This window comes from Limnobacter sp. UBA3528, assembly GCF_002377005.1.
Taxonomy (GTDB): Bacteria; Pseudomonadota; Gammaproteobacteria; order Burkholderiales; family Burkholderiaceae_B; genus Limnobacter.
Genome location: NZ_DFOZ01000016.1, coordinates 57,672 through 102,616 on the forward strand (window position 1 = coordinate 57,672; position 44,945 = coordinate 102,616).

General features: G+C 50.2%; 44 protein-coding genes (1 of these 44 only partly in view). 36 read left to right on the forward strand and 8 right to left on the reverse strand.

All coding sequences use genetic code 11. The features are described 5' to 3' along the window. From pyrH to B4N58_RS04195, 15 genes are all read left to right on the forward strand, one after another. A protein-coding gene (pyrH, locus tag B4N58_RS04125; RefSeq protein ID WP_008252555.1) for a UMP kinase crosses the window boundary here: on the forward strand, nucleotides 1-487 show its 3' portion. Its footprint begins 224 nt before the window's first position; 487 of the gene's 711 nt are visible here — the last part of the coding sequence; the start codon falls outside the window, past its left edge; its stop codon occupies nucleotides 485-487. Between the two features lie 66 nt (nucleotides 488-553). After that, nucleotides 554-1,114 carry a ribosome recycling factor gene (gene frr, locus B4N58_RS04130; RefSeq protein WP_008252553.1) on the forward strand — a complete coding sequence of 187 codons (561 nt, stop codon included), beginning with the start codon at nucleotides 554-556 and terminating at the stop codon, nucleotides 1,112-1,114. Nucleotides 1,115-1,121: 7 nt separating this feature from the next. Then, nucleotides 1,122-1,910, forward strand: a complete 789-nt coding sequence (locus B4N58_RS04135; RefSeq protein WP_008252551.1) for an isoprenyl transferase — start codon at nucleotides 1,122-1,124, stop codon at nucleotides 1,908-1,910. Nucleotides 1,911-1,934: 24 nt separating this feature from the next. After that, nucleotides 1,935-2,777 carry a phosphatidate cytidylyltransferase gene (locus tag B4N58_RS04140; protein WP_008252548.1) on the forward strand — a complete coding sequence of 281 codons (843 nt, stop codon included), beginning with the start codon at nucleotides 1,935-1,937 and terminating at the stop codon, nucleotides 2,775-2,777. Between the two features lie 8 nt (nucleotides 2,778-2,785). Then, nucleotides 2,786-3,985, forward strand: coding sequence for a 1-deoxy-D-xylulose-5-phosphate reductoisomerase (dxr, locus tag B4N58_RS04145; RefSeq protein ID WP_291746109.1), 1,200 nt, complete (start codon nucleotides 2,786-2,788; stop codon nucleotides 3,983-3,985). 13 nt (nucleotides 3,986-3,998) lie between these two features. Continuing rightward, on the forward strand, nucleotides 3,999-5,342 hold the full coding sequence (gene rseP, locus B4N58_RS04150) for an RIP metalloprotease RseP (RefSeq protein WP_291746112.1): 1,344 nt from the start codon (nucleotides 3,999-4,001) through the stop codon (nucleotides 5,340-5,342). Nucleotides 5,343-5,393: 51 nt separating this feature from the next. After that, nucleotides 5,394-7,700, forward strand: coding sequence for an outer membrane protein assembly factor BamA (gene bamA, locus B4N58_RS04155; protein WP_291746114.1), 2,307 nt, complete (start codon nucleotides 5,394-5,396; stop codon nucleotides 7,698-7,700). A gap of 20 nt (nucleotides 7,701-7,720) precedes the next feature. After that, entirely contained in the window at nucleotides 7,721-8,242 is a 522-nt protein-coding gene (locus B4N58_RS04160; protein WP_291746117.1) for an OmpH family outer membrane protein, read from the forward strand. 9 nt (nucleotides 8,243-8,251) lie between these two features. After that, the gene (gene lpxD / locus B4N58_RS04165; RefSeq protein ID WP_291746120.1) at nucleotides 8,252-9,334 is read left to right on the forward strand and encodes a UDP-3-O-(3-hydroxymyristoyl)glucosamine N-acyltransferase; all 1,083 of its coding nucleotides are present in this window, start codon (nucleotides 8,252-8,254) and stop codon (nucleotides 9,332-9,334) included. A gap of 53 nt (nucleotides 9,335-9,387) precedes the next feature. Then, a complete protein-coding gene (gene fabZ, locus B4N58_RS04170; RefSeq protein WP_232222716.1) occupies nucleotides 9,388-9,837 on the forward strand; it encodes a 3-hydroxyacyl-ACP dehydratase FabZ in 450 nt (149 codons plus the stop codon). 13 nt (nucleotides 9,838-9,850) lie between these two features. Then, on the forward strand, nucleotides 9,851-10,639 hold the full coding sequence (lpxA, locus tag B4N58_RS04175; RefSeq protein WP_291746123.1) for an acyl-ACP--UDP-N-acetylglucosamine O-acyltransferase: 789 nt from the start codon (nucleotides 9,851-9,853) through the stop codon (nucleotides 10,637-10,639). Nucleotides 10,640-10,642: 3 nt separating this feature from the next. Then, the gene (lpxB, locus tag B4N58_RS04180) at nucleotides 10,643-11,812 is read left to right on the forward strand and encodes a lipid-A-disaccharide synthase (protein WP_008249400.1); all 1,170 of its coding nucleotides are present in this window, start codon (nucleotides 10,643-10,645) and stop codon (nucleotides 11,810-11,812) included. After that, nucleotides 11,805-12,461, forward strand: a complete 657-nt coding sequence (locus B4N58_RS04185; protein ID WP_008249399.1) for a ribonuclease HII — start codon at nucleotides 11,805-11,807, stop codon at nucleotides 12,459-12,461. Before lpxB ends, B4N58_RS04185 begins: the two co-directional genes overlap by 8 nt. 8 nt (nucleotides 12,462-12,469) lie before the next feature. Beyond that, entirely contained in the window at nucleotides 12,470-13,291 is an 822-nt protein-coding gene (locus B4N58_RS04190) for a TrmH family RNA methyltransferase (RefSeq protein ID WP_008249398.1), read from the forward strand. 48 nt (nucleotides 13,292-13,339) lie between these two features. Then, nucleotides 13,340-15,019: a cryptochrome/deoxyribodipyrimidine photo-lyase family protein gene (locus tag B4N58_RS04195; RefSeq protein ID WP_291746129.1), complete on the forward strand. Its 1,680-nt coding sequence runs from the start codon at nucleotides 13,340-13,342 to the stop codon at nucleotides 15,017-15,019. Here B4N58_RS04195 and ppsR read toward each other — a convergent pair. Further along, complete coding sequence (gene ppsR / locus B4N58_RS04200) at nucleotides 15,016-15,852, reverse strand: posphoenolpyruvate synthetase regulatory kinase/phosphorylase PpsR (protein WP_008249395.1); 837 nt, start codon at nucleotides 15,850-15,852, stop codon at nucleotides 15,016-15,018. The two genes, B4N58_RS04195 and ppsR, sit on opposite strands and share 4 nt — an antisense overlap. 136 nt (nucleotides 15,853-15,988) lie before the next feature. Between ppsR and ppsA the strand changes: the two genes are divergently transcribed. Genes ppsA through B4N58_RS04215 form a run of 3 tightly spaced genes read left to right on the forward strand, consistent with a single transcriptional unit; the run spans nucleotide 15,989 to nucleotide 19,787 of the window. Beyond that, entirely contained in the window at nucleotides 15,989-18,397 is a 2,409-nt protein-coding gene (gene ppsA, locus B4N58_RS04205) for a phosphoenolpyruvate synthase (RefSeq protein WP_040512454.1), read from the forward strand. A gap of 15 nt (nucleotides 18,398-18,412) precedes the next feature. Further along, nucleotides 18,413-18,835: an NfeD family protein gene (locus B4N58_RS04210; RefSeq protein ID WP_291746133.1), complete on the forward strand. Its 423-nt coding sequence runs from the start codon at nucleotides 18,413-18,415 to the stop codon at nucleotides 18,833-18,835. 46 nt (nucleotides 18,836-18,881) lie between these two features. After that, nucleotides 18,882-19,787, forward strand: coding sequence for an SPFH domain-containing protein (locus B4N58_RS04215; RefSeq protein WP_008249389.1), 906 nt, complete (start codon nucleotides 18,882-18,884; stop codon nucleotides 19,785-19,787). A 16-nt stretch (nucleotides 19,788-19,803) separates the two neighbouring features. Here B4N58_RS04215 and smpB read toward each other — a convergent pair whose 3' ends face one another. After that, nucleotides 19,804-20,253: an SsrA-binding protein SmpB gene (gene smpB, locus B4N58_RS04220; RefSeq protein WP_008249387.1), complete on the reverse strand. Its 450-nt coding sequence runs from the start codon at nucleotides 20,251-20,253 to the stop codon at nucleotides 19,804-19,806. A 101-nt stretch (nucleotides 20,254-20,354) separates the two neighbouring features. Between smpB and B4N58_RS04225 the strand changes: the two genes are divergently transcribed. The 13 genes from B4N58_RS04225 to B4N58_RS04285 all read left to right on the forward strand — a co-directional run bounded on the left by B4N58_RS04225 (nucleotide 20,355) and on the right by B4N58_RS04285 (nucleotide 33,852). After that, nucleotides 20,355-20,801: a type II toxin-antitoxin system RatA family toxin gene (locus B4N58_RS04225; protein WP_008249385.1), complete on the forward strand. Its 447-nt coding sequence runs from the start codon at nucleotides 20,355-20,357 to the stop codon at nucleotides 20,799-20,801. Continuing rightward, nucleotides 20,801-21,157, forward strand: a complete 357-nt coding sequence (locus B4N58_RS04230) for an RnfH family protein (protein ID WP_291746138.1) — start codon at nucleotides 20,801-20,803, stop codon at nucleotides 21,155-21,157. The genes B4N58_RS04225 and B4N58_RS04230 overlap by 1 nt, the downstream gene beginning before the upstream one ends. Nucleotides 21,158-21,246: 89 nt before the next feature. Beyond that, on the forward strand, nucleotides 21,247-22,707 hold the full coding sequence (gene guaB, locus B4N58_RS04235) for an IMP dehydrogenase (RefSeq protein WP_008249382.1): 1,461 nt from the start codon (nucleotides 21,247-21,249) through the stop codon (nucleotides 22,705-22,707). Between the two features lie 26 nt (nucleotides 22,708-22,733). Beyond that, the gene (locus B4N58_RS04240) at nucleotides 22,734-23,726 is read left to right on the forward strand and encodes a sensor domain-containing diguanylate cyclase (protein WP_008249380.1); all 993 of its coding nucleotides are present in this window, start codon (nucleotides 22,734-22,736) and stop codon (nucleotides 23,724-23,726) included. A 55-nt stretch (nucleotides 23,727-23,781) separates the two neighbouring features. Continuing rightward, nucleotides 23,782-25,404, forward strand: a complete 1,623-nt coding sequence (gene guaA / locus B4N58_RS04245) for a glutamine-hydrolyzing GMP synthase (protein WP_291746144.1) — start codon at nucleotides 23,782-23,784, stop codon at nucleotides 25,402-25,404. 193 nt (nucleotides 25,405-25,597) lie between these two features. Further along, entirely contained in the window at nucleotides 25,598-26,368 is a 771-nt protein-coding gene (locus B4N58_RS04250; protein ID WP_291746147.1) for an ABC transporter ATP-binding protein, read from the forward strand. Beyond that, entirely contained in the window at nucleotides 26,368-27,075 is a 708-nt protein-coding gene (locus B4N58_RS04255) for an ABC transporter ATP-binding protein (RefSeq protein WP_008249375.1), read from the forward strand. Before B4N58_RS04250 ends, B4N58_RS04255 begins: the two co-directional genes overlap by 1 nt. A gap of 45 nt (nucleotides 27,076-27,120) precedes the next feature. Then, nucleotides 27,121-28,326 (forward strand): ABC transporter substrate-binding protein, encoded by a 1,206-nt coding sequence (locus tag B4N58_RS04260; protein ID WP_008249373.1) that lies wholly within the window; start codon nucleotides 27,121-27,123, stop codon nucleotides 28,324-28,326. A 73-nt stretch (nucleotides 28,327-28,399) separates the two neighbouring features. Next, on the forward strand, nucleotides 28,400-29,284 hold the full coding sequence (locus tag B4N58_RS04265; RefSeq protein WP_008249371.1) for a branched-chain amino acid ABC transporter permease: 885 nt from the start codon (nucleotides 28,400-28,402) through the stop codon (nucleotides 29,282-29,284). Between the two features lie 13 nt (nucleotides 29,285-29,297). Then, a complete protein-coding gene (locus tag B4N58_RS04270) occupies nucleotides 29,298-30,281 on the forward strand; it encodes a branched-chain amino acid ABC transporter permease (protein WP_040512574.1) in 984 nt (327 codons plus the stop codon). Between the two features lie 92 nt (nucleotides 30,282-30,373). Then, nucleotides 30,374-31,144 (forward strand): nucleoside deaminase, encoded by a 771-nt coding sequence (locus B4N58_RS04275; protein WP_291746154.1) that lies wholly within the window; start codon nucleotides 30,374-30,376, stop codon nucleotides 31,142-31,144. A gap of 61 nt (nucleotides 31,145-31,205) precedes the next feature. Beyond that, on the forward strand, nucleotides 31,206-32,162 hold the full coding sequence (locus B4N58_RS04280) for an LD-carboxypeptidase (RefSeq protein ID WP_291746157.1): 957 nt from the start codon (nucleotides 31,206-31,208) through the stop codon (nucleotides 32,160-32,162). Nucleotides 32,163-32,253: 91 nt separating this feature from the next. Further along, on the forward strand, nucleotides 32,254-33,852 hold the full coding sequence (locus tag B4N58_RS04285) for an ABC-F family ATPase (RefSeq protein WP_008249358.1): 1,599 nt from the start codon (nucleotides 32,254-32,256) through the stop codon (nucleotides 33,850-33,852). A gap of 12 nt (nucleotides 33,853-33,864) precedes the next feature. Here B4N58_RS04285 and purT read toward each other — a convergent pair whose 3' ends face one another. Next, nucleotides 33,865-35,094, reverse strand: a complete 1,230-nt coding sequence (gene purT / locus B4N58_RS04290; RefSeq protein WP_291746188.1) for a formate-dependent phosphoribosylglycinamide formyltransferase — start codon at nucleotides 35,092-35,094, stop codon at nucleotides 33,865-33,867. A gap of 40 nt (nucleotides 35,095-35,134) precedes the next feature. Continuing rightward, nucleotides 35,135-36,214: an AI-2E family transporter gene (locus tag B4N58_RS04295; RefSeq protein ID WP_008249353.1), complete on the reverse strand. Its 1,080-nt coding sequence runs from the start codon at nucleotides 36,212-36,214 to the stop codon at nucleotides 35,135-35,137. Between the two features lie 111 nt (nucleotides 36,215-36,325). Here B4N58_RS04295 and B4N58_RS04300 point away from each other — a divergent pair, with 111 nt between their 5' ends. Further along, nucleotides 36,326-37,036 (forward strand): SIMPL domain-containing protein, encoded by a 711-nt coding sequence (locus tag B4N58_RS04300; RefSeq protein WP_291746161.1) that lies wholly within the window; start codon nucleotides 36,326-36,328, stop codon nucleotides 37,034-37,036. Here B4N58_RS04300 and B4N58_RS04305 read toward each other — a convergent pair. Beyond that, the gene (locus tag B4N58_RS04305) at nucleotides 37,008-37,433 is read right to left on the reverse strand and encodes a DUF3135 domain-containing protein (protein WP_291746163.1); all 426 of its coding nucleotides are present in this window, start codon (nucleotides 37,431-37,433) and stop codon (nucleotides 37,008-37,010) included. The two genes, B4N58_RS04300 and B4N58_RS04305, sit on opposite strands and share 29 nt — an antisense overlap. Then, a complete protein-coding gene (locus B4N58_RS04310; protein WP_156799567.1) occupies nucleotides 37,430-37,582 on the reverse strand; it encodes a hypothetical protein in 153 nt (50 codons plus the stop codon). Before B4N58_RS04310 ends, B4N58_RS04305 begins: the two co-directional genes overlap by 4 nt. 168 nt (nucleotides 37,583-37,750) lie before the next feature. Here B4N58_RS04310 and B4N58_RS04315 point away from each other — a divergent pair, with 168 nt between their 5' ends. Further along, nucleotides 37,751-38,812 carry a tetratricopeptide repeat protein gene (locus B4N58_RS04315; protein ID WP_205882526.1) on the forward strand — a complete coding sequence of 354 codons (1,062 nt, stop codon included), beginning with the start codon at nucleotides 37,751-37,753 and terminating at the stop codon, nucleotides 38,810-38,812. Here B4N58_RS04315 and B4N58_RS04320 read toward each other — a convergent pair whose 3' ends face one another. Together B4N58_RS04320 and B4N58_RS04325 are read right to left on the reverse strand one after the other, a co-directional pair. Then, entirely contained in the window at nucleotides 38,813-39,031 is a 219-nt protein-coding gene (locus B4N58_RS04320; protein ID WP_291746170.1) for a hypothetical protein, read from the reverse strand. Between the two features lie 126 nt (nucleotides 39,032-39,157). After that, entirely contained in the window at nucleotides 39,158-41,152 is a 1,995-nt protein-coding gene (locus B4N58_RS04325; RefSeq protein ID WP_291746173.1) for a S8 family peptidase, read from the reverse strand. A gap of 266 nt (nucleotides 41,153-41,418) precedes the next feature. Here B4N58_RS04325 and B4N58_RS04330 point away from each other — a divergent pair, with 266 nt between their 5' ends. The 3 genes from B4N58_RS04330 to B4N58_RS04340 all read left to right on the forward strand — a co-directional run bounded on the left by B4N58_RS04330 (nucleotide 41,419) and on the right by B4N58_RS04340 (nucleotide 44,504). Then, nucleotides 41,419-43,512: a helix-turn-helix domain-containing protein gene (locus B4N58_RS04330; protein ID WP_291746176.1), complete on the forward strand. Its 2,094-nt coding sequence runs from the start codon at nucleotides 41,419-41,421 to the stop codon at nucleotides 43,510-43,512. Between the two features lie 8 nt (nucleotides 43,513-43,520). After that, complete coding sequence (locus tag B4N58_RS04335) at nucleotides 43,521-43,985, forward strand: hypothetical protein (RefSeq protein WP_291746179.1); 465 nt, start codon at nucleotides 43,521-43,523, stop codon at nucleotides 43,983-43,985. A 114-nt stretch (nucleotides 43,986-44,099) separates the two neighbouring features. Beyond that, nucleotides 44,100-44,504, forward strand: a complete 405-nt coding sequence (locus B4N58_RS04340) for a hypothetical protein (RefSeq protein ID WP_291746182.1) — start codon at nucleotides 44,100-44,102, stop codon at nucleotides 44,502-44,504. The last annotated feature ends 441 nt before the right edge of the window (nucleotides 44,505-44,945 follow it).

A 44,945-nucleotide genomic window follows, 5' to 3' on the forward strand; every position in this document is an offset into this window, starting at 1 on the left:
CATGATGGCCACTGTAATGAACGCACTGGCATTGCAGGACGCGTTTCGGCGTGCTGGCGTTGAGGCAAGGGTTCAATCTGCGCTCAACATTGAGCAGGTTGTTGAGCCTTACATCCGACCCAAAGCCATTCGATACCTTGAAGAAGGCAAAGTTGTTATATTTGCAGCAGGAACCGGGAATCCGTTCTTTACAACCGATACCGCGGCGGCATTGCGCGGCTCTGAAATTGGCGCTGAGGTTGTGCTCAAAGCCACGAAAGTAGATGGCATTTACACCGCTGACCCCAATAAAGATCCCACTGCAACCCGTTACGAGAGAATTTCGTTCAACGAAGCGATTTCAAAAAACCTCGAAGTCATGGACGCCACTGCATTCGCTTTGTGCCGCGATCAGAAGCTTCCAATTCGAGTATTTTCCATCAACAAGCCCGGCGCATTGCACCGCGCAGTTGCTGGTGAGAACGAGGGCACCTTGGTGCACATGTAACTAACTGACCATCCAACCGACTAATTAATCCACTAATTAATCCAATAAGGCAGTGAGAATTTAATCATGAGCGTTGCAAACATTCGTAAAACGACCGAAGAAAAGATGGTGAAATCCATCGAATCCCTGAAAACCGATTTGCAGAAAGTACGCACCGGACGCGCCCACACAGGCATTTTGGATCACGTACAAGTCGATTATTACGGCTCCATGGTGCCAATATCGCAGGTTGCAAACCTGAGTCTGGCTGATGCGCGGACCATTGTCGTTCAGCCGTGGGAAAAAAATATGGCCAATGCTGTGGAAAAGGCCATTCGCGAATCAGACCTTGGTCTGAACCCCGCGTCAATGGGTGAAACCATTCGTGTTCCAATGCCTGCCTTGACTGAAGAGCGGCGCAAAGAGTTGACCAAATTCATCAAAGGCGAAGGTGAGCAAACCAAAGTTGCTATTCGTAACCTGCGCCGTGATGCCAACGAGGCGCTGAAGCGCTTGGTGAACGACAAGGAAATTTCAGAGGACGATGAGCGTCGAGCGCAGGCAGACATCCAAAAATTGACCGACAAGTTCGTATCCGAAGTCGATCAGGTTTTGCAGTCCAAAGAAGCCGAAATCATGACGGTTTAAGTCGGTTATGACCGTCTACACTAGCTCAACATTGGATGTGCCCTGCACATCCAACATTCCAAAGCACGTTGCAATCGTGATGGATGGAAATGGCCGTTGGGCAAAAAGCCGCCTTATGCCCCGATTTGCGGGACACAAGCGTGGCGTAGACGCTGTCAAGCGCACAGTCCAGGCTTGTTGTGAACTAGGCGTTGAGCACCTTACACTCTTTGCTTTTTCGTCTGAGAACTGGCGCCGGCCCGAAGAAGAAGTCAGCCTGCTAATGCGCCTGTTTATACGAGTGCTGCGCAAAGACGTGGAAGCCATGCACCGTGAAAATATTTGCCTGAGAATTATTGGCGACACCACCGCGTTTGAGCCCGAGCTGCAGGCGGCCATCTCCTCCGCCGAAGAACTCACCAAAAACAACACCCGCCTGTTTTTAAACATTGCAGCCAATTACGGCGGCCGCTGGGATATTCTCCAAGCGACAAAAAGCATGCTGAAATGCAATCCCGAGTTGGCCAACAATCCGAATCAAATTTCGGAAACTGATCTTTCCAGACATTTGTGCCTGCAAGGCAGCCCCGAGCCAGACCTTTTCATCCGTACTGGTGGCGAGCAACGAGTATCCAATTTCCTGTTGTGGCAGTTGGCGTACACTGAGTTTTATTTCACAGATAAATTTTGGCCTGATTTCGGCAAGCCGATGCTGCTTGAGGCCATTGATTCCTATAACAACAGAGAACGACGCTTTGGTCGAACCTCCGAGCAAATTCAGCCCCCAGTGGCCAATGTTCGGCAATCCGCCCAGTGATTCAGTTCTCAATCGAGACATATCATGCTTAGAACGCGTGTGATCACGGCTGTGATCCTGCTGATCGTGTTGCTTGTGGTTCTGTTGTATGGCGGCGAAATCGGCTGGAATCTTTTCGTTTTGACAGTACTTGTGGGTGCATTCTGGGAGTGGGCTCGCCTTGGTTTGTATGAGCCAGTAAAAGCCGTCGCCTATGCAGTTGCGGGGGGCGCTCTGTGTGTCGTAATAGAGCGCTCGGTCAATCTACAAACCCAAGCCTTTCCTTTGCTTGCCTTGGCCAGCGTATTCTGGGTCGCTTTTGCCCCCTGGTGCCTCAGAAATGTATCCGTGGGTGTTATGGCCAACAAAACGCTTTACGGCCTGGTTGGCTTCATTCTGGTTGCTGCAGCGGGTTTGGCCTTGGTCATCACAAAAACCTACGGTATTGTTTTCCTGCTCAGCACCATCGCGATTTGCTTCGCTGCAGATATTTTTGCCTACTTCTTCGGTAAAACCTTCGGCAAACGCAAGCTTGCGCCCCGAATCTCTCCAGGCAAAAGCTGGGAAGGTGCAATCGGAGGGGCGTTCAGTGTGGTGGCACTCAGTTGGTTGGTTGTTTTGCTGGCAGCCTCCTATCCTGAACTGAAGAACACTTGGCAGGCCATGGCCTTTGAACGTTGGCACCCAATCGTGTTCACATTCTGGCTGGTGGTATTGAGCGCTTACAGTGTGGTGGGCGACTTGTTTGAATCGATGCTTAAACGCAGGGCTGGGCTAAAGGACAGCAGTCAATTATTGCCGGGCCATGGTGGCGTTCTAGACCGGATTGATGCACAGTTGCCCGTACTGCCCCTTGCAATTTTACTGGTTAGTGCAGTGGTGGCCTGAGTCGAACAATGAATTTGCAGAAGTTACTTATTTTGGGTGCCACTGGCACCATTGGTGTCAACACCCTTGACGTGATCGCAAGGCACCCGAATCGTTTTCAGGTGTACGGCCTGGCTGCAGGAAAAAACATTGAATTGTTGTACTCACAGGCCTGTGCGCACCGCCCCAAGGCCTTGATTATCTGTGACACCACAGCACTGGAACAGTGGCACGCCTTGGGTTTCAGCGCGAAACTTCGCGAGAAACTGGGTTATATGCCCGACATTGGGGGGCAGGCTGATCTTGAAGAACTGTGTCAAAGCGCACAAGTTGATATTGTTGTCGCCGCAATAGTTGGCTCTGCCGGGCTAAAACCCACGCTTAGTGCATTACAAGCCGGGAAAAGGGTGCTGCTTGCCAACAAGGAATCCTTGGTACTTGCAGGGCAGTTCATGATCCAGGCTTGCTTGCGTTCAGGCGCCACAATTTTGCCGGTCGATTCGGAACACAATGCGATTTACCAGTGCTTACCCGCGAATTATGATCTCAGCAGAGCAACTGAATTCGGCATAGAAAGATTGGTTTTAACCGCGTCTGGCGGCCCTTTCAGAAACAAAAGTCTCGCGGAACTTTCTCAGGTCAGTCCTGCCCAAGCGATTGCGCATCCGAACTGGGTGATGGGGCGTAAAATTTCAGTAGACAGCGCCACCATGGCGAACAAAGGACTGGAATTGATCGAAGCGCTGTGGCTGTTTGGTCTACCCGCCAAACAACTTTCGGTACTGGTTCACCCTCAATCCATTGTTCATTCACTGGTGGAGTACAAAGACGGTAGCATGCTGGCACAACTGGGGTGTCCTGACATGAGAACGCCGATCGCTCACGTTTTGGGTTTACCAGACCGAATTGAATCAGGCTCACCCCGTTTGAATTTGGCTGCCTTGGGCAAGCTCGACTTCGAGGAACCCGACTTGAGTCGTTTCCCGATGCTAAAACTGGCTTTCGATGTGCTTGAGAAACCCGACACCATGGCCCCTGTGTTTAATGCGGCCAATGAAATGGCAGTAGACTTGTTTTTGAATGAAAAGATTGCTTATATGGACATTGTGAAGTTGACGCAAATGTGTATGTCCCGCTTTGCGTTGTCGTCCATTGCGAATCTGGATGACGCCTTTGCGTTGGACAGCGAAGTGCGCGCTTATGCAACCGAAAGCGCTGAAAAGTTTTAAACACAGGATTTAAATGCTGAATTCAATTGTTTCATTCCTGATTGCCTTGGGCATTCTGGTTTTCATTCACGAATATGGCCACTACTCTGTGGCCCGCTTCTACGGCGTGCGCGTCATACGTTTCTCTGTGGGTTTTGGCAAACCAATATTCAGATGGATTAATCGAAAAACCAAAGTGGAATGGACTGTTTCATGGATTCCCTTGGGCGGTTATGTCCGGATGCTGGATGAGCGGGACCCTGACAGCCTGAAGGGTCACGACATTGAACTCTCCGAAGCATTCAATCGCAAGCCTGTTGGCCAGCGTATTGCGATTGTTCTGGCTGGCCCCTTGGCCAACCTTATCCTTGCTGCCCTTATTTACGGCTTTTTGGCTTACATGCAACCCATGGGCCTTGCAACCCAGGTTTCAGAGCCAATCCCCAATTCAGTTGCTGCAAATGCGGGCTTGATGGGCGGCGATGAAATTACCGAGGTAAACGGCGATCGCACCAAAAACTGGAATGAAGTGTCTTGGGCGTTGATCAAAGCTCGGCTCTTCCGCGACGACCTCTCGATTAAAGTAAATCGTGGTGGATATGAGTTATTCCTTGAGCCGGTTCAATCCTCTGAGGTAGATGCAGAGCTGGGGCCCGCCCTGACGCGTGAGCTTGGTTTTTCTCCGGTCGAGAAAAGCGTATTGGTTCGAGCAGTGAGTGAAGGCAGTGCGGCTGCGGTCGCCGGTTTTATGGCCAATGACCAGTTGCTCAGTGTTGATGGTATTCCTGTTGAAACATCGGCCCAATTTACAAGCCTGATCAAAGAACGTCCGGCGCTGGAGACCACTGTTCGCATTCGCCGGAATGATCAAGACATCAGCCTGTTGGCATTACCTGAAAAAACCCAGCTTGAAAATGGCGAAACCATTGGTAGATTGGGTTTATCGATTGGCGGCGAGTCGGTGATCGTGAATAACCCCCTGAATCCGTTTGAATCGATCGTTGAGGGTACCGGCCGAATGATTGAAGTCAGCGTATTCTCGCTGGCCGCGTTGGGTAAAATGGTGACAGGCGATTTGTCCTGGAACCACCTCAGCGGGCCAGTGTCCATTGCATCGGCTGCCGGTGAATCATCAAGCCTTGGGATTCTTCCTTTTTTCGGTTTTCTAGCCATGGTTTCTGTTAGCCTAGGCATTTTGAATCTTTTGCCAATCCCTCTCTTGGATGGTGGGCACTTGATGTATTATTTGGCCGAAATCGTCAGAGGCAAGCCAGTTGATGAAGTTTGGCAAATTCGAGGTCAAAAACTGGGTATTTTGCTGATTGGCATATTGACCAGTGTTGCTTTTTTTAATGATATTCAAAGGCTAATTTTCTAAAGGCCTTCATATATTGGTTCCAGCCTGACGGGGCTGGTAGGAACGATCTGAATGACAATAAGAAGTACTCTGTTTCCAGCGCGCTTGGTTTACCCAGTCGTGGCCACCTGTGCTTTGTCGGTGGGCGTTGTACATGCCCAGGCAACCCAGTTTGTGGTGAAAGACATTGAGGTGGAAGGATTGCGCCGCACTGAAGCGGGCACGGTATTTAGCTACCTGCCCATTCGCGTGGGTGATACATTTACCGATGAAAAGGCTCTGCAGGCCATTCGTTCACTGTTTGCAACCGGTTTTTTTGAAGACGTCAAAATTTCGGCGAAGGGCGACGTGCTGGTTGTAACCGTGGTAGAACGCCCGGCGATCGCCTCCGTAGAAATTAATGGCACCAAGGAATTCGACAAAGAAACCTTGAAAGAGGCGCTGAAAGGCGTGGGTATCGGTGAGTCACTTATTTTTGACAAATCACTACTCGACAAAGCCGAGCAGGAACTGAAGCGTCAATACCTATCCCGCAGCAAATATGGCGCACAGGTTCAAACCCGGGTTGACCAATTGGCGCGCAACCGCGTTGGCATTACTTTTAATGTCGACGAAGGGGAGTCCGCATCCATCAAACAGCTGAAAATTCTTGGGGCAAAAGACTTCGAGGAAGAAGAGCTGCTTGAGGAATTCGAACTGAGTACCGGCGGCTGGATGTCGTGGTATAGCAAAAATGATCAGTATTCCCGTCAAAAGCTGAGCGGCGACATTGAAAAGCTACGCTCCTTTTACCTAAACCGTGGTTATGCCGATTTCAACATCGAAAACACCCAGGTTCAAATTGCACCCAACAAGCAAGATATTTTCATCACCATTACCATCAAGGAAGGTGAAAAGTTTACTTTCGGCGACATTGAGCTTACCGGCCAACTGCTGGGGCGAGACGATGAGCTGCGATCTTTGATCAAAATGAAAAAAGGCGAAACCTTCAATGGCGAATTGCTGACTGACAGTTCCAAAGCCATTCAGGATCGCCTGGGTAACTATGGCTATGCATTTGCCAATGCCAACGTCATCCCCGACCTCGACCGTGAAAAACGCGTCGTCAACATCAATATGGCAGTTGATACCGGTAAACGGGTGTATGTTCGCCGCATGAATGTGGGCGGCAATACTCGCACCAAAGACGAAGTCATTCGCCGCGAATTCCGTCAGTTTGAATCGTCCTGGTATGACTCCAGAAAAATTCAGTTGTCCAAGGAACGGGTTGACCGCTTGGGTTACTTCTCCAATGTGGACATCGAAACCCAACCTGTACCGGGCACATCTGATCAAATCGATGTGAACATGCAGGTGGAGGAAAAGCCGACTGGCAATCTCTTGCTGGGTGCCGGTATTTCAAGTACGGACAGCTTGGTGCTTTCAGCAGCCATTCAGCAGCAAAACCTGTTTGGAACCGGGAAAACAGTAGGGCTGGAGTTGAATACCAGCAAAGTGAACCGCACAATTTCGTTTTCACAAACAGATCCGTACTTCACAATCGATGGGGTTTCCCGCAGCTTTGAGGTGTATAACCGTCGCACAGACCCAAGTGAATTGAATCTGGGTGACTACATCATTGAAACCACGGGCGCGGGCCTTCGCTTTGGTTATCCAATCAGCGAATTCGAACGCATTTCGTTTGGTGCAGGTTACGAAGGCACAGACCTTGAAGTGGGCCCGTTTAGTCCAGATCGCTTCCAGCGATATGTGAACGACTTTGGCAATTCAAGCTATGCCGTGTTGCTCAACGCTGGTTACTCGTTCGACTCTCGCGATTCTGCAATAGCCCCCACGCGCGGTCGGGTGACCCGTTTGACAGCGGAATATGCAACTCCGCTGGGCGATCAAGAGTTCATTCGCACCACTTATCAGGAACAGTTTTACTTCCCGATTGGCAAGCTTTACACCCTGGCATTGAACGGTGAAGTGACCGGTGGTTTCGGTCTTGGCGACTCGCCTTATCCAATTTTCCGCAATGTATACGCAGGTGGTATTGGTACGGTTCGAGGCTATCGCTCATCTACCCTGGGACCACGTGATGCTGACAATGTACCCATTGGTGGCTCCAAGCGCGTTATTGCCAATGCAGAGTTTTTCTTCCCGATTCCGGGTATGTCGAAAGACCGCACCTTCAGGGCATTTACCTTCCTTGACGCAGGCAATGTTTTCCAAACCAATGAGAAAATCAAGTTTGGTGAATTGAGATACTCAACCGGTGTCGGTATTTCCTGGCTGTCCCCAGTTGGACCATTGAAGTTCAGCTTGGGTGTACCGCTGAACCGTGAGCCGCAGGATGAAACCCAACGTGTTCAGTTCACGATTGGTACAGGCTTCTAAATTCGAACAAATATTGGAGAATGGTTTTGAATAGTGTGAAAAAATTGTTGATTGGTGGTGCCTTGTCTCTGGCGGTTGTACTGCCAACCATGTCCCACGCCCAAGCAGCGACCAAGATTGGATTTGTGAACACGGAGCGTATTTTGCGTGATTCCAAGTTTGCCGTGGAATCTCAAAAGAAACTGGAACGTGATTTTTCCAAGCGCCAGAAAGAACTGGAAGATCTAGCCACAAAGGTGAAAGCAGAAGCCACCAAATTGGACAAAGACGCCATTACCTTGCCTGAGGCAGAGAAGGTTCGTCGTCAGCGTGACCTGGCTGAAATGGACCGTGATTTCCAACGCAAGCGTCGCGAATTCGAGGAAGACCTCGCGCAGCGCAAAAACCAAGTGGTAGGTGAGTTGGTTGAGCGTGCCAATCGCGTGATTCGCCAGATTGCTGAAAAGGAAAACTACGACATTATTTTCCAGGAAGCCGTGTATGCCAACAAGCGCATCGACATTACCGACCAAGTTCTCAGCAGCTTGGACAACGCGAAGTAAACCACATCAATGAATTTCATTGAAACGAAGCTCAGCACACTGCTAGAGCAGTTTGGCGGTCGACTGGCTTCGTTTGGTGATGCCCCGGCGATGTCTGATGACATTTCTCTGGTCGGGATACAACCGCTGGAAAAAGCCGGTGTCAAGCACCTTGGCTTCATGGCCAATCCCAAGTTTCGCGATCAACTGCTTTTAACCAAAGCAGGCGTAATTCTTGTCCGTGAATCGCAATTTGAGTCGCTTTGCCAATTTCTTAAAGAAAGTGAAAAGCCCGTGCCCAACTCAGTGGCATGGTTGGTTAGCGACCCTTACCTGTACTACGCCAAATTGCAACAGTGGTGGGTAGCCCACAGTGAATTCAAACCCGCACCTGGTATTCACCCACGTGCTGTTGTAGATCCAACTGCCACCATTGCTCCCGGCGCCATGATTGCAGCAAATTGTGTGATTGGAGCCCATGCCAAAGTGGGCGAGGGTAGCAGAATTGAGGCGGGCGTTGTTCTTGGCAACCATGTTGAAGTAGGAGCCGAAACACGCATTTATCCAAACGTGACCGTCTACGACGAATGCACCATAGGCTCGCATTGTATTTTGCATGCGGGTGTAGTGATCGGCGCAGATGGCTTTGGCTTCGCCAACGAGAAAGGAAGGTGGGTCAAAATACCGCAGGTGGGTCGCGTGTTGATCGCAGATCACGTGGAAATCGGCGCCAACACAACCATCGACAGGGGTGCGTTGGACGACACCTTGATTGGTTTTGGAGTAAAACTGGATAATCAAATCCAGATCGCTCACAATGTCACCATAGGCGAACATTCTGCCATGGCTGGCTGTGTGGGTATTGCAGGCAGCACAAGCATTGGCGCGCGTTGTACGGTGGGCGGTGCCGCGATGGTGTTTGGTCACCTCAATATTCCAGAGGGTACGCATGTGTCTGGGGCGTCGGTGGTGATGAGCAGCATCAAAGAACCTGGTGCCTACACCGGAATTTTCCCCTTGCAAGAACACAAGGATTGGGAGAAAACTGCCGTGACTCTCAAGCAATTACTCAAGTTGCGCCACGAAGTGCGCGAGTTGAAAAACAAGCGATAACAAGCAAGCCGAAATAACAATAAACCCAAATTAAAAGTGTGAACTCAGAAGCTATGAATACGCCAGTTATGGACATCAAAGGCATTTTGGAAAATTTGCCGCACCGATACCCTTTTGTACTCGTTGATCGAGTGCTTGAACTTGAACCCAATGTTCGAATTCTGGCGCAGAAAAACGTCAGCTACAACGAGCCATTCTTTCCCGGGCACTTCCCGATTCACCCGGTGATGCCTGGGGTATTAATCATGGAAGCTTTGGCGCAGGCTGCGGGGCTTTTGTCATTCAAATCCATGGAAGCAGCACCGGACAAAAACCTGGTGTACTACTTTGTCGGTATCGACAATTGTCGTTTCAAGCGCCCTGTGGTGCCGGGTGATGTTTTGATGCTGGATGTTCAGGTGGAGCGTGTTTCGCGCGGTATCTGGAAGTATGCTGCGAAAGCGCTTGTGGATGGCAATGTGGTCGCACTGGCAGATTTGATGTGCACGGCCCGCGAAGTTTAAGGAATACTTTCAAATGCCGATACACGCGTCTGCAATCGTTGATCCCAATGCCGAGCTGGACAGCACGGTCGAAGTAGGACCATTTTCCGTGATTGGGCCCAATGTAAAAATTGGCGCTCGCACGAAGATAGGACCACACATGATCATCAGCGGTCACACGACCATTGGTGAGGACAACGTATTTCATGGCTCTGCCACCATTGGCGGTGACCCTCAGGACAAGAAATACAAGGGTGAGCCCACCGAACTGATCATTGGTGACCGCAACACCGTTCGGGAATACTGCACCTTCAATACGGGTACTGTGCAGGACGGTGGTAAAACCACCCTGGCCAATGACAACTGGATTATGGCTTACGTGCACATTGCTCATGACTGTCACATCGGCAGCAACACCATCATCGCCAACAGCGTGCAACTGGCTGGTCATGTCATTATTGGTGATTGGGTCATTCTGGGTGGCATGAGCGGTGTACACCAATTCATACGCGTGGGTGACCATGCCATGACTGCTTTTCAAACCAAGCTGATGCAGGATGTACCACCTTTCGTGATGGCAGCAGGGTACCCCGCCGCGCCCGCCGGCATTAACTCGGAAGGTTTGAAGCGCAGAGGTTTTTCACCCGATGCAATCTTGAATATCAAGCGGGCGTACAAAGCGATTTATCGCCAGGGGCTGAGCATTGCAGAGGCAAAGGAAGCAATTGATTCGTTGACCTTATCGGCACCAGACGATGCCAAGCAACACCTTGTTCACATGAAAACATTTCTTGACGAAGCCACCCGCGGCATTATTCGTTAAGTCATGGCGAACACACGCACTCCTTACTCCACTCAGCCTGTGGATTTGGCCATTGCAGTGGGTGAGGCCTCAGGTGACTGGATTGGTGCCTTGGCTATTGAGCATTTGATACAAACCCAAACGCTAACCATGGAGGGCATTGCGGGCCCGAAGCTTCGCGATTTGGGTGTCAAACCCTTGCACGGCTCTGAAGAGTTGTCAGTGCGTGGCTATGTTGAGGTACTTCGCCATTTGCCGCGTTTGCTGAAAATGCGCAAGAATCTGATTCAACACTGGTCAGTCACCAATCGACCCAAGGTGTTTGTAGGTGTAGACGCTCCCGATTTCAATTTGAACCTTGAGCTCGCCCTTCGCGAAAGTGGCGTACCGACTGTGCATGTGGTTTGCCCATCGATTTGGGCCTGGCGCATGGAGCGCATTCACAAGATCAAAGCAGCCTGTAGCCATGTGTTGTGCATTTTCCCGTTTGAGCCAGAACTTCTGGCCAAAGAAGGGATTTCAGCAACCTACATTGGCCATCCCATGGCGGCGCTGGTGCCCGAAACAATCGACCCAACGGCCTACCGAACCAAGCTGGATTTGCAAAGTGAAGGGCAGCTGCTCGCAGTATTGCCAGGTAGCCGCGGCGCTGAGGTCAAACACATTGGACCTGCCTTTGTTCAAGCCTGCGTTGAACTATTAAAGCAAAAACCAGACTTGCGGTTTGTAACGCCTATGCCACCGGCCAGTGCATTGCTCAACATGTTCAGGATGATGATTCCACCACAACTACTGGATCGGTGGACATTGATCGAAGGTAAGTCCCATGAGTGCATGGCAGCGGCAGATGCCGTCATGTTGGCCAGTGGCACCGCGACACTGGAGGCAATGATGTACCGCAAACCCATGGTTATTGCCTACAAAATGCCGTGGCTGAGCTACCAAATGATGAAAGGCAAGGGCTACCAACCCTTTGTGGGCTTGCCCAACATTTTACTGAATGAATTTGCGGTGCCCGAATTACTGCAAGACGATGCAACTCCCTCGGCGCTGGCGCAAAAAGCACTGTTCCAACTCGACAACGACACCAACCGTACCAGGCTTCAATCGCTCTTCGCCGAGCAACACCAACGCTTGTTGAAGCCGTCTGGAGAAATTGCGAGTCGCGTAATTCAGCAGGTGATGAATGGCTAAGTTCCAGGAGTGGTCTGAAATTCAGGCTTATGCTGAACAACACAGCTTGCAGGTGATTGGTGTGGATGAAGCGGGGCGCGGTCCTTTGTGTGGTCCCGTGGTGGCTGGCGCGGCATTGTTGAATCAGCCCAATACTATCGACGGATTGGCCTGCTCTAAAACACTCTCAGCCAAAAAGCGTGACAGTCTTGAAACAGCCATTCGACGCAATGCCAAAGCGTGTGCTGTGGCCCACGCCACTGTAGAGGAAATTGATCGCCTGAATATACTGCAGGCCAGTTTGCTGGCGATGTGGCGGGCCGTTGACTTGGTGCTTGATCAAACTGGTCTGAAACCGAAGCAATGCTTGATTGCAGTGGACGGCAACAAATTGCCAAAATGGCCTTACCAAGCAATTGCAGTGGTGAAAGGGGACACCAAAATTCCCGCGATTTCCGCTGCCTCCATTCTGGCCAAGGTGGCCCGCGACGAGTGGTGTAAAACCCATGCTTTGCAATTTCCACAATACGAACTTGATATTCACATGGGCTACCCCACTGCACGTCATATGGCTTTGCTGTTAGAACACGGTGCTACACAGTTACACAGAAAATCGTTCCGACCAGTGCGTGAGGCCCTGGAACGCGCACAACAGAGCTCAACGTTCTAAAGGCGCACATGAGTTACGAACGCAATTTTACGCAGATTGAATCAGCCCAAAATGAACGACTTAAAGCAGCCATCAAACTGCTTTCATCCAATCATGCCTTGCGCAACAGCGGTCTGGCGGCGGCGGAGGGTTTGCACCTTGCTGAAACGCTTCTGCACCTACCGGGTGCCCATATTGAATCAGTCTGGATTCCTCAAAGTTTGTTGAACAAACCGGAATGGTTAACCATGTCGGCCTTGAGCGATGTACTGGAGAATGGTGAAGTGCGCTGTCTGGTACTCAGCGACACACTTTATTCAAAGCTTAGTAAGTTGAACACCCCCACCGGACCCATGATTTTCTTTAAACCGGTGAATGCCAGCGCAACCATTGATTTAAAGCAGGACATCGCCTTGCTGGACGGCATTCAAGACCCCGGCAATGTAGGCACTTTGTTGCGCAATTGTGCTGCAGCCGGAGTTCAGCAAGTGGCATTAAGTGACCACAGTGCCTGGGTTTGGAGTGACAAGGTGCTGCGTGCAGGTATGGGCGCTCAGTTCGGCTTGCAGCTATACACTGAGTTGGACTTGCTGCAAGCGCTTTCAGCGGCTAAATCAAAAATACCGGTGCGCGTCACCAGCCTGCATCCCAAAAGCGTTGACTTGTTTAACGCCGATTTAAAACCAGCAGGTGTATGGGTTTTTGGTAGCGAAGGGCAGGGCGTAAGCCAGGCCTGGCTAGACCGCGCCAGTGAACACATAAGAATTCCACAAAGCAAGACCATTGAAAGCCTGAACGTGGGCAGCAGCAGCGCAGTGTGTTTATTTGAACAATTCAGGCAAAGGCGGTAAAATAAAAATACACTGTATACTTGAACAGTGGTATTTGGACTTCGCTGCATGCACCTGCATCTTGTTTGGCTGAAAAAAGACCTGCGCCTTAGCGACCATGCTCCCTGGCATGCGGCAACAAAAGCCGCCAAGGAAAGCAATGGTTGCGTAGTAGCCTTGTATTGTCTTGAACCCAAGCTGATTAGGCAGCCCGACAGTGCTCCCCAACATTTTGAATTCGCCCGAGAAAGTTTACAAGAACTCGCGGAGCAATTGCCCGAGCATGTGCCTTTGCTGTTGGCCAAAGCCAATGCACCTGTTGCCTTGCAAACAATGGCTTTGTGCTGCCAGCAAATCAGTATTTACAGTCACCAAGAAACCGGAAACTGGGCCAGTTTCGTCCGCGACAAGGAAGTGAAAGCCAGGTGTGAAAGCCATTCGATAGCCTGGCTTGAATTCCAAAACAACGCAGTGGTGCGCAAATTAAAAAACCGGGATGAATGGGGCAAGCTGTGGCTAGACACGATGCGCAAACCCGTTTTACCTGTCCCTGATTTCTCGGAATTACCGCAAGCGACCTGGTTTGATTTTCCGCAAAACTTTCAGCAGCAACTGGAAGTCAATGGTTTGCCATGTGTGCAATTGAACCGTTCACTCTGGCCGCAATGGGCTCAGTATGTACATTTTTACCCCAAACATTTAACAGACAAAACCTTGCGTCAGCGGGGTGGCAGGCAACAGGCACAACGCTGTTTGAGTGAATTTTTGAGCGAACGCGGCATGAATTACCGCTTCGAAATGTCAAGCCCCTTGAGTGCAGAATCGGCTTGTTCGCGCCTGTCGCCATACCTTGCATTTGGCGTGATTTCCATTCGGGAAATGCTGGAGGCATTGAGTCATGCACGCCAGCAATTGACTGAAAGCAGCTTGCTACCCAAAGCACAAACACAGTGGAAGCAATCCCTGAAATCGTTCGAGAGCCGTTTGCATTGGCATTGCCACTTTATTCAAAAACTTGAAAGTGAACCTGAGCTTGAATTTCGATCAGCGCACCGAGGACTGAACGCGATGCGAAATTTCGCCGAGCTAAGCCCGGAAGAAAATCAAAAGGCGCTGGCGTGGATAGAGGGGCGTACCGGTTTTCCAATGGTGGATGCCTGCATGCGAATGTTGCGCGCCACTGGCTGGGTTAACTTTCGCATGCGTGCCATGCTGGTGGCCTTCGCCTCTTACCAGCTATGGCTGGATTGGCGACACACTGCCCCCATGTTGGCGCGCGAATTCCTTGACTATGAACCTGGTATTCACTACCCACAGTTTCAAATGCAGTCTGGCGTCACGGGCATCAATACCTTGCGCATTTACAACCCCGTGAAACAGGCCAAGGATCACGACCCGCAAGGCGTGTTTATTCGACGCTGGATACCCGAGCTGAAAAATATTCCTGACCCCTGGATCGGCGAACCCTGGAATACCCCCCAGCTAATTCAACAGGAATGCGGCTGCATAGTGGGTGAAGATTATCCATGGCCAGTGGTTGATCCGGACACGGCGATTTCCAAAGCACGTTCCAACATTACCGAGTTCAGGCAACGCAAAGGCTATGTTGAAGAGTCCAAGCGGGTGTATGAAAAACACGGCTCAAGAAACCCGAACCGGAATGGCAATCCAGCACCGCGCGGTAAAAATAAAAAAATCGACACTCAGCTAATAGAAACAGAAACGAACAAGCAACAAAGCTTGTTTTAATAAATTGGCGAACCCAAATTCAACTGCTGCAAAATAGTGGTTGAGATTTCTTCGATGGATTTGCTCGTTGAACTCAACCAGCTGATTCCCTCGCGACGCATCATGAATTCCGCGGCCTTGATTTCCTGCCTGCAATTTTCAAGCGACGCATATTTACTGCCGGGGCGGCGCTCGTTGCGTATTTCGCTCAAGCGTTCAGGCGAGATCGACAGCCCGAAAATCTTTTCTTTGAAAGGGGGTAGGGCAGCGGGCAATTCACCACGCTCAAAATCTTCTGGAATCAAGGGGTAGTTGGCAGCCTTGATGCCGTATTGCATGGCCAGATAAAGGCTTGTTGGAGTTTTGCCTGATCGGGAAACACCCACCAAAATGACGTCAGCAGCTTGGAGGTCTTTGTGGGTTTGCCCGTCATCGTGTGCCAGAGTGTAGTTAATCGCCTCAATGCGGTTTTTGTATTGTTCATTGTCCGCTATGGTGTGCGAACGACCAATACGGTGCGTGCTTTTGATGTTCAGTTCTTTTTCCAAGGGCTCAACAAAGGTCAGAAACAAATCCATGAATACGCCATCGGCCTGCTTTACAACGTCGTTGATCATTGAATTCACCAAAGTGCTGAAAACAAGTGGTTTCTGACCATCATATTTGGCAATGTCATTGATCTTTTGACGAGCAGAAATTGCCTTCACTTCTGAATCAATGAACGGGATTCGGATCTGCTTGAAACGGATGCCTTCGAATTGTGACAACACAGAGTGACCAAGGGTTTCCGCGGTAATGCCTGTGCCGTCGGACACAAAAACCACGGTGCGTTCCTGGCTTACATTTTCTGACATGAATCAATCCTGTGTGTATCGGTGGCAAAAAGACGGGTTACAGTTACAATCATAAAAAGAAATCAGGGGAAATAGTCGATGCGTGTGCGCCCAAATCGCCGCATTCACTATTTCTTTTGAACTACAAGGTGAATCAATGTCAACAAATCAAGGAGTTAGCCCAACAGCACTCGTTGCGCCATTCGAACAACTTCGAATGGAAGATGTGGAAACTGTCGGTGGTAAAAACTCGTCACTGGGTGAAATGATCTCCCAGTTGGCGGAAACGGGTGTTCGTGTACCCGGCGGCTTTGCAACCACGGCCCACGCATTCCGGGAATTCCTGAAAGCCAACAATCTGGTTGAGCGCATCAATGCAAAACTCGACGCCCTGAATGTGGACGATGTTCGCGCACTGACCCAAGCCGGTGCTGAAATTCGCCAGTGGGTAATTGATGCTCCGCTGCCCGCCGACCTTGAGGCGGGTATTCGTGAATCCTACGCCACGATGATGGCGCAAAGCGGTGGCGATATTTCTGTGGCAGTGCGTTCTTCAGCCACGGCAGAAGACCTGCCTGACGCTTCGTTTGCAGGTCAGCAGGAGTCTTTCCTGAACGTCACCGGCATTGACGATGTGCTGGAAAAGATCAAGGAAGTGTTTGCCTCACTGTACAACGATCGCGCCATTTCTTACCGGGTACACAAGGGCTTCGCCCATGCCGATGTCGCGCTTAGTGCGGGCGTGCAGCGCATGGTTCGTTCTGACAAAGCGGCTTCTGGCGTAATGTTCACCATGGACACCGAAAGCGGTTTTGATCAGGTGGTATTCATCACGTCCAGCTATGGCTTGGGTGAAACAGTGGTGCAGGGTGCAGTTAACCCGGACGAGTTTTACGTGTTCAAGCCCACTTTGGCCGAAGGCAAGTACCCCATTATTCGCCGTCAGATCGGATCCAAATTGATCAAGATGGAATTTGACCTGCAGAAAGAAAGTGGCAAAAGTGTGCGTACGGTCGATGTTCCGGCCGAGCAGCGCAACCGCTATTCACTGAATGACGATGATGTAATCGAATTGGCGAAGTACGCCATGATTATTGAGAAACATTACGGTCGTCCAATGGACATTGAGTGGGGCAAAGACGGTATTGATGGCAAGCTGTACATTCTGCAAGCCCGCCCTGAAACCGTGAATTCGCAGAAAGACAATGACGTGCAGTTGCGTTATAAGCTCAAGGGCAATTCAGCGATTTTGAGTTCAGGACGAGCCATTGGCCAGAAAATTGGTGCAGGTTCCGTGCGGGTGATCAACGATTCTTCCGAGATGGACCGTGTGCAGGCTGGCGATATTCTGGTGACCGACATGACAGACCCCAACTGGGAACCTGTCATGAAGCGTGCAGCGGCGATTGTCACCAATCGTGGCGGGCGCACTTGCCACGCCGCGATCATTGCCCGTGAACTGGGTATTCCTGCGGTGGTGGGTTGTGGTGATGCCACCGAAAAGCTGACTGAAGGCATGCTGGTCACAGTCAGCTGTTCAGAAGGCGACACCGGTTACATTTACGAGGGCTTGCTGGAGACAGAAGTCAGCGAAGTAAAACGCGGTGCCTTGCCTGAAATTCCAGTGAAAATCATGATGAACGTGGGCAATCCACAACTGGCCTTTGAGTTTTGCCAGTTGCCCAACAAAGGCGTTGGCTTGGCCCGTCTGGAATTCATTATCAACAATGCGATCGGTATTCATCCGAAAGCCATTCTTGATTATCCCAATGTCGATGCCGACTTGAAAAAAGCGGTAGAAAGCGTGGCGCGTGGCCATGCCAGCCCGGTTGCATTTTTTGTGGACAAACTGGCGGAGGGTGTTGCCACCATCGCAGCAGCGTTTTATCCCAAACCAGTCATTGTTCGTATGTCCGATTTCAAATCCAACGAATACCGCAAGCTGATCGGCGGCAGCCGCTACGAACCCGAAGAGGAGAACCCGATGCTCGGTTTCCGCGGTGCAGCCCGATACATTTCCGAGGAGTTTGCCGAGTGTTTCGAAATGGAATGCCTGGCCCTGAAACGTGTTCGTGAGCAAATGGGACTGGACAACGTTCAAATCATGATTCCGTTTGTGCGCACTTTGAATCAGGCAGCCAAAGTGGTTGACCTGCTGGGTCGTAACGGACTGAAGCGTGGTGAGAATGGATTGAAAGTGGTCATGATGTGCGAGGTGCCGTCCAACGCTGTACTGGCGGATCAATTCCTGGAGTACTTTGACGGCTTCTCGATTGGCTCCAACGATCTAACCCAACTTACTTTGGGTCTGGACCGCGATTCTGGCCTGGACATTCTGGCTGCGGATTTCGACGAACGTGACCCAGCCGTGCGTGCCCTGCTAAGCAAAGCGATCGAAGCTTGCAAGGCCAAAGGCAAGTATGTCGGTATTTGCGGGCAAGGGCCCTCAGACCACCCGGATTTTGCATTGTGGCTGGCGGGCGAGGGGATTGAATCCATTTCGCTGAACCCGGACACCGTGATCGATACCTGGCAAAAGCTGGCTGATAAATTTAACAAAAAGTAAGAAGGAGTAACACCATTGAGCAATTTGTCACTGTGGTTGGTATTGGCGGGTATTTTGTTGATTGCCGAAATCACCACAGGTACGTTTTACCTGCTCATGGTGTCTTTGGGGGCGGCCATCGGTGCATTGATGGCCTACCTTGATTATGGTCTCGAAATTCAAATTGGCGCAGCCGCGGTTTTTTCGGTGGCTGGCAGCCTTCTTCTCCGCAACCGCTCGGTCAAGCGAAGCAAAACAGACAAACAACATGACTTGCTCGATATTGGCAATAAACTTGACATTCCAAGCTGGAATGCGGGGGGACGCGCCAATGTGCAATACCGTGGTGCCACTTGGGCAGCGGAGAGCACTGACAGTACGCCTGTAACGGGCCTGCATCAAATTGTCGATGTTCAGGGCAATGTCCTGAAAGTCAAAAGCGTTTCGACACACGCGTAATCGGTTTGGCCTTGTTCCCGGGTCTGCCAATCAAAGGAGAAAATTCATGGAAGTTTCAATTGTCATATTGATTCTGGCGATTGTGTTTGTCAGCCAGGCGCTGCGCATTGTTCCGCAGCAAAGCGCTTGGGTGGTTGAGCGTTTGGGCAAATATGACCGAACCTTGCAGGCTGGTCTGAATTTTCTGGTGCCCTTCATTGAACGGGTTTCATACAAACACTCACTGAAAGAAATTCCGCTGGATGTACCCAGCCAGGTGTGTATTACGAAAGACAATACCCAGCTTCAAGTGGATGGCATTTTATATTTTCAGGTGACTGATGCAATGCGGGCCAGCTATGGCTCAAGCGACTACATCAGCGCAATTACCCAACTGGCGCAAACCACATTGCGATCAATTATTGGCCGCATGGAGCTGGATAAAACCTTTGAAGAGCGTGACATGATCAATGCAGCCATTGTGAACGCATTGGACGAGGCTGCATTGAACTGGGGCGTAAAAGTTCTTCGCTATGAAATCAAGGACTTGACGCCGCCTCGTGAGATTTTACTTTCAATGCAAGCGCAAATTACGGCGGAGCGTGAAAAGCGCGCATTGATTGCGGCTTCCGAGGGTCGAAAACAAGAGCAGATCAACATTGCCAACGGTGAACGAGAGTCGGCAATTGCACGCTCGGAGGGCGATCGAATTGCCGCGATCAACCGTGCGCAAGGTGAGGCAGGTGCAATCAAGGAAATTGCAGAAGCCACCGCCGACGCCCTGCGCAAAGTGGCCGCTGCGGTAGCCGAACCGGGCGGTATGGAGGCAGTGAACCTGAAAGTGGCTGAGCAATACATCGAGGCTTTTTCAGGTGTGGCCAAGGCGGGGAACACGCTAATCCTGCCAGGTGATTTATCGAATATGGGATCGATGGTTGCGGCCGCCATGCAGGTCGTGAAGCAGGGCAAGTAATTACCCTGACGCGAGTTCAGGTTCGGTGGATTTTCATCAACCGTTCCTGCTCCCGTTTCCAGTCCTTGTCTTTCAATGTATCGCGCTTATCATGCTGCTTTTTACCTTTGGCCAAGGCCATGTCCACTTTCACTCGGCCATTCTTGAAATGCAAATTCAAGGGCACCAGTGAATAACCCTTTTGTTCCACCTTGCCAATTAATCGGCTAATTTCTTTCTTGTGCATCAACAACTTGCGTGTGCGCGTGTTGACCGGATTAACATGGGTAGATGCACTGGTCAAAGGCGAAATGTGGCAATTCAGCAGCCACAGCTCGCCGTTGCGAACCACGATGTGGCTTTCCTTGATTTGAACGCGACCATCGCGAATGGATTTGACTTCCCAGCCTTCCAGCACAATACCCGCCTCGTACTTCTCTTCGATGAAGTAATCAAAACCTGCTTTTTTGTTGTCAATAATGCTCATGAATTCGGTGAAAACGTCCTTTGGGTGCGGCGCAGCGTGAAAAACGCTAAAATAGAGAGTTTAATCCTTTCTCCGAGCGGGAAACAAACCCTTCAGCATTCATGGCCATTGTAGAAAAGTCCGTGTTGGTTCATTTTTCCACGCAACAAATGTTCGATTTGGTGCGGGCAGTGGCCGATTATCCCCAATTTTTGCCGTGGTGCGGTGCTGGAAGTGTTGAGCCTGTCGATACCAACACGGAAAAAGCAACGGTCGAAATTGCGTTCAAGGGTGTCAAACAAAGCTTTTGCACCATGAATAAATTGACACCTCATCAGCAAATCCACATGACCCTGGTGGAGGGCCCGTTTACCCATCTGGAGGGTACCTGGCATTTCATTGAACTCACACCCGAGGCCTGCAAAGTGCATTTCAAGCTCGCCTACGAGTTTTCAAGCAAGGTTCTTGAGCAGCTTGTCGGCCCGGTGTTTACAAGCCTTGCCAACAGTTTCGTAGACTCTTTCATTAAACGTGCCGAGTCTTTACACCGCACGGGAGCAGGGCAGTAATGCTTGTGCATTGGCTAGAACTCGGCCCTGGCGATGGCGGTGTGCTTACGTCAACACCCACTCCATTGAACTTGCCCGAAAAAGCCACAGTGGAGCAAGCACTTCAAGCCATCGGCCTCAGCGGTGAGCGTATTAACCTGTTGCTTACAGAACGAGCAGTGGCAGTGTATGGTCTTTACGCAACAGAGGGTATGGTCCTTCACAGCGGCGATCGCATCGAAATTCTGGATGGCCTAAGCTTCGATCCGATGGAAAGTCGACGCAGGCGAGCTCAGCACAAGGTGCTGACAAAACGCCAGAAAGAATTGGCCAAATACGAGCGCCGAAGCCGCAAGCGATCAAAAACGGCCACCTAAAACTTAAATTCCCCGGTTTTTCTGTTTGCAAACCAAAACAGGTACGCTGGGTATCCTTTATAATTCGCTTTTGCGCAAGGAGAAATTGCATGCGTGTCACGCAGAAAGCGTTAACGTTTGATGATGTATTGCTGGTTCCTGCGTTCTCAGACGTTCTTCCCAAAGACACATCCCTGTCTACCCAACTGACCCGAAACATCAGCCTGAACATTCCTTTGGTGTCCGCCGCCATGGACACAGTGACTGAAGCCAGGTTGGCCATTGCCATGGCGCAGGAAGGTGGTATCGGTATCGTTCACAAGAACCTGACAGCAACGCAGCAAGCCGCCGAGGTAGCGAAGGTAAAACGCCATGAATCAGGTGTACTTCGCGATCCGATCACGATCGAGCCTGAGCTCACGGTTCGCCAAGTAATCGCACTTACCCAGCAACATAAAATTTCAGGCCTGCCTGTCGTCAAAAATGGGAAGGTAGTTGGCATTGTCACTAACCGTGATTTGCGTTTCGAAACAAATCTAGACCAACCTGTTTCTAACGTAATGACTCCGCGCGAGCGCTTGGTTACTGTGTCGGAAGATGACAGCCTGGAACAAGCCAAAGCCCTCATGCACAAGCACCGTCTGGAGCGCGTGCTGGTGATGGATGCGGACAATACGCTGAAAGGCCTGATTACGGTTAAAGACATTCAAAAGGCCACCGAACACCCGTGGGCCAGCAAAGATATTCACGGCAAATTGCGCGTAGGTGCGGCTGTGGGTGTGGGTGATGGCACAGAAGATCGCGTTGAAAAGCTCGTGGCCGCTGGCGTAGACGTGATTGTTGTTGATACGGCCCATGGCCACAGCAAGGGCGTATTAGACCGCGTTCGTTGGGTGAAGCAAAACTACCCCCAAGTGGACGTGATTGGTGGCAACATTGCCACGGCCAGCGCGGCCTTGGCCTTGATGGAACATGGCGCAGACGGTGTGAAGGTTGGTATTGGTCCTGGTTCAATTTGTACTACCCGCATTGTGGCTGGCGTAGGTGTTCCCCAAATCAGCGCAATCGCCAATGTAGCCAAGGCCCTGAAGGGCACAGGCGTACCTGTAATTGCAGACGGTGGTATTCGCTATTCTGGCGACATTTCCAAAGCTTTGGCTGCGGGCGCCAGCGCCGCGATGATGGGTGGCATGTTTGCCGGCACCGAAGAAGCGCCCGGTGAAGTCGTGTTGTTCCAAGGGCGCAGCTACAAGGCTTATCGCGGCATGGGTTCTCTAGGTGCCATGACCCAAGGCTCAGCGGATCGCTATTTCCAGGACCCTGCCAACAACGCTGACAAGTTGGTGCCAGAGGGCATCGAGGGTCGAGTGCCGTACAAAGGCTCCGTGCTCTCGATTATTTTCCAGCTGGTGGGTGGTGTTCGTTCATCGATGGGCTATGTGGGTTGCCGCTCAATTTCCGAGATGCACGAGAAGGCTGAGTTTGTAGAAATTTCATCAGCCGGCATCCGGGAGTCGCATGTGCATGATGTTCAAATAACAAAAGAAGCACCAAACTACCATGTTGATTAACAAGGCCTGAATACAGCGAAGCAGCCATGCAAAAACCTGACATTCCACACAACGAAGACGAAAGAACACGGGCGATCCAGAATTTGGGGATGATTTACTCTCCCTCGGAGGCCCGGTTTGATCGAATCACACGTTTGGTCTGTCGGCACTTTGATATTGATACGGCGCTGGTCACCATTGTTTACAAAGAAATTCAATGGTTTAAATCGCTTCAAGGGCTGAACGCTTGCTCCACCGACCGGGAAGTTTCTTTCTGTGGGCACGCCATTCTTAGTGATGAACCACTGGTTGTAGAAAACGCGCTTCTGGACCCGCGATTCATGGACAACCCCTTGGTTGTCGATGGACCGAGGATCCGGTTTTATGCTGGCCAACCCATTCGGGACGCGTTCGGCGTCACCATTGGTACGCTTTGCGTGATTGACAGCGTTCCACGTGCATTTTCTCAGGAAGACAGGCAAGACTTGCGCGATTTCGCGCGCTTGGTTGAAGTTGAAATTGCCAAGCCTGTAGACGACAGCGTGGTCACCCGGTTCGTGCGTTCATTGAACGAAAACCAAAGGTCACTGTTGATTGATCCGATTGTGGGTTCTTGGAACAGGCGCGGCTTTGAGGCATTGCTGGACAAAGAACTGGAACATGCTGTGCGCAAGGGAGAAGATCTTTCCCTGTTGCACGTCAAGCTGGGTTCATTCGATTTGATTTTGAACAGGTTTGGTCATGATCGAATTATTGACTTCACCAAGTTCACCGCATCCATTATTCGCGATGTATTACCAAACGGTTCCAGTATTGGTTCTTTGGGGGCAGATGCATTCGTAGCCGTGTGCTCGGGCATGACCAACTCCGAAGTGGCACGTTTGCTGGAACAGCTAAAAACCCGTTTTGCTGAAACCACACTTGAAACCCATGGCGTGAAAGCGCTGGTTGATGTGGACATCAACTTCCTCAGCCTTACCGGTGAAGACCTTCCATGCACGGCGGTACAGGCAGTGGATCGCTTGTTAAGCCTTAGCTAAGCCTGGTGCCAGTTGCATTGGGTCAATTACTTTTAAGACATTCAAAGAATACTTCATGAATCATCAGAAAATTTTGGTACTCGATTTCGGGTCACAGGTCACACAACTTATTGCCAGACGAGTGCGTGAATGCGGGGTTTTCTGTGAAATTTTACCCTGCGACGCAGACCCGGAACGTATCAAAGAGTATGGGGCATCCGGCATCATTTTGTCGGGTAGCCACCAATCGGCTTACGAAGAAAGCACCGACAAAGCGCCCGAGTTGGTCTTTAATCTTGGCGTACCGGTACTTGGCATTTGCTATGGCATGCAAACCATGGCCATGCAACTTGGAGGCAAGGTTGAAGCGGGTACAGTGCGTGAATTTGGCCATGCGCAAATTCGGGCCCACGGCCACACAAAACTGTTTGATGGCATTCAAGACGAAACCAACGAGCACGGCCATGGCTTGCTGAATGTGTGGATGAGCCATGGTGACAAGGTGACCGAGCTGCCACCCAACTTCAAATTGATGGCCTCTACACCTTCATGCCCAATTGCTGGAATGGCCGATGAGACACGCGGATTCTATGCGGTGCAGTTTCACCCGGAAGTGACGCATACCAAACAGGGCAAGGAAATACTGGCACGCTTTGTACGCGACATTTGCGGCTGCAAAGGTGATTGGTCCATGCCCAGCTTTGTGGATGAGGCAGTCGAAAGAATTAGAGCCCAAGTGGGCACCGATGAAGTTATTCTGGGCCTCTCGGGCGGTGTTGATTCTTCAGTAGCAGCAGCATTGATTCACAAAGCAATTGGAGACCAGCTCACCTGTGTATTTGTAGACCACGGCTTGCTTCGTTTCAAAGAAGGCGAGCAGGTCATGGAAACCTTCGCCAAACATCTGGGTGTACGTGTTGTGCATGTGAACGCCACTGAGGAATTCATGGGGCAGCTCAAAGGCGTCACCGACCCCGAGGCAAAACGTAAAATTATCGGCAAAGCGTTTGTGGATGTATTCCAGCGGGAGGCTGGCATGCGTGCCAATGCCAAATGGCTAGCGCAAGGCACTATTTACCCGGATGTAATTGAATCAGCTGGTGCGAAAACAGGCAAGGCCACCAGCATCAAAAGCCATCACAATGTGGGTGGATTGCCGGACACACTGAACCTTAAATTGCTTGAACCCCTGCGTGACTTGTTCAAGGATGAAGTTCGCAAACTTGGCGTTGAACTTGGGCTTGACCCTGAAATGGTTTACCGCCACCCCTTCCCGGGACCAGGTTTAGGCGTTCGTATTCTGGGCGAAGTGAAAGCCGAATACGCTGAAATTTTGCAGCGCGCCGATGCCGTGTTCATTGAAGAATTGCGCAATACCAAAGCCACTGCTAAAGACGCCGTGGCCGAGTTGTGCTCCGAAGAACAAATTGGAAAAAGCTGGTACGACTTGACCAGTCAGGCTTTTGCCGTTTTCTTGCCGGTGAAATCGGTGGGCGTGATGGGCGATGGCCGCACCTACGAGTATGTTGTAGCCATTCGTGCCGTACAAACCCAGGACTTCATGACGGCACATTGGGCACACCTTCCTTATTCGTTGCTGGGGCGTATTTCCAACCGCATCATCAACGAGGTGAAAGGTGTTAACCGCGTGGTGTACGATGTATCAGGTAAACCACCTGCGACCATTGAATGGGAATAAGCCAGTAGGCGAACCCAGTCACTTACCCCAGCCTTACAAAAAAGCCCGCCAATGCGGGCTTTTTTGCTTTTAAGGGGTGAGGTTTGCCCTAATTCCCGAATGAAAACACACATGCCACCATCATTGGCGATATCTAACTATCGGCGCAGCCCGGCACCGATGGGTACAACGACAATGACAACATGGAGAACCCATGGCAGAAGTAGTGTTGGAGACAAGGGCGTTGACCAAGGAATTCAAAGGATTCACTGCGGTCAGCGATGTGAACTTAAAAGTACAGCGGGGTCATATCCACGCGTTGATCGGCCCCAACGGGGCTGGTAAAACAACCTGTTTCAACCTGTTGACGAAATTCCTGACACCCACATCGGGCCAAATTTTGTTTAACGGCAAAGACATCACCAGTGCCAAGCCTGCCCAAATAGCCAGGCAGGGCATCATCCGATCGTTTCAAATTTCTGCGGTATTCCCGCACCTTACCGTGCTTGAGAATGTACGCATCGGCTTGCAACGCCCACTGGGTAATTCATTCCATTTTTGGAGAAGCGAGAAAAAACTCTCGGTGCTGAATGACAAAGCCATGGCTTTGCTCGCACTGGTTGACCTGGAAAGCTTTGCAGACACTCTCACGGTAGACCTGCCTTACGGCAGGAAGCGTGCATTGGAAATTGCCACCACCTTGGGCATGGAACCCGAATTGATGCTGCTGGATGAACCAACTCAGGGTATGGGGCATGAGGATGTGGACCGCGTAACCCAATTGATCAAGAAAGTATCAGCCGGTCGAACCATTTTGATGGTTGAGCACAATATGAATGTGGTGGCGGGTATTAGCGACCGTATCTCTGTTCTTCAGCGCGGTGCGGTATTGGCCGAAGGAAGCTACGCAGAGGTATCACGCAATCCTGAAGTGATGGAGGCCTACATGGGTTCGAGCACTGGCGTTTTGGAGGGTGCACACTGATGAGCACTGCGCTGGAAATTACCGGACTCAACGCTTGGTATGGCGAATCGCACATTCTGCACAACCTGAATCTGACTGTTAAAACTGGCGAGGTAGTCACGCTTCTTGGAAGAAACGGAGCAGGGCGCACCAGCACACTGCGTGCCATTATGGGTTTGACCGGAGCGCGAAAGGGGTCGATCAAAATCAACGGTACCGAGGCCATCGGCATGCCCACCCACAAAATCGCGCACCTGGGCGTGGGTTATTGCCCGGAAGAGCGCGGCATATTCTCGTCACTGTCAGCAGAAGAGAACCTGATGCTGCCTCCCTTTGTCTCGAAAACAGACAAAGGTATGAGCGTTGCAGAAATTTACGAAATGTTTCCCAACTTGGCCGAACGTAAAAAAAGCCAAGGCACCCGCTTGTCTGGTGGAGAACAGCAAATGTTGGCTGTAGCGCGAATCCTGAGAACTGGCGCAAAACTGCTGTTGCTTGACGAAATCTCGGAAGGGCTAGCACCAGTGATTGTTCAGGCTTTGGCCAAAATGATCACCACACTAAAATCGAAGGGATACACGATTGTGATGGTGGAACAGAATTTCCGCTTTGCCGCACCCTTGGCTGACCGATTCTACGTGGTGGAACATGGCCAAATTGTGGAGGCTTTTGCTTCCTCGGAACTCGATGAAAAAATGCCCGTTCTGCATTCGTTGCTGGGCGTATAAAAACCAACCTTTCAAGGGATTGGACTTAAACCAAAGGAGATGATGATGAAATTAAAACCAATCGCAACCGGACTGGCCGCGCTTTTTGCAGTGGTTGCAGGCTCAGCCCAAGCGCAAATTTCCAACGACACAATCAAGATTGGTGTAATCACCGACATGTCTGGCCTGTACGCCGACATTGACGGGCCTGGTGGTGTAGAAGCCGTAAAAATGGCAATTGCTGATTTTGGCGGTACCTTGAACGGCAAAAAGATTGAGCTGGTGTTTGCCGACCACCAAAACAAAGCGGACATTGCAGCCAGCAAGGCTCGCGAGTGGTTTGACACCGAAGGTGTCGATATGCTGATTTCAGGAACCAACTCCGGTACGGCTTTGGCCATGGCTAAAGTTGCTGAGGAAAAACAAAAACCCAACTTCGTGATTGGTGCGGGCACTGCACGAATTACCAATGAAGAATGCAACCCATACAGCATTCACTATGCCTACGACACTGTGGCTCTTGCCAAGGGCACTGGCTCGGCTGTAACCAAACAGGGGGGCAAAACATGGTACTTCCTTACAGCTGACTACGCCTTTGGCACCTCACTTGAGACCGACACGACTGCGGTGGTGAAAGCCAACGGAGGCACAGTCAAAGGTGCGATTCGTCACCCCCTGTCCGCGTCTGATTTCTCCAGCTTCATGCTGCAGGCACAAGCTTCGGGCGCGCAAATTCTGGGCCTGGCCAATGCTGGCGGAGACACTGTGAACTCCATCAAGGCAGCCAATGAATTCGGTGTGACAGGCAGCATGAAGCTTGCTGGTCTGCTGATGTTTATTAATGACGTACACGCATTGGGCTTGGGCCAAACCAAGGGTATGTACCTGACCGACAGTTGGTATTGGGATCAAAACGATGAGACCCGCAAGTGGTCCAAGCGCTTCTTCGACAAAATGAAGAAAATGCCTAGCAGTTTGCAAGCCGCCGATTATTCAGCAACCCTTCAATATCTCAATGCCGTGAAAGCTGCAGGTACCGACGATGGGGCCAAGGTAATGGAGGCCCTGCGCAAACAGAAAGTGAATGATGTGTATGCCAAAAACGGTTACTACCGCGTCGACGGCAGCATGATTCACGACATGTTCTTGATGCAGGTAAAAGACCCCAAGGAATCCAAAAAGCCCTGGGATTACCTGAAAGTTGTTCAAGCCATTCCGGGTGAGCAGGCTTTCACTACCAAAGCAGAGACCAAGTGCGCGTTGTGGAAGTAACGCAATAAAACCATAACAAGACCAATGCCCCTGGAGTTGAGAAAGCTCCGGGGGCTTTGCTGGACACGTACCCATGGAAATTTTTGGAATTCCCTTGCAGGCCTTTCTGGGGCAACTGCTGCTCGGCCTTGTGAATGGCTCGTTTTACGCCATGTTGTCGCTGGGCCTGGCCGTTATTTTTGGCTTGCTCAATGTGATTAATTTTGCCCATGGTGCGCTGTACATGATGGGTGCGTTTTTCGCCTGGATGGGCATGGCCTATTTCAACCTGAACTATTGGGTGATGCTGTTGCTTGCCCCTTTGTTGGTGGGTGCGTTCGGGATACTGATTGAAAAAACAATGTTGCGCTGGCTTTACAAGCTGGATCACCTCTATGGCCTGCTTCTTACCTTTGGCATCACTTTGATGCTGGAAGGGATATTTCGCTCGATTTATGGTGTTTCCGGTCAACCTTATTCAGTGCCAGAGGCCTTGCAGGGTGCAACCAACCTTGGCTTTATGATTTTGCCCAACTATCGCGCCTGGGTTGTAGTCGCATCGTTGGTGGTTTGTTTTGCCACCTGGATCATGATTGAAAAAACAAAGCTGGGGGCCCTGCTGCGTGCGGGCACCGAGAATCCGCGACTGGTGGAGGCCTTTGGCATCAACGTGCCCTTGATGGTGACGCTTACCTATGGTTTCGGGGTGGCCTTGGCTGCATTTGCCGGCGTACTGGCTGCACCGGTCATTCAGATTTCACCTTTGATGGGTTCGAACCTCATCATCACCGTGTTTGCCGTAGTGGTTATTGGCGGCATGGGTTCCATTCTGGGTTCGATCATCACAGGACTTACCTTGGGTATCGTTGAAGGATTAACCCGTGTGTTTTATCCAGAATTATCAGCCACTGTGGTGTTCATCATCATGGCCATTGTGCTCATGATCCGCCCGGCAGGTTTGTTCGGTCGCGAGAAATAAAGGGGTTGATATGATGAACAAAAATACAATTATCGCCATTGCGGCAATCATTCTCGCCGTGGCTGCACCGTTCTTCATGTACCCGGTGCTGCTGATGAAACTGCTGTGTTTTGCGCTGTTTGCCTGTGCATTCAATCTATTAATCGGTTACACCGGTTTGCTGTCTTTTGGACATGCGGCATTTCTGGGCGGCGCTGGCTATATTGCAGGGTATGTTATCCGAGACCTGGGCTTGCCTTTCGAACTGGGTTTACTGGCAGGCGTGGCCTTTGCAGCATTCCTGGGTTTGGTCATGGGTGCCTTGGCCATACGCCGACAGGGCATTTACTTCACGATGATCACGTTGGCCCTGGCACAAATGCTGTACTTCATCTTTTTACAAGCGCCGTTTACTGGTGGAGAAGATGGTCTTCAGGGCATACCCCGTGGCACCTTGTTGGGTGTTGTCGACCTCAGCGACGACTTGACACTTTACTTCGTGGTGTTGGCAATTTGTATCGCAGGATATGCCTTGATTGTTCGCACAGTGCATTCGCCCTTCGGGCAGGTTCTCAAGGCGATCAAGGAAAATGAACCCCGCGCTATTTCATTGGGCTACGACGTGGACAAATACAAACTTTTGGTGTTTGTTCTGTCAGCCGCATTGTCGGGTTTGGCGGGGGCTACAAAAGCCTCAGTGCTTGGGTTTGAAACATTGACCGACGTGCACTGGACCATGTCTGGCCTGGTGGTACTCATGACCTTGGTGGGCGGCTTGGGCACACTTGCAGGCCCAATTGTGGGCGCTATTGTCATTATTGCACTTGAGAACCGTATTGGTGAGTTTGGCACCTGGATGGCCGTAACCACCGACATTGCCTGGTTCCGCTCACTGGGGGAGCAAGTCACAATTGTGACCGGCTTCATCTTCATTGTGGTGGTGCTGGCCTTCCGACGTGGAATTGTTGGGGAAATTATTGCATGGAACCAACGCAGGTTACTCAAGGCCGGTCAATGAACTAGAAGCGCCCTGCGAAACGAAAACCCGGCCTGGTGCCGGGTTTTTTTATGTCAAACTGATCACACCTAACACGGCTTATTTCGAAGAATATGCAAACCGGCAAGCTGTCTGAAAAATTTCCGATCTTGGCGCACCAAGGCCAAGCCCAAGACATGCCCTGGATGGAGCTTGCGTTACAGCAAGCAAGGCTCGCCGCACAAGCTGGCGAAGTGCCCATTGGCGCAGCGGTGGTGATTGATGGCAAAGCTGTTGCCGACGCCCACAATGCGCCAGTTTTACTGAACGATGCCTGTGCGCACGCGGAGGTTCAAGCCATACGACAAGCCTGCCAAGCGATTGGCAACTACCGCTTGGGCGCACAAGCCACTTTGTACGTCACACTCCAACCTTGCCTTATGTGCATTGGTGCAATTTTGCATGCACGCATAGGCCGAGTGGTAGTGGGGTGCGCACAATCACGCTACAACGGCGACTTAAAACAATCCTTGTCAGTATTCGAGCAAGCGCAAGCCTGGCACCCTTGTGCGTTCGAAACAGGTTGTATGGCGCAAGAAAGCGAAGAATTACTGGGCAGTTTTTTTAAAGCGCGCCGCAAGCAAAGAGAACAAGCTGTTGCCGATTTGGCGAGCCTACTGCACCTTCCCAATGCCAACAAGCAAACCATTGAGGAACTTGCGCAACTTGGATTTAACACCCCACACGACTTTTTGCAGCTTGGACTTGAGCAGGCAAGCCAAGTCTTGGCTGAACGAAGCAATAGATTGAAAGCAGGCCGACACACTCAGCAAGCCGCCATACTGGCCAGTTTGTGCGATTATTTCAATGGTGAACCTGTGCGTTCCTGGAAACAGTATTTGTGAGATCACTTTTGAAACCGGAATTGATTTGAACAGTAAACCGCCCATCGCAACGAGTCAGGCAGTGAATCAGCTAGTCATGTTTTCGCCCAGTGGTGCACTGGTTGATGAAACCTTGCTTGACCGGGCCTGCAACCATTTGACCAATCAACATGGCTTCAATGTGATTGAAATGCCTGAAGCACGCCAGCGCATACAACGCTTTGCAGGCGATGAAGCCACGCGCATGGCCAGTATTGAAAATGCGTTTGCCATGAATACGCCCAGCCTGCTAATGGCCACCCGCGGGGGTTACGGCCTAAGCCGCTTGCTTCCGCTGTTGAATTTTCCGGAACTTGCCGCATTGCTGAATGCGAATGAGCACTTGTTGTGCGGACACAGCGACATTACCAGCCTGCAATTGGCATTGCTGAACGCGGGGGCACAACCTGCCACATTGTTGCACGGGCCCATGGCTTGTTTCGATTTTGGGGCAGAGCGGGGTGCAGACCCACTCACCCTCGAACACTTTTTGCGTGCCGTAGAAAAACAGGCAGTAAATATTGAATGGCCTGTTGAATGTTTCGGACTGGACACACAAAAACAAACCATTGCAATTGAAGGCCCGGTGTGGGGTGGCAACCTCACCTTGCTGTGCAGCCTTTTGGGAACGCCTTGGTTGCCCAGTGTACCTGGCGGTATTTTGGTACTTGAAGATGTGAACGAGCCCGCCTACAAAATTGAGCGCATGCTGCTGCAATTGCTACAGGCTGGTGTGTTGGCCCAGCAAAAGGCCGTTGTGTTGGGTAATTTTTGTGAACCCAAACCTGGTGCTCATGACAATGGTTACAGCCTGCGCAGCGCCGCTGAATTTGTTCAAGGTCAACTTGGCTGCCAACAAAAGCATGTACCCGTTCTGCTGAATTTTCCGTTTGGTCATTGCACCCCCAAGGCATGTTGGTTTCAGGGCGGGCAGGGCACCTTGACGCTAGGCTGCGAACCTGCCGGCTCCCATGCGCGTTTGGTTCAAACCCTTCGCTAGTAGCAACTCTCCGAGTCCGCATTCAGCCCACCCCAAGCCTGGGCATGTATAATGCCCCCTTCGTTAAAAATCACTGAATTTTCCAATACTTATGCTCACCGCAGCCAATATCACCATGCAGTTCGGCGCCAAGCCGCTTTTTGAAAACATCAACGCGAAATTCGGCGATGGCAACCGCTATGGCTTAATTGGTGCAAACGGTTGCGGTAAATCAACGTTCATGAAAATTCTGGGGGGCGACCTGGAACCCAGCAGCGGCACAGTGGTTATTGAGCCCAATGTGCGCCTTGGCAAACTAAGTCAGGATCAATTTGCATTTGAAGATTACCGTGTGCTCGATGTGGTCATGATGGGTCACAGGGAAATGTGGGCGGCGATGACCGAACGAGATGCTTTGTATGCCAACCCCGAAGCCACCGACGACGACTACATGCGTGCCGCTGACCTTGAGGCGGTGTACGCTGAGTTTGGTGGCTATGAAGCCGAGGCCCGTGCTGGCGAGCTGTTGTTGGGTGCTGGCATTCCGCTTGAAAGTCACAATGGTCCCATGAGTGAAATCGCCCCCGGCTGGAAACTGCGAGTGTTGCTTGCACAGGCCCTGTTCTCCAAACCCGATGTTCTGCTACTGGATGAGCCGACCAACAACCTCGACATCAATACCATTGCTTGGCTTGAAAACGTACTGAACCAGTACGAGAGCACCATGATCATCATCAGCCACGACCGCCACTTCCTGAACGAAGTGTGTACCCACATGGCTGACCTGGATTACGGCACATTGCAAGTGGTTCCCGGCAACTATGACGATTACATGCTGGCAGCGGCACAAGCACGCGAACGCGCGCAAGCATCCAATGCCCGTGCCAAAGAACGCATTTCAGATTTGCAAGACTTCGTTCGTCGTTTTGCAGCCAACAAATCGAAGGCACGTCAGGCCACATCGCGTCAAAAGCAGATTGAAAAAATCAAACAAGACACAGTCATCCTGAAACCCTCTTCACGCCAGAATCCGTTCATTCGTTTTGAACAGAAAAAGAAAATGCACCGCTTGGCCGTAGAGCTGGACAACATCAGCTTGGCATACGGTGAAAACAAGGTGATTCGCGACTTTTCAATCATGGTGGAGGCTGGCGACAAAGTGGGTATTGTGGGTGCCAACGGCATGGGCAAAACCACGTTGCTCAAGCTTCTGGCCAGGGCTTTGGAACCCACGTATGGTGATGTGAAGTGGTCGGAAAATGCGGACTTGGGTTACATGGCTCAGGACGTCAGCGACGAATTCAATGTGCCTTTGAATTTGCGTGAATGGACTGAGCGCTTCGCACAAGAGGGCGACGACGACCAAGCCATTCGCGGTATTTTGGGGCGCTTGCTGTTCTCCAACGATGAAATATCCAAGCAAGTGAAGGTATGTTCCGGTGGCGAGAAAAACCGCCTTGTGTTCGGTCGCTTAATGTTGGGCCGTCACAATGTGCTGCTGCTGGATGAACCCACCAACCACCTGGACATGGAATCAATTGAATCACTGCAATACGCACTCGAGAAATACGAGGGCACGGTGTTTGTGGTGTCACATGACCGCCAGTTTGTTTCTGGCATTGCCACTCGAATTTTCGAAATGCGTGAAGATGGCATCACCGATTATCGCGGCACCTACGAGGAATACCGCGAGAGTTTGGGCTTGGCTTAAAGCAAAACCACTTTACCCAACTGGCTTTACTTTCGCAGCAACCCGTTTGGCTTTTGCACGCGCTTCATCCACATTTGGATCGCGTGCAAGGGCCACACCCATACGTCTCTTCACAAACGACTCTGGTTTGCCAAATAAACGCACATCCGTGCCGGGTTCAGCCAATGCATCAGCTACGCCTTCAAATGCAATACCAACCTTGTCTACACCCCCATAAATAACGGCACTGGCACCTGGTGTTTTCAGGCTGGTGTCCACAGGCAAACCCAGAATTGCGCGTGCATGCAATTCAAACTCGTTTTGCCACTGCGTAATCATGGTGACCATACCCGTGTCGTGAGGGCGTGGGCTTACTTCAGAAAACCAAACCTGGTCACCTTTCACAAACATTTCCACACCGAACAAGCCCGTGCCACCCAGCGCAGTGGTGACAAGATCCGCCATTTTACGGGCCTCGTCCAAGGCTTTTACGCTCATGGCTTGAGGCTGCCAGCTCTCAACATAATCACCACTTACCTGTACATGACCCACGGGCTCGCAATAGCTGGTTTCAATTGCACCGCTTTTAGGGTTGCGGCTGCGCACAGTCAGCAAGGTTATTTCGTATTCGAATTCGATCAGTGATTCAGCAATTACACGCCCCGAATTGACACGCCCGGCGCTGCCCGCGTAATCCCATGCAGCTTCCAGCTCACTGGCATCATCAACCTTGGATTGCCCTTTGCCAGACGATGACATCACAGGCTTGATGATGCAGGGATAGCCCACCGGCTTTTTGCTGTCTATGCCTTTTTCTACCGCCCGCTTCAGGGTTTCAAAATCATCGGCAAAGGCATAATGCGAGCAACTTAAATTCAACTCCTCAGCAGCCAAGCGGCGAATTCCTTCGCGGTTCATTGTTAGCCACGCCGCATTGGCTGTGGGCACCACACGCACCACGCCTTCAGCCTCAAGCTCTTTAAGGGCCGGTGTGGCAATCGCTTCAATTTCAGGCACAACAATGTGAGGGCGCTCCTGTGCAATCAAGGCTTTTAATGCGTTTGCATTGGTCATATCAATCACATGGAAGCGGTGTGCAACCTGGTGCCCTGGTGCATTGGGGTAGCGGTCAACTGCAATGACCTCTACACCCAGGCGCTGAAAGGCGATGATCACTTCTTTGCCCAGCTCACCACTGCCCAGCAACATCACTTTGACGGCGTTTGCAGCCAAAGGTGTACCGATTTGCGTTGGAAATTGAATCGCTGTTGTCATGCTCAAACTCGCTTGATTAAATCACTGTTTAATTGATGGATTCGGGGGTGTCGTGGTGGTGTGCATGCGATGCTTCATCAAAAAACACCACCAACAACACCAGCAGCACCGGGCCAATAATCAGGCCCACAATACCCATGGTAATTACGCCACCAAACACACCGAACAACACGGCCAAAAAAGGCAAGTGGGTTCCACCCTGTATCAACAAAGGTCTCACCAGGTAATCGGCAATCAACACCACCAACATGCCCACGGTAATCAACACAATTGCTTCTGCACCGTGGCCACTTAAAAAAAGGATCATACCCAAAATAGCGAGCAAGCCCGGCGCAGCCATGGGGATAAAGGCGATCAATGCCGTGATGGTCCCCAGCAAAACCGGTGCGTAAACGCCGCAGGCAGCAAACAGCACAGAGAGGATGACCGCCTCTGCAAAGCTGACAATCACTAGTCCGTTGACCGCTGCACGAAGGGCAGGGGGCATGTGTGAAACATAGGGCTTCCAGCGTTGGCCCAGCCAGTCAGTTCCAATTCGGTTCATTCGTATGCTGATGCTTGAGCCATCGCGATAAAAAAAGAACAACACCCACAACGCGAAAAACAAGGTGGCAACCCGGCCCAGCAATTCAAGCAGAATGGCCGATGCTGTACCTTGAACATCGCCCAAACGTTGGGTCAGGGTTTCACGCAGCAGTCCTGAAATTTGTTTGGGCACACTCAAATATTCTTGCCAGCTGGCCACAAGCATTTCGCCAAGCACGGGAATTTGAGGCAACCAGTCGGGTACTGCAACACCGGAGTCATCGGCCTGTCGCAAGAAGGTAGTAATTTCAAGAATGTCTTGAACCATGAACACGATCAAGCCGATCATCGGCCCAACCAACAAGAATGCAACAACCAGGGTGGTCAGAAATGCAGCGCCATTCGGCTTTCCGGGAAAGCGCCCGCGAATGCGGCAGTGCAGTGGCCAAAACGCGGTCGCAATAATTCCTGCCCACAAAATTGCCAACAGGAATGGCGACAATACAATGGCAGCGCCCACCAGAATCAACACTGTAAAAAGCGTGCTGATCAGTGACTTCGGTTGTCTCAGGTGTTCTGCCATGTCAGCCAGTCGTGCGGATTACGCGTTATTTGAATGCTTGTTTGTGGTTCAATCATTGTAGCAATGCCTGAATTGCAAATTGACTGTTATTTCACTTTCACGAGAACACACATGAAATTATCCAACACCTTGCGAATCGCTTTGTTCAGTACCTCGGTCGGTTTGCTGGCACCATCTGTTGCATTCGCCGACCTGTGCGAGAAAACCCCCGCCGTGAACCTTAGCGCGATCAGCAGTGAAGAGGTGGACAACGACATGGTGCGCTTGAATTGGCAGGTGCAGATTCAAGCCGGCACGGCCAACGAGGCCATGAATGCCATTAACACCGTGCTGGAAAAATCAATCAACAATTTGTCAAAAAACAAAGACATCAGCAAACTGAAAAACAACATTCAAACTTATCCGCAGTACGGCAAGAACAATGTGATTCAATCCTGGCAAGGCGTGGGCTCACTCACCTTTGAAATGCCGGTGCAAGCATTGAAAACCCAGAAAAACCTGAATGTTGCCGAAGGGCTCACCTTGAGCAACTTGGAATACTTTCCCAGCGAAAACCGCATCGAGCAAAGCCGAGAAAAATTGCTGCAAAGTGCCATGAAAGAGTTTCAAAACAAGGCAAACATTGCTGCGAAAGGGTTTGGAAAAACCGGCTATACCTTGGGTGAAGTGTCAATTAACGACGAGAACCAAGGCCCGCCTTCTTATCCCCGAATGTACGCCGCATCGGCGGACATGATGAGCAAAGGCATGGAAGTAGCGCCAGCGGCCGGTTCAAGCAAGGTGAGTGTTTCAGTTAATGGGCGCGTTTGCCTGAAGCCGTGAAAGGAATAACACGGGCCAGATTGGCAGCTGGACCGGATTGATCGTTTGAGGCGTCCGCGGCTTTTTCAATGTCGCCAGCGTAGTTCTGATCGATCAAACGCAAACCATTTTGCCTCAAAGGGGCAGGGCTCAGTTCCTGTTCCAGTTTTTGCACCTGCTCACGCAGTTTGCCAAACGACTCCCACATCAGCTTCGACGATTCCATGGCCGACTGCAATGGGCTTTTCGAGCGCTGGCGGATCATACGAATCTTGAACAGCGTTTGCTCTAGCGCCAAGCGGTGTTCAGGGTCAACGCTGGCTACATAACCTTCGAGTACCGCCTCGCGGCGCTGCTCGAAGGCCACAGGGTCCACCTGGTACAGGTCGGCCCATTCCTTGAAATCAAAGTGCGTCATGGCTGCTCCTTGCTTTGCTCAATGAGCTTGGCTTTGTTGCTGTCTTGATCGTCGGTTCCCATCAAAAACGCATGCACTGCTTTTTGCAGAGTCCTTAACCGGGCAGTTTTTAGGTTAAGCTCACGTCTAAGAGCTTCGTTCTCTTCCATGAGTCTGTCAACCAGTGCGAGAGTTTCAAATTTCTTTCCCAAACTTTCTACCCGGTTTACTTCAACGCTTGAATGATGGCCCATGATGACTAGTAATGTTGCTATTAACCTTTGTACTGCCAAACACAGCAATCGGTTTTAGTAATACTCTTCAGTAACAACAATCGAATGACAACAACAATGGTGTTTATGAAAAGCGCTTGGACTTTTTCTTTTTTTCTGGGTTTGTTTGCATGGGCTTATATACCCACAGCCTTCGCCCAGGAAACAAGTTCAAATTTAACCCGTTGTGAAAACAGCTTTGGCAAAGAACCTGTGGGTACTACCGTTGAAATTTGCCGGCTGGAATTGACTGGGCCAGTTACCCAGGCCAAACGCGTCAAAATTCTTGAAACACTGGGTAAGGCTTACCTGGCGCAAAATGAAGCCGACTTGGCCATTTCAACCTGGAATGAAGCCAGCCAATACAGCCCTCTAAGCCGGGAAGACCAGGTGGCAGCTGAAGCATGGACGCGTTTGCAGGTGCTGATTGGTCAAACCTATGCACAAGCCGATCAAACAGAACGTGCCGAAGCCCACTTTCAGAAAACCCTAAGTACGGTTGAACAATCAATTGGTCGTTATTCTTTGCCGGCCGGCATGGTTCAAGACGCCCTGGGTACTTACTATGCCCTGCAAAGCAAAGCGGCTGAATCTGAAGCAGCATTCAAACGCTCGCGTATTGTGTATGAAATTCGCTTGGGAAAAACCAATGCCCGAACGCTCGAAACCCGCATGAACCATGCCGTGGGTTTACTGGACATGGAGAAAGAGCAGGAGGCGCTGGAAAGTTTCCAGGTGCTTGCAGAAATTATCAATGCCACGCCCAATTACAAAAACGAACCCATTCGTGCTGAAATACTGACGTTTCTAGGCACGCTGCAAATGCGCGGCGATCAATTGCAAGAAGCCGCCAAGAATTACCAAACCGCATTTGAAGTACGGCAAGCCGCGTTTGGCCCCAACGACATCAGAACCAGCCAATCTTTGAATAACCTGGGGGTTGTGCTTTACAGGGCAGGGGACTTAAAGCGAGCGGAAGTGGCACTCAGCCGCGCCTACATTATTCGGGCGGATGCCTTGGGCAACGAAGACCCTTTGACACTCAGCACTCAAAAGAACTTGCAGGCCGTGATCGCCGCCCAAAATGCGGCGAAAACAGGCCTTTCAGGAAGTGCCAAGCGTAATTAATTAAACCTTGCTGTCGCGCACCAGCTTGCGATTGGCCTTGAATGATTTGAACTCATACACTGCAACCAGCAAAATTGCGGAGAACACACAGCCCATGGCTGCCAAAATACTTGGGCTTGCTACTTCATAGTTGATGTAATCCACCAAACCATGAACCAACATGGCTGAAGCGATTAACAACAACACCAATACACCGGGGTAAGAACGAAGAGCTTTCATACGACACCTCTCAAAATTTACTGCATCAATTGCTGACCAATGAGTCAACAACTGAACTTTACCATTGAGCGATGTCACAGATTGGAGCGCCACTTCTAACGTTGTATTTAACCAAACCGGTGCATTTTAAACTGTGTTTTTCTTTTTAAAACAATGTAGTAGAAACAAACAGGCCAGCAAACCAAGTAAATTCAAAGCGCCACCACCCCCGCCGCCACTAGAACTGCCTGCGGCAGAACCACTGCCTGAATCGCCTACCACCGCATCACCCACAGCCGAGGAGGGCGCACCTACACCCGTAGAGGCACCATTGATCAATGGTGAAAGCAGACTGGCCAACAAAGTAGGGGACGTAGCCCCCTGATTGGCCACAATAACCGAGGCAATTGCCGTTCGGCCATTGGCAGCTTGTGCACGAAGATCAAACCCTGTTACCCCCGAAGGCGCTGTTACATCCACTTCCAAGCCGCTTACCGACAAAATCGGGTTGGGCGCGTCGGCCGACGATTTCAACACATTGATCACATCAAAACTGACTGCGTTTACCTCCTGTCCGGAAGAGTTCAAGGTGCCGCTGGCAAAGAATGTACGCGTTTGTCCCGGTGGAATGACATTGCCAGTGTTGGAGAACAAATTGGTAAGTCCAGCAGCCGCCTGTGAATTGATCAAATTGGCCACATCCAGCATGCCAGCACCACACAGAGCCCGTGTGCAATTGCATTCAACACCCACTGTGTCAGCGGTGCAAGTGGGGCTACCGCCCTGCGAAAGAAAGGGGCGCGCAGAGGTTTTCAGCAAATTCTCCACAGTGGCCACCGACGCAGACGGATCCAAAGACCAATACAGCGAGGCTGCACCAGCCACCATGGGAGCGGAGAAACTGGTACCGATTTTGGTGTTGTACGTATTGGTTAACGGACCTGAAAACCCGGTATTACTGGCACTCCAAATAGGAAACGCTGCATCGCCACCAGGCGCTGAAAGCTGAATAGTGGGCCCAAAATTACTGTAATTTGCCTTCAACCCTTCCTGATCTATTGCGGCTACACCAAAAGCGCCGGGGCAATTGGCTGGTGAATCTACTGTGCTGCCGTCGTTGCCTGCGGCAACCACCACCAATGAGCCAGCCTGGCGCGCGGCGGCAATAGCCGCGCCTTCGATGGACGCCACACAGGCGCCTTCCGCACCCAAACTCAAGTTAATCACTCGGGCAGGGAAGGGGTTATTGGGCGCCCCAGGTACACTCAAGCCAGCAGCCCAGCGAATACCATCTGCAAGGTCACTTGAAAACCCGCCACATTTGCCCAACACGCGAACAGGCAATACCACCGCGTTCCAGTTCACCGAAAACACCCCTTCGCTTGGTACCGGGTTACCGGCAAGCAGGGCGGATACAAAGGTGCCGTGCCAGCTCGACTGACTGACACCGCCACACACCGGGTCTGCCAGAAGGTCGGCTGGCCCAACACCGTCACCAGGGTCAGTCGGGTCTGAATCCCGATCAGAACCTGCGGAACCTTGGCCGTCAGCACCAATAAATGAATCAGCCACAAAATCGTATCCGGACAGCAAATGGCCTTGAAGCATTGGGTGGCTCGGCAAAACACCCGTATCCAGCACAGCAACCACTGTAGGTGCAGTACCGTGAAAGTTGGTCCACATGGCACCTGTATTGATTGAAGCAGGCTGTGTGCTCAAATCTTGATGAAACCAGGACCGACTTCGTCGGGACAAATCAAGCGCGTTTAACAAACCGATCAAAGGCGATTGCGCACGAAGCTTGATACGACGGTCTGGCTCAACAGACTCGATCATCGGATCGGACAGCAAACGAAGGCGGGCTTGTTCGGCGCCACTGCCATTTGGCGTTGTAATTACCGCGCCATGTTCACCAAATGGCCTGACAAGTTGAAAGGTACGTTTGTGAACGATCGAAAGTTCAGCGAGCCTTGCACGCAGATCGGCTTTTCGAGACTCAAGCGAAGATGGATTAACACTGGTTTGATTGCGACCGGGACTTTCTTTGAACTGAATTACCCAACGATCAGCCGACCATGAAACGGTCGAGAAGATGACAAGCAGAATAAACAAACTGCTTTGAATAGCGAAACGCAACTGCATGGGTAGACCCTGATTGTGGTTATCACTAAATGATACCGGGGAGAAGGGCTTGCGGATTCAGAACAGGAAACAGGAGAATGGAAGGCTTTGCCGTCTGATCTACTAAATTTGTAAAGAAGCATACCCCCGTAACTCAATGATAAATATACACTTGCGGAAAATAACTTGACACTAATATAGTTTGTCTTTGAGACTAAAATTGTAAAGTAAATAAACAATCGATTAAAAGTGTAAAGTAAGTCGAGCCAATTTTATTGGGGTGTCCTATGGGGTCAGATACTGCTCGCCACATCAAAGGTCTGAGTGACACCATTTGGGCTGACTTCTCCTGTTGGTCGGGCTTTGACGAGGCTTCCCTCGATCAGGAAAAATTAACAAAGTACCTCGCCAGAAAAGAGGCCATCAAAGCTTATTTGTCGGGAATACCGGTTTCAGTGATTCGAAAGGAATTCGGAATCTCTGACTCCCACATTTACCGACTGATCACAGAAAGGTGCCTTCGTGACCACCCAGACGGCCAAATTTACGGGTGGAGAGCTCTAATCCCACGAATCCGAATTGTTCAATTCAAAAGGCGTTCTCCTATCAAAATTGATCGGTGGGGATACGGTGCAGTCGGTGCATTGCAAACATTACTCGATACGCATCCCGATGTTCGAGAATCTCTGGACAAGAAGATTCTTAAAGTACCGAATACACGCCACAAGCTCGGTATGTTGGCAACCTCTAAACGATCAATTTGGCTTTGGTTTCTTCAGAAGCTAAGGGAAAAAGGCATCGAAATAAGAGGGGAATGGCCTTTTTCTACTAAAACGAACGGGTACCACTCCATTATTAAGTACATCGACAAAGTTTTGGAGGCAAATCCAGCCAAAGCGATAATGATTCATGGTGGAACAGAACTCAAAAGAAAAATGCAGGCAGGCGATGGTGTTGATCGACCGGTGCTTGAGCCTTTTCAGCGTGTAGAAATGGATGCGCACAAAATCGATGGGCGTTTTACCGTAGCAATTCCTTTACTTGGTGGTGGCTACCAAAACGTCTTGATCCACAGAATCTGGGTGATCGTGATCATTGAGGTGGTGACTCGATTGGTTCTCGGATATCACATGAGTCTTCGAAAAGAGATTTCCAAAGAAGACGTGCTTCGGGTTATCAAGAGGTCCCTTTCGCCCTGGGCGAAAAAAAAGCCACACCACACCGACAAGGACTTTTATATCGATGGCGCAGGGTTTCCCAGTGTTTTAGGTGAGCAATTTGTGGGTATGTGTTGGGACGAAACCTCAATTGATGGTGCGCTAGCCGAAAAAGCAAAGGTGGTTACTGAGGCACTAAAGAATTCGGTTGGGTCGATTCTTCTGACTCCCGAGAATTCGTATGCGATAAGACGAACAAAAGATGACCGACCATTCATTGAAAGCTTCTTCAACAAACTGGGAGTATTAGGATTTCAGAAAATTTCCAACACCACGGGCAATTACCCTGGAGCAACGAAAGGCAGAGACCCAATCGGAGTGGCGGTAGCCTCAGAGTTCCAGTATGAATATGCGGAGGAGCTTCTGGATATCATCATTGCTAACTACAACGCGAGAATCCACTCAAGACTTAGTGGTCGATCACCACTTCAGTACCTGCAATATCTGGTGCTTAGCAAGACATTCCAGCCCAGAGTGATTGATCCACAACACCTTGACACTTTTTTCAGTTACAGAAAGCTGTGCATGGTTAAAGGTGGTCTGGACGCCGGAAAGAGGCCATACGTCAATTTCGAGAATGGTATTTACACCAGTCCAATATTGGGTCAAAGACTAGATTTGGCTGGGAAAAAAATCTGGATCACAGCCGATTCTGATTCAGACTCCAGGGTCATCAAGGCATCTTCACTGACTGGTGAACATATCGACAATTTACGCGTATCACCTCCATGGAATCGCGTTCCTCACAACTTTGAGACCCGAAGACTAATCTGCGGATTAATTCGTCAAGGCAAATTCTCTCTGCAGAATCAACAAGATGCGGTGGAATCCTACATTGCCGAGGTGGAAGCATCAGGAGGTAAGTTTCCTCCTCATCCAGCCTATCTAACAGCTCGAAATTTTCTGGTTCAATCCAACGACACTATCCATCAGGTCCCTGACAACGAAACCATACAGTCTGATATGGCTTCAAATGAAACCAATAAAAGCATGGAAAGCCGGATTACTGACAACACTGAAGATAGAGCCAAGTCACGCTCTACAACCAAAAACAATACTGCTAGCAGGAATAAGCAGAATATCGCACCCCACACCTCCGACGCTACAGCGCATACCCAAAATTCCGCATCACTTCCACCACGACGAAAAGCCGAAAATAAATAGAGACGACGATGACTGAGATTTCACGTGATCATCCGGTTTGCACACAAGAATATGCAATTTATACCCCGCCTATTCATGAAATGTGCGAAACAATCACCAGATGGATTGAGCAGCGTCAGACTGGTGGCTACATTTATGGACCTTCTCGATTCGGAAAATCGAAAGGCATAAAATCCTTCTTGGCTAAGATACTCAATGAAAAGTTCGATACTGAATTCCCTTTGATGATTTGGTCACATCCAACCAATAGCAAATCCGAGAGAGAATTCTGGAATCTTCTTCTAATGGCCTCAAGATTTGAGTTCAAAAATCCAATCAAACCAAAAGCAAAAATGGAGGCAAAATTCCTATTCAAACAACATCTAATTACACTGGCCAATAGAGTTAAATACAACTACATTGTAATTTTGATTGATGAGGCTCAATTGGTTTTACTAAATGAATGGCATTGGCTATTGGGCTTACAAAATTAGCTCGATCTAGAAGGGTATAGGTTAAGTATCATTTCAGTAGGCTCACATCAAATTTCATTCCAACCCAATTTTTTTGCAAGAACGGGTGATGCACATATCGTAACAAGATTTCTAATGCACCATGCTCGATTTCACGGAATTAGATCATTAAATGAACTGGAATACATTCTAGAAGGATACGATGAGGATTCCGAGTGGCCAGAAAATAGCGGCGTAAGTTATACAAAGTATTTTTTATCAGACGCTTTTGATGATGGCTTTCGTTTAACAAGCTTGACATTCTTAATTTGGAATGAACTGATTGAAAAGTACAATTTAGCATTCAAATCGTTTAAACCAAAATCGGATCAAATTGAAATTCCCATGAATCAAATCGCAAATTTAATTGAGAGAATATTAAAAGATATGGGCAACAAGTCATTTGATCATCTGGAGTCGAACCTGAATTCACAATATATTTCAAATATACTTGTTCAACAAAACCTTACGTCACAGATATGGACAACTTCCACAGGTTGATTGAGATAAATTCTCATAAAGAACAACAATATAAATATCAACTCTTCAACTGAAGATCAGAGCTGTACGATACTAATGACAATACCTATTTTTTGTTGGCGAAATTTGCATTACTAAATAAATTAAAAATTGAACAAATCAATGAATTTTTTAACCAATACTTTTTTATTGATATTTATAAACTGAATTTATCTGAGCATCGTTCTTTAAAGTACTTTTTCTCAATCTGTAGTAATAAGGCTTATATACAAAATACTGTAATCACAAAAAACTATGACCATTTGAATATTCTTGGAATTCCTTTAATCCACGACTACTACGTGAATACGTGTCATCAAGAAAAAATTATTCGTTATTGTCCAGAATGTATTAAAAGTTACAAACTGCCAGAACATGCGTCCTTGAAGTACTTAGATCGTCGCTCCTGAATATTTCTGCAGA

Bases quoted from the DNA above. Each gene is read 5' to 3' on its own strand.
- B4N58_RS04140 (WP_008252548.1), top strand. From the start codon at position 1,935: ATGCTTAGAACGCGTGTGATCACGGCTGTGATCCTGCTGATCGTGTTG.
- guaB (WP_008249382.1), top strand. From the start codon at position 21,247: ATGCGTGTCACGCAGAAAGCGTTAACGTTTGATGATGTATTGCTGGTT.
- smpB (WP_008249387.1), bottom strand. From the start codon at position 20,253: ATGAGCATTATTGACAACAAAAAAGCAGGTTTTGATTACTTCATCGAA.
- B4N58_RS04310 (WP_156799567.1), bottom strand. From the start codon at position 37,582: ATGGAAGAGAACGAAGCTCTTAGACGTGAGCTTAACCTAAAAACTGCC.
- B4N58_RS04275 (WP_291746154.1), top strand. From the start codon at position 30,374: ATGCAAACCGGCAAGCTGTCTGAAAAATTTCCGATCTTGGCGCACCAA.
- B4N58_RS04160 (WP_291746117.1), top strand. From the start codon at position 7,721: ATGGTTTTGAATAGTGTGAAAAAATTGTTGATTGGTGGTGCCTTGTCT.
- B4N58_RS04250 (WP_291746147.1), top strand. From the start codon at position 25,598: ATGGCAGAAGTAGTGTTGGAGACAAGGGCGTTGACCAAGGAATTCAAA.
- B4N58_RS04305 (WP_291746163.1), bottom strand. From the start codon at position 37,433: ATGACGCACTTTGATTTCAAGGAATGGGCCGACCTGTACCAGGTGGAC.
- lpxD (WP_291746120.1), top strand. From the start codon at position 8,252: ATGAATTTCATTGAAACGAAGCTCAGCACACTGCTAGAGCAGTTTGGC.
- B4N58_RS04320 (WP_291746170.1), bottom strand. From the start codon at position 39,031: ATGAAAGCTCTTCGTTCTTACCCCGGTGTATTGGTGTTGTTGTTAATC.
- B4N58_RS04325 (WP_291746173.1), bottom strand. From the start codon at position 41,152: ATGCAGTTGCGTTTCGCTATTCAAAGCAGTTTGTTTATTCTGCTTGTC.
- B4N58_RS04135 (WP_008252551.1), top strand. From the start codon at position 1,122: ATGACCGTCTACACTAGCTCAACATTGGATGTGCCCTGCACATCCAAC.
- B4N58_RS04255 (WP_008249375.1), top strand. From the start codon at position 26,368: ATGAGCACTGCGCTGGAAATTACCGGACTCAACGCTTGGTATGGCGAA.
- B4N58_RS04335 (WP_291746179.1), top strand. From the start codon at position 43,521: ATGACTGAGATTTCACGTGATCATCCGGTTTGCACACAAGAATATGCA.
- B4N58_RS04300 (WP_291746161.1), top strand. From the start codon at position 36,326: ATGAAATTATCCAACACCTTGCGAATCGCTTTGTTCAGTACCTCGGTC.
- frr (WP_008252553.1), top strand. From the start codon at position 554: ATGAGCGTTGCAAACATTCGTAAAACGACCGAAGAAAAGATGGTGAAA.
- B4N58_RS04230 (WP_291746138.1), top strand. From the start codon at position 20,801: ATGCTTGTGCATTGGCTAGAACTCGGCCCTGGCGATGGCGGTGTGCTT.
- B4N58_RS04285 (WP_008249358.1), top strand. From the start codon at position 32,254: ATGCTCACCGCAGCCAATATCACCATGCAGTTCGGCGCCAAGCCGCTT.
- B4N58_RS04215 (WP_008249389.1), top strand. From the start codon at position 18,882: ATGGAAGTTTCAATTGTCATATTGATTCTGGCGATTGTGTTTGTCAGC.
- B4N58_RS04295 (WP_008249353.1), bottom strand. From the start codon at position 36,214: ATGGCAGAACACCTGAGACAACCGAAGTCACTGATCAGCACGCTTTTT.
- dxr (WP_291746109.1), top strand. From the start codon at position 2,786: ATGAATTTGCAGAAGTTACTTATTTTGGGTGCCACTGGCACCATTGGT.
- rseP (WP_291746112.1), top strand. From the start codon at position 3,999: ATGCTGAATTCAATTGTTTCATTCCTGATTGCCTTGGGCATTCTGGTT.
- fabZ (WP_232222716.1), top strand. From the start codon at position 9,388: ATGAATACGCCAGTTATGGACATCAAAGGCATTTTGGAAAATTTGCCG.
- B4N58_RS04195 (WP_291746129.1), top strand. From the start codon at position 13,340: ATGCACCTGCATCTTGTTTGGCTGAAAAAAGACCTGCGCCTTAGCGAC.
- B4N58_RS04330 (WP_291746176.1), top strand. From the start codon at position 41,419: ATGGGGTCAGATACTGCTCGCCACATCAAAGGTCTGAGTGACACCATT.
- B4N58_RS04270 (WP_040512574.1), top strand. From the start codon at position 29,298: ATGAACAAAAATACAATTATCGCCATTGCGGCAATCATTCTCGCCGTG.
- lpxA (WP_291746123.1), top strand. From the start codon at position 9,851: ATGCCGATACACGCGTCTGCAATCGTTGATCCCAATGCCGAGCTGGAC.
- B4N58_RS04225 (WP_008249385.1), top strand. From the start codon at position 20,355: ATGGCCATTGTAGAAAAGTCCGTGTTGGTTCATTTTTCCACGCAACAA.
- guaA (WP_291746144.1), top strand. From the start codon at position 23,782: ATGAATCATCAGAAAATTTTGGTACTCGATTTCGGGTCACAGGTCACA.
- B4N58_RS04185 (WP_008249399.1), top strand. From the start codon at position 11,805: ATGGCTAAGTTCCAGGAGTGGTCTGAAATTCAGGCTTATGCTGAACAA.
- bamA (WP_291746114.1), top strand. From the start codon at position 5,394: ATGACAATAAGAAGTACTCTGTTTCCAGCGCGCTTGGTTTACCCAGTC.
- B4N58_RS04190 (WP_008249398.1), top strand. From the start codon at position 12,470: ATGAGTTACGAACGCAATTTTACGCAGATTGAATCAGCCCAAAATGAA.
- B4N58_RS04265 (WP_008249371.1), top strand. From the start codon at position 28,400: ATGGAAATTTTTGGAATTCCCTTGCAGGCCTTTCTGGGGCAACTGCTG.
- B4N58_RS04240 (WP_008249380.1), top strand. From the start codon at position 22,734: ATGCAAAAACCTGACATTCCACACAACGAAGACGAAAGAACACGGGCG.
- ppsR (WP_008249395.1), bottom strand. From the start codon at position 15,852: ATGTCAGAAAATGTAAGCCAGGAACGCACCGTGGTTTTTGTGTCCGAC.
- B4N58_RS04260 (WP_008249373.1), top strand. From the start codon at position 27,121: ATGAAATTAAAACCAATCGCAACCGGACTGGCCGCGCTTTTTGCAGTG.
- ppsA (WP_040512454.1), top strand. From the start codon at position 15,989: ATGTCAACAAATCAAGGAGTTAGCCCAACAGCACTCGTTGCGCCATTC.
- B4N58_RS04315 (WP_205882526.1), top strand. From the start codon at position 37,751: ATGACAACAACAATGGTGTTTATGAAAAGCGCTTGGACTTTTTCTTTT.
- B4N58_RS04340 (WP_291746182.1), top strand. From the start codon at position 44,100: ATGCACCATGCTCGATTTCACGGAATTAGATCATTAAATGAACTGGAA.
- lpxB (WP_008249400.1), top strand. From the start codon at position 10,643: ATGGCGAACACACGCACTCCTTACTCCACTCAGCCTGTGGATTTGGCC.